Origin of the sequence: Micromonospora sp. NPDC049171, from assembly GCF_040648275.1 — a bacterium.
In the GTDB taxonomy this organism is placed as follows: domain Bacteria; phylum Actinomycetota; class Actinomycetes; order Mycobacteriales; family Micromonosporaceae; genus Micromonospora.
On record NZ_JBEZDJ010000033.1, the window covers coordinates 1 to 57,030 of the forward strand.

Consider the following 57,030-nt stretch of genomic DNA (forward strand, 5'->3'; position numbering starts at 1 on the left):
TGGAGTTATTGCTGCGACACGCCGGTGCGTAGGGCAATAACTCCATGATCAACGCGGCGAGGGTGGGTGGGGTGGGGTGGGTGGGGTGGGGTGGGTGGGTTAGTCGCCGGTTGCGGTTTCTGCTGCTGTTCTTAGGTTGGGGGCGCTTGCTGGTTCGGCTATGCCGCCGGGAGACTCCGTGAAGCCTGCGACCTCCGCGGTCTCCGCGGCGACCGCCGGCTGGTCGGCCGGCATGACCTCGGGCATCTTGGGTACGGCGACCACCGCCGTTCCGTAGGCGCAGATCTCCATCCACATCTCGCCGCAGTCGCGGCTGTCGAAGCGCATGCCGATCACCGCGTTCGCGCCGAGCCGCAGGGCCTCCTCGCCGAGCCGGGACACCGAGTCGGTGCGCCACCGGGTCAGGTTGTCCGGGGCCATCGGGTCGTACGCGCCACCGCGCAGGTTCTTGACCCCCTCGCGGTACGGGTTGCGTGTCCTGGCCATCGAGGACACCACCTCACCGAGAATCTGGCGGATCTCATAGCCGGGCAGTTGCTCTGTCGTCACGACCAGCACGGTTCCGATGCTGTCAGGAGTGGCGCGACCCGATCGGGTGCATTGTTCACCTGATCGGATGCTGCAAAACAGCGCGGCGCGGACGGCCGACACGCAGCCGACCATCCGCACCGCGCGGGGCGTTAACCGTCAGACACCGGCCACCGAGGTGATCCAGGCCCGGTTGTACGCAACGCTGCCGTAGTTCTGGATGCTGTAGCCGTCGGCGGTGGAGGCGACGCCGACCTGCTGGCCGTTGTAGAACTGTGGGCCACCCGAGTCGCCGCGCCACGCGTTGCCGCTGATCTCGGTGCTGCGGATCGCCTGCCCGCCGTACGCGTCGGTGACGCTGTTGCTTGTCACCCGCACGGTGGCGGTCTTCAGTTGGCTGGATGCGGAGCAGCCGCTGTAGCAGGTCATGCCCCAGCCGTAGATCGAGTTGGTCGAGTTGATGGGTGGGTTGCTGCTGGCCAGGGTGACCGTCGAGGTGCTGACGGTGCTGGAGAGCCGCATGAGGGCGAGATCGTTGCGGGTGTAGGTGGCGCTGACCGTACGGGTGACGCCACCCGAGGCGCGGTAGACGCTGCCGACCCGGACCGACATGGTGCCGCTGATGCAGTGCCGGGCAGTGAGCACCCACTGTGCGGCGATGACGCTGCCGGAGCAGGTGAACGAGCCGTTGCTCAGCACCGCGGCGGCCCAGGGCGCGGACGAGACGGTGTTGCCGCCGATGATGGGTTGCGGGCCGGGTGGGGCGGCGGACGCGCCGGACGCGGCGCCGAGGGCGCCGACCAGGGCGGTGCTGAGCACGGCGAGCAGGGGGCGGATGCGCATCGGGTGGACTCCTTGGGCGGGGCGGACCCGGGGTCGCCGGGTGCGGAAGGGCGACGGAGGGAGGTCCCCACCGCCGCCTAAATCGACTTATGTCGATGTACGATAGGGCCCGGGACCATCGTTATCAAGATGTTGATCGGGATGGATCAATGTAACGATTCGGCCACCCGCGGCGCCATGTTTGTCCTGCTGAGGCCGCCTGTCGCGCTCCCTGGGTCACCCTGGATGCCGGCAATGTCGATCACTGCCTGAACTGCGGGCGGCCGGTGCGGGCGCGGCGATATCTGCCAGGTACGCTGGCTGCGCTCGCCCGTTGTGGGTCGGCACCCAACTGCGTACACAGTCAGGAGTGCCCAGTGCCTCGCGTCGTCGTCGACGTCATGCTCAAGCCCGAGATCCTCGATCCGCAGGGCCAGGCCGTCGCAAACGCGCTGCCCCGGCTCGGCGTCGGTGACGTCGCCTCGGTTCGGATCGGCAGGCGGATCGAGATCGAGTTCACCGGTGAACCGGACCTGGACCGCGCTCGGGAGATTGCCGACAAGTTGCTCGCCAACCCGGTCATCGAGGACTTCACCATCCGCCTGGTCGAGGCCGACGAGACCGCGGACGCCCGCTCGTGACCGCCCGGGTCGGTGTGGTCACCTTCCCCGGCTCGCTCGACGACGGGGACGCGGCCCGAGCCGTCCGCATCGCCGGTGCCGAGCCGGTCCGGCTCTGGCACGGTGACCCGGATCTGCACGGGGTGGACGCGGTCGTGCTGCCCGGCGGCTTCTCCTACGGTGACTACCTGCGCTGCGGCGCCATCGCCCGGTTCGCCCCGGTGATGGAGACGATCGTGGACGCCGCCCAGGGTGGCCTGCCGGTGCTGGGCATCTGCAACGGCTTCCAGATCCTGTGCGAGGCGCACCTGCTGCCCGGCGCGCTCACCCGCAACCAGCACCTGCACTTCCGCAACCGGGACCAGGTCCTGCGCATCGAGTCGGCCGGCACCGCGTGGACCAACGCGTTCCAGCCCGGCCAGGAGGTGCTGATCCCGGTTAAGAACGGCGAGGGTTGCTACGTCGCGGACACCGCGACGCTGGACCAGCTCGAAGCCGAGGGCCGAGTGGTGGCCCGGTACGTCGGCGGCAACCCCAACGGGTCGCAGCGCGACATCGCCGCGATCACCAACGCCGCGGGCAACGTGGTCGGCATCATGCCGCACCCCGAGCACGCGGTGGAGGCGCTCACCGGTCCCTCGTTGGACGGCCTCGGCTTCTTCACGTCGGTCCTCAAGCACCTGGTCGGGGCGCCGGCGTGACCGGCGACACGATCATCGGTCAGCTCAACCGCATCTCTGGCGGGCACGAGCGCAGCGAGGAGAGGTCATGACCACCCATCCGGACCCGGTACGCGACACGCCCGAGGCGTACTCCGCCCCGGCGCAGCCGGCCGAGCCGAGCCCGGCGCAGCCCGTCGCTCCGGCGGCCGCTCCCGCCCAGCTGGCCGCTGCCGTCTGGACCGAGGGCGTGGACACCGTGCCGCGCGCCGGTGGCACCCCGGGCGAGCTCCAGCCGTACACCGAGCTGGGCCTGCGTGACGACGAGTACGACCGGATCCGGCAGATCCTCGGCCGTCGGCCCACGCAGTCCGAGCTGGCCATGTATTCGATCATGTGGAGTGAGCACTGCTCCTACAAGTCGAGCAAGGTGCACCTGCGCCAGTTCGGCGAGAAGGCCGTGCACAGCGACCGGCTGCTCGCCGGCATCGGTGAGAACGCCGGTGTCGTGCAGGTCTCCGACGAGCTGGCGGTGACCTTCAAGGTCGAGTCGCACAACCACCCCAGCTTCGTCGAGCCGTACCAGGGTGCGGCGACCGGCGTCGGTGGCATCGTCCGGGACATCCTCGCCATGGGTGCCCGCCCGGTCGCCGTGATGGACCCGCTGCGTTTCGGCGCCGCGGACCACCCGGACACCGCCCGGGTGCTCACCGGTGTGGTTGCCGGCGTCGGCGGCTACGGCAACTGCCTCGGCCTCCCGAACATCGGTGGTGAGTTGGTCTTCGACCCCTCCTACCAGGGCAATCCGCTGCTCAACGCGCTCTGCCTGGGTGTGCTGCCGGTCGAGCGCCTGCAGAACAAGGCAGCGGCTGGCCCGGGCAACGTTGTCGTACTCATGGGTGCCAAGACCGGCCGGGACGGCATCGGCGGCGTGTCGGTGCTGGCCAGCGCGACCTTCGACGAGGGCAGCGAGGCACGCCGGCCCGCCGTGCAGGTCGGCGACCCGTTCACCGAGAAGCTGCTGATCGAGGCCTGCCTGGAGCTGTACGACGGCCAGTTGGTGGTCGGCATCCAGGACCTCGGCGGCGCCGGCCTGACCTGCGCGCTCACCGAGACCGCCGCCGCGGCCGGCACCGGCATGCGGGTCTGGCTGGAGCGGGTGCCGCTGCGCGAGCCCTCGATGGACCCGCACGAGATCCTGGCCAGCGAGTCGCAGGAGCGGATGCTGCTGGTCGTCGCACCGGACAAGCTGGAAGCGGTGCTCAAGACCTGCGAGAAGTGGGGCGTGCTCGCCACCGCGATCGGCGAGGTCACCCCACCGGAGCCGGACGGCCGCCCCGGCCGACTGCTGATCACCTGGCAGGACCACCTGGTCGTCGACGTGCCGCCGGGTTCGCTCGTCGACGACGGCCCGGTCTACGCCCGGCCGATGCGTGAGCCGGCCGACCTGATCCTGCTCCAGGCCGACCGGGCCGAGACGCTGCCCCGCCCGGCCGACCCGGAGGCGCTGCGGGAGACCGTGCTGCGCATGATCGCGTCGCCCAACCTGGCCGACAAGACCTGGGTCACCGAGCAGTACGACCGTTACGTGCTGGGCAACACCGTGCTCGCCCAGCCGGAGGACGGCGGCGTGATCCGGATCGACGAGCGGACCGGGCTCGGCGTGGCGCTGTCGGTCGACGGCAACGGGCGGTACACCCGACTCGACCCGTACCACGGCACCAAGCTGGCCCTGGCCGAGGCGTACCGGAACGTGGCGGTGACCGGCGCGAAGCCGATCGCCGTCACCAACTGCCTCAACTTCGGCTCCCCGGAGGACCCGGGCGTGATGTGGCAGTTCGCCGAGGCCGTGCGCGGCCTGGCGGACGGCTGTGTGGAGCTGGGCATCCCGGTGACCGGCGGCAACGTCAGCTTCTACAACCAGACCGGAGCGGCGGCCATCCACCCGACCCCGGTGGTCGGCGTGCTGGGCGTGCTGGACAACGTCGCCGACCGGGTGCCGATGGGCTTCGTCCCGCGGCCCGGTGGCGATCACGACCAGCTCTACCTGCTCGGCGAGACGAACGTGGAGCTGTCCGGCTCGGAGTGGGCCTGGGTGACGCACGAGCACCTCGGCGGCATCCCGCCGCAGGTCGACCTCGCGCGGGAGAAGGCGCTCGCCGACCTGCTGGCCGAGGCGGCCCGGGTCGGTCACCTCGCCTCCGCGCACGACCTCTCCGACGGCGGCCTCGCCCAGAGCCTCGTCGAGTCCTGCCTGCGGCGCGGCGTCGGCGCCCGCATCGCGGTGCCGGAGCAGTTCGCCGAGGGTTCGATGCCGTTCGTCTACCTGTTCAGCGAGTCCGCCACCCGGGCGCTGGTGTCGGTGCCGCGCGGCCACGACAAGGCGTTCGCGGCGCTCTGCGCCGAGCGTGGGGTGCCGTTCGAGCTGATCGGTGTCACCGACCCGACCGGCGGCGCCCTTGAGGTGCACGGCCAGTTCCGGATCGAGCTGGACGAGCTGCGCAGGGCGCACACCGAGACGCTGCCCCGCATCTTCGGGGGCTCGGCGGCCGTCGAGGTGCCCGCGCCGGCCGCCGGTGTGGCGGGTGCGGTCGAAGCCGTACCGCTGCCGGTCGCCCCGGCCCAGCCGATCGACCCGGCCGAGGTGCTCTCCGAGCCGATCGCGTCCTCGGGGCCTTCCCCGGCGGCCGGCGCCGTCGAGCCGATCGGTCCGGCACAGCCCGGTGGGTCGTCCGAGTCTGACACCGGTGTCACCGAGCCGTCGCCTGACGAGCGCTGAGGCGTTGGCGGCCGCCGTCTACGGCCAACCCGGCTCCGGTGCGCGGTTCGACTGGGGGCTGACCGGGGCGGCCGAACTCGGCCGGGTCTGCGCGGCGTTGGTGGTGGTGGACGTGCTGTCGTTCACCACCGCCGTGGAGGTGGCGGTCGCCCGGGGCATGCGGGTGCACCCGTTCCCCTGGGGTGAGCAGGCCGCCGAGTACGCGGTGCGTGTCGGCGCGGTCGCGGCGGTGGGCCGACGGAAGGTGACCGCGGAGCATCCGTGGTCGCTCTCGCCCGCTGCTCTGAGCACGGCACCGGTGGTGGCGGACCTGGTGCTCCCCTCGCCGAACGGCTCGGCCATCAGCGCCGCCGCCAGCGCCACCGGCCTGCCGGTGGTCGCGGCGTGCCTGCGTAACGCACCGGCCGTCGGGCGTTGGTTGCGCCGCCAGGGGTACGGCACAGTGGACGCCCCGATCGGCGTGATCGCGTCCGGAGAGCGGTGGCCGGACGGGTCGTTGCGCCCGTCGGTGGAGGACCAACTCGGTGCCGCCTCGGTGCTCGACGCCCTCTCCGGCGTACCGGGCGGGTTGTCCGTGGAGGCGGCCATGGCACTTGCCGCGCTGGCGAGCACTCCGGACGTGCCCGCCGCGGTGCGCGGAAGCGTTTCCGGGCGGGAGTTGACCGAGGGCGGCTTCGCCGAGGACGTGGACGTCGCCGTCCGGGTCGGCGTCTCGAACGTCGTGCCGGTGCTCCGTCAGGGCGTCTTCTCCGCCGCCTGAGCGGCGACCAAGCCGGCGCTGGGCGGATCAAGCCGAGCGGTGCCGTGCGATCGCGGTGATCAAGCCGGGCCGGGCCGCGCGTTCGGGCTGATCAAGCCGGGCCGGGCCGCGCGTTCGGGCTGATCAACTCGGGCCGGGCCGCGCGTTCGGGCTGATCAACTCGGGTTTCATGAAAGCGGGGTGTCCAGGCGTGCGGGACACCGCGACTTTCTTGACCACGAGTGGATCTTGACGCGAAACGGCCACCCGGAACTCCGGGTGGCCGTTTTCGTGCGGTGTGGTCGGTCAGTCGTCCAGCCAGTCGAGGCGTCGACCGCCCCGGTCGGTCTGCGGCGGGGTTTCCGGCCGCGCCCGCCCGGCCGGCGGCTGACCGTAGCCGCCCTGGTCGTAACCGCGGTCGTCGTAGCCGCCGCGCTGCTGCGGCGGGGGTTCCTGGCCGTAGGTGCCGCCCTGGTCGTACCCGCCGGCCGGTTGGCCGCCGTAGCCGCCCTGGTCGTAACCGCGGTCGTCGTAGCCGCCGCGCTGCTGTGGCGGGGGTTCCTGGCCGTAGGTGCCGCCCTGGTCGTACCCGCCGGCCGGTTGGCCGCCGTAGCCGCCCTGGTCGTAACCGCCGGCCTGCTGGCCGCCATACCCTGCGGTCGGCTCGGCGGCCCGACCGCCGTACGGGGCCGAGTCGGGCTGGCCGCCGTACCCCTGCCCCTGCTCCGGCTGGTAGACGCCTGTGGCGTACGGATCGGCCGGTGCCGGGTACTGGGTGTTGTCGCCGGTGTAGCGGCCGGTCGGCTCGTCGTACCGCTCGCCGTAGGGCGCTCCGCCGGCGGGAGCCGGCGGGTAGGCGGCGGTCCCTGCCGGGCCGTTGTAGTCGCGGCTGCCGTAACCGCCGCCGGAGGCCGGCGCGTTGCCGTAACCAGCGCCGGAACCGGGCGCGTTGCCGTAACCAGCGCCGGAGGCCGGCGCGTTGCCATAGCCGGCGCCGGAACCGGGCGCGTTGCCGTAGCCGCCAGCGGGAGCCGGAGCGCCGCCGCCGTAGCCGGCGCCGGAACCGGGAGCGGCGCCGTAGCCCTCACCGGCGCCGTAGCCGCCCTCGGAGCCGGCTGGGGTGCCGTAGCCGCCGCCGGAGGCGGGAGCGTTGCCGTAACCGCCACCCGACGCCGGTGCGTTGCCGTAGCCGCCGGCCCCGTAGCCGCCGGGTGCCTGCTCGTCGCCGTACCCGGCGCCGCCCCAGCCCTGCTGGCCCGCGCCGCCGTACGCCTGCGCCGGCGCACCGTACGGGTCCGGTGGGACGTCGTCGACCACCGGGCGGTGCATCATCGTCGGCGCCTCGCTCAGCGCCGCGCCGCCGACCATGGTCGGGTCCGCCCCGCCACCGGGTCGGCCGCCGACCATCCGGGTCTGGTCGTCGGGGCTGCGGAAAGCGCCCCGCGACGGCGGCACCACACCGCCGCCACCAGCCGCAGCCGGGGCGTCGTCGTCATCGCCGCCGCTCTCCCTGCGCTTCATCCAGAGCATCACGATCGTGCCCACACCGGCGGCCACCAGAAGACCACCGAGCAGAATGATCAGGTACGGGCCGCTGCCGCCGTCGTCGCTGTTGGAGGCGTTCGCCGGAGCGCCCGGGCTGGCCTCATCGGTGGCCTGGTCCCCCGCACCCGCGTCGGCCGGGTCCTCGCTGGGGGTGGCGTCGGCGGTGGCGGACGGCGTGGCGCTGGGCGTCACCTCGACCTTGATGGCGAGGCTGATCCGTTGGCCGGTGATGGCCTGCCCGGCGGCGGCGGTCAGCGTCTTGCGGGCCTGCACGTTGTCGAAGGTGGCACCCAGGTCGATCCGACCCGGCGCGATCGGGGCACTCGTGGTGCCGGTGAAGCGGAAGTTGCCGCTCCCGTCGCTCGTGGTGTCGAAGCGCTTGCCGGTGCTGTCCAGCAGCATGACCACCGCGTTCGGCACGGCCTTGCTGTCGGCCTGGACGACCACCTTGCCGGAGATCGACTGCACGGTCTGCGTCTGCGGCGGTGGCGGCGCGGCGGCCGCCTTGACGGTCACCCGGAGCGTGCGGGAATTGCCGTCTCCCGATACCGTGATCTTCGCCGAGCTGCCGTTGGCCGCGGGCGCGTTGGCCGCTGCCGACAGGGTCAACGTCACTGCCTTCGGGTCGGTCGAGTCACCGAAGTTGACCGGCCCGCACCCGCCGCAGGAGACGCCGTCGGGCAGGTCGGTGATGTCGAGGTCGGCGGACTTCTCGTCCGGGTCCGGTCGGACCACCACGTTGACGGTGCTGCTCTTGCCCGCGTCGATCGTGACCGAGTTGTCCGCCGTGCTGATCTTGGCGGCCAGCGCTGGTGGGGCGGGGACGGCGAGCAGAGCGCCGGCAACCAGCGCTACGACCACACCGGCCCGCTGCTTCCAGGCATATCGGTGTGTTGACACGTCCACCGCCTTCCGGGCTGACTTCCCTCTGGCCGGCGGGGCGCCGGGCCGGGGATCATCACGGTACGAATACGCCGTCGGCAACTATGCCTTGTCCAACTGGATCGGCGCGACCCAGGGCCGACGTCAGGTGCGCGACCTGCGGGTCGTATCGTCCCGTCGTGTCCTCTCCGCACAGTAAGTCCGCTGCCGTTACGGCGGCGTTGTCGGCGCTCGACGAGGGGCGTACACCCGAACGGCCGGTGTTCCGTGAGGCGGTCCGGTCGCTGTTGGCCATCCTCGCGGAGCGCGCCCCCGGCCGATCGGTGGAGGTGCGCGTCCCACCATACGGTGCGATCCAGTGCGTACCCGGACCTCGACACACCAGGGGAAACCCGCCGAACGTGGTCGAGATGGCTGCGGGGACGTGGTTGGAGCTGGCTACCGGGCGGATCGGCTGGGCGGAGGCGGTCACCGAGGGTCGTGTCCAGATGAGTGGTGTCCGGGCGGACCTCTCGGCGTATCTGCCCCTCTAGTCGTCCGATGTCCCACTCATCGTGACGCTCGGCATGGGAAACGTGACTATCTGTGTCGACGGCGATTCGCGTACACTGTCAGGCGATGACAGTGGTCCCGGCAGACGAGTGTGGATCCGCCCGTGATCCCGCCCAGCCGGTCCAGACCAGCATGAGGGAGCGGTAGGTGCCCCGAGGCGACGGCCGGCTGAGCCACGACCTTGACCCCCAACGACCTGGCCCCCAAGACGCCTGTGGTGTCTTCGGTGTCTGGGCGCCCGGCGAAGAGGTCGCCAATCTGACCTATTTCGGCCTCTACGCCCTCCAGCACCGCGGCCAGGAGGCGGCGGGCATCGCGGTGAGCGATGGTTCCGGCGTGGTGGTCTACAAGGACCTTGGCCTGGTGGCCCAGGTCTTCGACGAGCCCACCCTGGCGAGCCTGCGTGGCCACCTGGCGATCGGGCACGCCCGTTACTCCACGACCGGCGCGTCCAACTGGGAGAACGCCCAGCCGACGATCCGGTCCACCACCTCCGGCACGACCATCGCGTTGGCCCACAACGGCAACCTGGTCAACACCGCCGAGCTGGAGAAGGAGGTCGCCGACCGCGGCCTCGTCGCGGACGGTTCGACGAACGACACCTCCCTGGTGACGATGCTGCTCGCCGGCCGACCGGATCTGTCGGTCGAGGCGGCCGCACTGGAGGTGCTGCCGCAGCTGCGCGGCGCGTTCAGTTTCGTCTTCATGGACGAGTCGACCCTCTACGCGGCCCGTGATCCGCACGGCGTACGCCCGCTGGTGCTCGGCCGGCTGGAGCGCGGGTGGGTGGTGGCCAGCGAGACGGCCGCGCTGGACATCGTCGGTGCGAGTGTGGTCCGCGAGGTCGAGCCGGGCGAGCTGATCGCGATCGACGAGAACGGCCTGCGCTCCACCCGCTTCGCCGCGCCGGAGCCGAAGGGCTGCCTCTTCGAGTACGTCTACATCGCCCGCCCGGACGCCACGATCGCCGGGCGCAACGTCCACGCGGCACGGGTGCAGATCGGCCGGCAGTTGGCCAAGGAGCACCCGGTCGAGGCCGACCTGGTGATCCCGGTGCCGGAGTCGGGCACCCCGGCCGCGATCGGCTACGCGGAGGCGTCCGGCATCACCTACGGTGCCGGCCTCATGAAGAACCCGTACGTGGGTCGTACCTTCATCCAGCCGTCCCAGACCCTGCGCCAGCTCGGCATCCGCCTCAAGCTCAACCCACTGCGGGAGAACGTCCGGGGCAAGCGGCTGGTGGTCGTGGACGACTCGATCGTGCGCGGCAACACCCAGCGCGCCATCGTCCGGATGCTGCGTGAGGCGGGGGCGCTGGAGGTGCACGTCCGGATCTCCTCCCCGCCGGTCAGCTGGCCGTGTTTCTACGGCATCGACTTCGCTACCCGGGCGGAGCTGCTGGCCAACGGGTTGGACAACGACGGCATCCGGCGTTCCATCGGCGCCGACACGCTGGGTTATGTCTCGCTTCCCGGCCTGATCGCCGCGACCGAGCAGCCGAAGACCCGGCTGTGTCGGGCGTGTTTCGATGGGGAGTACCCGATCGAGCTGCCGGCCGGCAACCTGATCGGCAAGCACGTGCTCGAAGGAGTGGGCCGCCGGGTGGCCAACTCGGCCCCGGAAGCACCGCACGCCAACGGCTCGTTCGTCGCCACTCCGGGTGGCGTTACCGCAAACCGCCCGTAGCACCAACCGGCGCGGCCCGGCCACCGCCGGCGCGGCACCGAGAACCAAAGGGGAGAACCGTGACGCACGTGTCCGAGCGCAGCGGCGCAGGAAGCAGCCCGACGGGCGCCGGCGGCGACCGACAGCCCTGGACTGGCGGTGCCGGCCGACAGGCTCGCAAACGCTCGGTCTCGTACGCCGACGCCGGAGTCTCCATCGACGCGGGCGATCGCGCGGTGCAGCTGCTCAAGTCGAAGGTGCGCGAGACCCGGCGCCCCGAGGTGATGGGTGACCTCGGTGGGTTCGCCGGCCTGTTCCGGCTGGACACGAAGAAGTACAAGAGCCCGATCCTGGCGTCCTCCACCGACGGGGTGGGCACCAAGCTGGTGATCGCCCAGCAGATGGACATCCACGACACGGTCGGCATCGACCTGGTCGCGATGGTCGTGGACGACCTGGTGGCCTGTGGTGCCGAGCCGCTGTTTCTGCTCGACTACATCGCCACCGGCGAGGTCGTCCCGGACAAGGTCGCCGAGATCGGCGCGGGCATCGCGGACGGCTGCCGTTACGCCGGCTGCGCGCTGCTGGGCGGGGAGACCGCCGAGCACCCCGGCGTGCTCCGCCCGGACGAGTACGACATCTCCGCGACCGGTGTGGGCGTGGTCGAGGAAGCCGACATCCTCAGCCCGGAGCGGGTCGAGGTGGGTGACGTGGTGATCGCCATGCGCTCGTCCGGCCTGCACTCCAACGGCTACTCGCTGGTCCGGCACGTGCTGCTCGGCGCGGCTCGGATGCGACTGGACATCGTGATCGACGACTTCGGTCGGCAGCGCACCCTGGGTGAGGAGCTGCTCACCCCGACCAAGATCTACGCCAAGGACTGCCTCAAGCTGATCGCCGAGGCCGAGGTGCGGGCGCTGTCCCACATCACCGGCGGCGGCATCCCCGGCAACCTGGTCCGGGTGCTGCCGGAGCACGTCGACGCGGTGGTCAACCGGTCCACCTGGAAGCCGCAGCCGATCTTCGACCTGATCCAGTCGAAGGGTCGCATCGACGACCACGACATGGAGTCGACCTTCAACATGGGCGTCGGCATGTTCGCGATCGTGTCGGCCGAGGACGCTGACCGGGCGTTGGCCACGCTGACCGGCCGTGGGGTCGAGGCGTGGCAGGCCGGCGAGATCATCGAGGGCACCGGCAACGTGCAGATGGTCGGTCAGCACACCCGAGGTTGATCACGCGCTGGTGGTCGTACGGGCACCTGATCAGGGCTTCACCCAAGTGGCCAATGCCGCCTAGCCTGAAGGGCTCGGGCTAGGCGGAGGAGGGTGATGGCTGCACGGGGGCAGGCGTTCAGCGGGATGCGCGGTCTGGCGGCCGTCCCGTCGTACGTCGTCATGCAGCCGACCACCCTCTGCAACCTGGACTGCGCGTATTGTTATCTGCCGTTTCGGGCCCTCGACCGCCGGATGCCGGTGGCGGTGGCCGCCGCGGTCGCGACAGCGGTCAACCCCTGGGCGACGGCCGGCCGGTTCTCCGTGGTCTGGCACGGCGGTGAGCCGCTGGCGGCCGGCCGGGAGCACCTGGCCGACCTGATGGCGCCGTTCGGGCCCGAGGTCGAACATCACGTGCAGACCAATGCCACGTTGATCGACGACGACTGGTGCGCCTTCTTCGCCCGGCACGAGATGCGGGTGAGCGTGAGCGTGGACGGGCCGCGGGCGCGCAACGGCGACCGCGTCAACCGGGGTGGCCAGCCGGCGTACGACCGGATCCTGCGGGGTGTCGCCGCGCTGCGGCGGCACGGGCTGCCCTTCTCCGCGCTGGCCGTGGTCTCCCGACCGGAGCCGGGGCTGGCCACCGAGCTGTACGACTACTTCCTCGACCTGGGCTGCGACGTGTTGGGCATCAACATCGAGGAGACCGAAGGGGTCAACACCCGCGACAACAGCCACGACCCGGCGGCGGTGACCGGCTTCTGGGCCGAGCTGGTCGCGGCCTGGCGGCGGGAGCCCCGGATCCACCTGCGCGAGATCGAGTGGTCGCTGCGTTACGCCGCGGCCGTGCTCGACGACACGACCGACGGGGTGCTGCCCCGGCACCTGGACCCGATCCCGACGATCGGTCACGACGGCTCGGTGATCGTGCTGTCCCCGGAGCTGGGCGGTTTCACCGACCCCCGCTACGGCGACTTCAGCAGCGGCAATGTCCTGACGACCCCACTGGCGGAGATCCTCGCGGGTGCGGCGGCCACGCCCTGGGTCGGCGAGTTCCTGGCCGGTGTGGAGGCGTGCCGGGCCTCCTGCCCGTACTTCGGCTTCTGCGGGGGCGGTCATGCCGCCAACCGATACTTCGAGCTGGGGCGTTTTGACGGTACCGAGACCGAGCACTGCCGCAACAGCAAGATCCGCCTATTGGAGGGAGTGTTGGAGCATGCCCGAGACCACCAGTCACCGGCGCCCTGAGCGCGAAGCGGACGACGGCGTCACCGAACGGGTGCGGGAGGCGGGCCCTGCTCTCGTTGCCCTGCTGCAGGAGGCCGAAGACGCGCGGAGGCTGCGCTCCGAGGTTTCGGGAGGCGACGGCACCAGCGCGGTCTGCGCCTGGAACCACTTCGAGAACATCCCGACGTTCTACAACTGGAACAACCGCCCACGCTGAGGTGAGCCGCGATCGGGGGCCTGTCGAGCGACCGGAGTGTCGGTCGGGTCAGGCCCCTGATCGTCGGCAACTGCACAGGACGTGCGTGAGCACGCGGGAGTGCCGCGTGCTCAGTTGCGTCGAGAGGGTCAGCGGGTCGGACGGACCCAGGGATCCGGATCGTCGTCCGCGTGATCCTCATCATCGTCGTCGACGAACTCTTTAGAGTCGTCGTCGAAGTGGTGCTCAGACTTACCAGCACCCGCCAGTTCGCGCTGCAAGGCGGTGAGGTCGGTGTTCGGGGAGTGGTACTTCAACTCCCGGGCCACCTTCGTCTGCTTGGCCTTAGCACGGCCGCGCCCCATGGCTCGACCCCCTCGCACAGAATGCGGGGCAGCCCGAAGGCGGGCCCCGATGACGTCAGGCATCTCTCGTGGCTCTTACGGTACATGGGGATGCCACCGTTCGGCACCTCGGGTTACCGTCAGCCGGCTCTGCGCGTCGCGTCGATCCGGCCGTCACCCAGTGTACCGGGTAAGGAGCGGATCGGTTAGCACCCGTGACACCGGACAAACCGCATCAAAGTTGACCCGACTTCAGCTTACCCACCCGCGCCGACCACGGAGGCCCGGAGGCGGATCCGGTCGACCCGCCTCCGGGAATGCTCAGCGCAGGTGGATCCCGCGCAGCCGGCCGATGTCCGCCATCCGCCGCTCCGCCAGCCGGTCGGCGGCCACCGCCGGCGGCACACCCTCGGCGTCGGCCATGCGCAGGATCTCGCGGGTGGTGTCGTAGATCCGGGTCGCCCGCAGCTTCGCCCGCTCGAAGTTGAAGCCCTCGATCTCGTCGGCCACCTGGATGACGCCGCCCGCGTTGACGACGTAGTCCGGCGCGTAGAGGATGCCCCGATCGGCCAGCAGCTTCTCGATGCCCGGGTGGGCGAGCTGGTTGTTGGCCGCACCGGCCACCACCTTGGCGCGCAGCGCCGGCACGGTGTCGTCGTTCAGGGCGCCACCCAGCGCGCAGGGCGCGTACACGTCGATGTCCGCGGCGGCCAGCGCGCTGGAATCGTCGATCAGGGTGACCTGCGGGTGGTTGGTGCGCACCCAGGCCAGCGCCTTCGGGTTGACGTCGGTGGCGACCACCTCGGCGCCATCGTCGAGCAGGTGCCCGGTGAGGTACTTGCCGACCTTGCCCAACCCGGCCACACCGACCCGCCGGCCCCGCAGGCTCGGGGTGCCCCAGAGGTGCTCGGCGGCCGCCCGCATGCCCTGGAAGACGCCCCAGGCGGTGAGGATCGACGAGTCACCGGCGCCGCCGTGCTCCACGCTGCGCCCGGTCACGTAGCGGGTCTCCCGGGCCACGACGTCCATGTCCGCCACGTACGTGCCGACGTCGCAGGCGGTGTAGTAGCGACCGCCCAGCGACTCCACGAAGCGACCGTACGCGCGCAGCAGCGCCTCGCTCTTGATCTGCTCCGGGTCGCCCCAGATGACGGCCTTGCCACCGCCCAGGTCCAGACCGGCGAGCGCGTTCTTGTACGCCATCCCGCGGGACAGGTCGAGCACGTCGGCGAGGGCGTCCTCCTCGCTGGCGTACGGGTAGAAGCGGGTGCCGCCGAGCGCCGGGCCCAGCGCCGTGGAGTAGATCCCGATGATCGCCTTCAGGCCGCTCTGCTTGTCCTGGCAGAAGACGACCTGTTCGTGACCTGCCGATATCGGGTCGTCGGTGCTCGCGAATACGCCCATTGTTGGCTCCTGGAGTGGTGTGCGCCCTTGTGGGACGCGGACCTGGCGGACGCCGGCGGGGATGCTGCCGGTGTGATCGAGCCTAGTATCGGCCGCCCTGCGGGCGCTCGACGCGCCGCCGCCGTCCCACGTTGCGGCGCGCGTGGTCCGGTCGCTGACCGCGTACGGCTGCGGTTCGTGGGAGGATCGCGCCGTGCCGTCGCTCTTCGCTTCTTACCTGCGCGTGTACGAACCGTTGACCGCCTTCGACCGAGACCGGCAGAGCTACTGGCGCCGCTATGTCTCGGAGGGGCGGGCGGTGGCCCCGGTCGAGGGTCCCGGTCGGCAGCGGACGGCGGTGATCGAGGCGCTGGGCGCTGGCTGGACCCGGCTGCCGGACCTGCCGGAGGAGGCGTACGTCCTGGAGACGGACGAAAGCCTGCTGGTCTGCCCGTGGAACCTGCGGATCCGGGTCGCTGAGGCCGCCCTCAGCGCTCGGGACGGGGTGCCCTCGGTGCTCGCCGACGCCTTCGTGCCGCCGGTGCTCGCCGGGCAGGCCAGGGCGGTGGTCGACGACTGGCGCAGCGGCGCCCGGGTGCTGGAGCACGGTGTGCCCCGGGTGCACGAGCAGATCGCCACCTGGGGCGTGCCGCTGCGCTGGTTCGTGCTCTTCGAGCCGGCCGAACGGGACCTGGTCACCGAGCCGGGTCGACGGGCGCTGCGCTACCGCACGGAGATCTCCAAGGCCCGCCGTCGGTCGTCCCGGGCGCTGTCGGTGTTGCGCAAGTCGGTGGGCGAGGCGCCGATCACCGAGGCGGTGGAGGAGGCGGCTCGCTGGCTGGAGGAGTTCCATCCCCGGTCGGTTGTCGAACTGGACTACGGCGGCCTGGTCGATCTTCTCTCCAACGAGACTCTCGCGGCGGACGACTCGCCCGAGTTGGTCGCCAACGGCCTGGCGGGGCTCTCGCGCGGTGAGGCCGAGGAGGCTTCCGCCGCGTACGACAAGCTGGTGGCCCGGTGGCGCGCGGTGCAGTTGCTGGAGCGGTGCAATTAAGGACATATGCCCATAGGAGCGCTCCCAAAGTGAGGCGTGCTCGTAGTTGACGCATCACGAACCGTGATCATGAGTCCGAATAAGGTGGTTTCTGCCGTGTAAAAGTCGTAAAAATCGGGCATGGTTCATCCGTCCGTCTAGGGACCTTCATCCGTTCGGCCCATGTCGGACATCGGGGACTAGCCGGACCATGGGAGACGCGTCGGCCGGCGGGACCCCGGCCGATGTCTATACATGTGGAGGAGTGACCGATGGCATCGCGAACGCACGAACCAGAGCCGCTACTCACCCCGGCCGAGGTGGCGTCGATGTTCCGTGTCGACCCGAAGACGGTGACCCGGTGGGCCAAGGCGGGCAAGCTCAGCGCCATCCGCACCCTGGGTGGTCACCGTCGATACCGCGAGTCGGAGGTCAGGGCGCTGTTGCAGGGCCAGATCCCGCAGCAGCGGCAGGGTGACTGAGCGGCACAATTTTTCCGGTCAGGGGCGGTGGATCTCGATCCGCCGCCCCTTTCCATGCCGGCACACGCCCTCAGCGACGGCCGTCGGCCAGCATCACCCTCAGCGCCGGCCCTCAGCCAGCGTCACGCGGATGCCCACGGTGCCGCCCTCGCCGCGGCGTAGCCGGCTGCCCAGCAGGCTCAACCGGCCGATCACGCGGTACTTGTGCTTGAGCAGGTCGCGAATCCGGCCGGTGTCACCGCCGCCACAGATCGTCGCGTGGGCCGGCACCTCCGCCCCGTGCGGACGCCCCCGCACGTCGCAGGGCGCCAGGGTCACGTCGCCGTTGTTGCGGATCCGTTTGACCTTGCCGGAGTCGGCCCGGGTCCAGACCGCCAGAGCCTCGCCGTCGCGGACCGCCCAGACCGGGGTCGGCACCGCCCGACCGTCCTTGCGGAAGGTCGTGAGCAGGAGGTATTTCTCGGCGGACAGCCGGTCCAACATGGTCACGCCGCCAGGATACGACCGCTGCGGGCCGTCCAGTGGCCGGATAGCGTGAACGCCGTGACGGGCGAGCCTCAAATCGGTGACGTGGTCGGTGAGCTGCTGCGGGACACGCTTGCCGTGGCCACCGGGGTGGGCCCTCGACCGCTGGTCGGCGGTCGACTGCCCCGGCCGGTCATCGAGATCATCGAGCGGGACGACGGGCTGATCAACGGCGCGCCGGCCGCGCACTACCTGGACGGGCCGCAGGAGTGGCAGCCGTACGACCACCGGGCGGTGGACCGGGTCCGCGGCGAGACGCTCGACATCGGCACGGGCGCCGGCCGGATCGCGCTGCTGCTCCAGGAGCGCGGCGTACCGGTCACCGGGCTGGACACCTCCGCGGGGGCGCTGGCGGTCAGCCGGCGTCGCGGCGTCCGGCGGGTGGTGCACGGCACCGTGGACACGCACGTCGCCGACGGTCACCGGTACGACACGTTCCTGCTGCTCGGCAACAACCTCGGGCTGTTCGAGGGCCGGCAGCGTGCCCCCGCGTTCCTGGCCGCGCTCGCCGCGCTGGCCCGGCCGGGCGCGCAGATCATCGCGCACGGCACCGACCCGTACGGCACCCGCGACCCGCTGCACACCGGCTACCACGAGCGCAACCGCCGTCGGGGCCGGCTCGGCGGACAGTTGCGGCTCCGGCTGCGTTACCGCGAGCTGAGCACCGAATGGTTCGACTACCTGGTCTGTTCGGCTGACGAGTTCGCCGCACTCGTGCACGGCACCGGCTGGCGGCTGACCGATGTGGACGACCGGGACGCCCCCTACTACCTGGCCACCCTGCGCCTCGCCGACTGAGCGACGGCCCCTGCGCGACGCTGCGCGGGGGCCGTCGTACAGCTCAGACCTGGACGGTCGGGGGAAGCTCCTCGGGCGGCATGCCGCCGTCGCCGTCGACCACCTCGTCCGGGGTGCCGTCCTCGTCGAGGTCGACCATGGTGATGTCCACCTTGCCGTCACCATCGGTGTCGAACTGGAACAGGTCGGCCTTGCCGTCGCCGTCGGTGTCCACCACCCACACGTCGGTCTTGCCGTCGTTGTTGGTGTCGGCGCGCAGCAGCTCGACCCGCTCGTCGCCTCGGGTCTCCACGATCTCGGAGTCGGTGACGCTCTCCGGTGCCTGGCTCATGTCGACTGGTTCCTTCCCTTGGTTGACGGGCCGTCATTACCCGATCCCGCGCTCCCCCAAGCATGGGCCGGGTGGTCGAGCTGTCTAGGGTCGCAGCATGAGCGAGCGGAGCGGGCGAGACACCCAGCTCGGTGTGGCGGGGACCCCGCGCGCCGACGGGCGGGACAGGGAGGCGTGATGAGCGGACGTTTCGTGGTCGTCGGTGCCGGCACGATGGGGCTCGGCATCGCGTACGTGGCGGCCGGGGCCGGGCACGCCGTCGAGTTGGTCGAGGTGGACCCGGAGCGGGGCGCCGCAGCGCTGAACCGGCTCGCCGAGCTGTGGGAACGAGCCGTGCAGCGCGGGAAGCTGAGCGCCGACGAGGCCGCCGCGCACCGGCAGCGGGTCACGCTGCGCCCGACGCTCGCCGAGGTCGCCCCCGGCCCCGACGTGATCGTGGAGGCGGTGCCGGAGCGGCTCGACCTGAAGCGGGCGGTGCTGCACGACGCGGCTGCGCTGCGCCCGGCGCTGTTGGCCAGCAACACCTCCAGCATCGCCATCGGTGAGCTGGCCGCCGGGCTGGACGCGCCCGAGCGCTTCCTCGGCCTGCACTTCTTCAACCCGGTCTGGGCGATGGCGCTCCTGGAGATCGTGGTCGGCCCGGCCACCGCCGAGGAGACCACCGCCGCGGCTGTCGCGCTCGCCGGCCGGTTGGGCAAGGACCCCGTCGTCGTACGCGACCTGCCCGGCTTCGCCACCTCCCGCCTCGGGGTGACCCTCGGGCTGGAGGCGATCCGGATGGTCGCCGACGGGGTGGCCAGCCCCGCCGACATCGACAAGGCGATGGTGTTGGGATACCGGCACCCGATCGGGCCGTTGGAGCTCACCGACCTGGTCGGCCTCGACGTGCGGCTGGACATCGCCCGTACCCTCCAGGCCGCGTACGGGGACCGTTTCGCGCCGCCGTCGCTGCTCGTGGAGATGGTGGACGAGGGGCGGCTGGGCAAGAAGTCGGGGCACGGCTTCTACCGGTGGAACGACGGGGTCAAGCAGTGAGCGCGCTCGCGGGCCCCACGGGCGCCAACGAGAGGTGGGCGGGGCAGTGAGCGGGCTGCGGATCGAGGAGCGGCCGGACCGGCTGGTGGTGACCCTGGACCGGCCGGAGAAGCGCAACGCCATCGACGCCGACCTGATCGCCGAGCTGCACCAGGTCTGCGCCGAGTTGGAAGCCCGTCCCCGGCTGCTGCTGCTCACCGGTGGCACGGCCGGCATCTTCGCCGGTGGCGCCGACATCGCCCAACTCCGGGAGCGGGGCCGCACGGACGCCCTGGCCGCGATCAACTCCGCCGCCTTCGCGCGGATCCGGGCGCTGCCGATGCCCACGGTGGCCGCCGTCGACGGCCCGGCGCTGGGTGGTGGGGCGGAGCTGGCGTACGCCTGCGATCTGCGGGTGTGCACGGCGCGGGCGGTCTTCGGCCAGCCGGAGGTGCGGTTGGGCATCCTGGCCGGCGCGGGCGCGACCCACCGGCTACCCGCGTTGATCGGCGAGGGTCGGGCCAAGGAGCTGCTCTTCACCGGGCGGCGGGTGGACGCCGCCGAGGCGCTGCGCATCGGTCTGGTGAACCGGGTGGTGGACGAGCCCGACGAGCTGCTCACGGTGGCTCACGCGCTGCTGGACGAGATCGCCCTGGGCTCGTCGTTGGCGCTGCGGTTGACCAAGCTGGCGGTGGACGCCCCCGCCGCCGCGCACCCCCACCTCGATCTGGTCAGCCAGGCGGTGCTCTTCGAGGACGAGGAGAAGCACCGGCGGATGACCGAGTTCCTGGAGCGCCGCCGGCCGCGCTGACTCCGGGAAACGAAACGGCCGCACCGACGCTCGCGCCGGTGCGGCCGTTTCCTGCTTCTGGTGGTGCTACTGCCGGATCTGCACTCCGCTGTCGGCCAGCGAACGGATCACCGAGGCCGACTCGCCGAAGCCGATGATCAGTACGGCGTCCGCGCCGAAGTCCTTGATCTCCTTGGCGCCGCCGGAGAAGTCCACCGGGGGAGCCTTGGCGTCGGCGGGCGGCTCGTAGGTGAGCAGCTTGAGGCGGTCGCCGGAGATGCCGGCCTTCTCCAACTCGTCGCGGACCGTGCCCTGGAGGCCCTCACCGTAGGAGTCCTTGCGGGCAACGATGACGATCTTCTGCGATCCGTCGCGGAGGATGACGTCGGCGAGCGCCCGGCCCTGGAGGCTGTCCGGCGGTGCGGTGCGGAAGTAGAGGCCGCCGTCGTCCACGTCGGTCAGGCTGCTGTCGGTGTTGGACGGGGAGAAGAGGATCTTCCCGGCCTGCACCACGTCCGGCAGCACCGCCCGGGAGATACCCGAACCACCCGCGCCGATGATCACGCTGACGCCACCCGTCACGTGCCGGGCCACGGTCGCCTTGGCCACCACCGGGCTGGTGCCGTCGTCGCCCTCCACCCACGTCACCGGCTTGCCCAGTGCGCCACCGGCGGCGTTGATCTCCCTGATCGCCAACGCGGCGCCGGCCGCCATCGGCGGGTAGGCGATGGCCAGGTCACCGGTCTTCGGCAGCAGGCCGCCCAGGATCAGCGGCTTCTGGTCGGGGTCGGCGGTCGGCCGCTGCTTCTTCGGCTTCGGCGGCGTCTTGGTGCTCGCCGCCGACTCGATGCCCGCGCCGACGAACTCGGTCTTGCCGTCGTTGATCTGCTGCCCGTCGAAGGTCAGCGTGGCGTAGCTCGCGGTGGCCGGCTCGCCCTTGTCGGTGAAGCCCGCCCGGGTCAGCGAAACGCCGCGGTACTCGATGTCCTGCCCGGCACGGGCCAGCGCGAGGCAACTGGCCGCGTCCTCGCAGCGCTGCCCGTCGTTGGTCACGGCGACGATCTGCTTCGCGATGGCAGCCGGGTCGGTGCTCCCGGCCAGTTGGGCGGCGAGCACGGCAACCACCACCGCGTCGTACGTCTCGGCGGAGTACACGTAGTCCGTCAGCGCCGGATTGACGGTCCGTAGCCGGCTCTTGAAGTCGTCGGGCAGCGGAACGAGTGGCGTGGTGCCCTTCATCCCGTCGACGAGACTTGCACGTTCCTTCAACTCCGCAGGATAGGAGTTGAGCATGTTGCCGTCCGTGCCATAGAGGCGCACCTGTTGGGCGCTGGGCTCCTTGGCCTTGTCATCCCCGCAGGCGCTTGTGGCGAGCAGGATCGTCGCGCAGGCAGCCAGTGTGGCCACCCGCGAACGGCGTGATACGAGCATGGTCGTCCTTCCTCCGGCGAAGGTCCGCTGCGCACATTAGCGTGCCGTGGCCGTCGGCGGGACCGTGGAGGTGGCGTAATGCGCAGGTAGCTCGCGTTGAACACGGACAGTGACGATCTTCCGGGTCGCTTGACCGGCCGTCCTACTGTGCGCTGCGTGACGGACCTACCACAGCAGACGTTCGACGACGCGACCGCCGTGCTCCACTCGGCGCTGACCGGAGATGGGGACGCCGTGGTGGGAGCATTCGACGCGGTCGTCGACCGGGCCGGCCTCAGCGGCGCGTACGGGGTGGCCTGGTGCCTGGCCGCGACGATGGTCGGTGACGCGCCAGCGGCCAGCGGAGCGGCGCTCGACTTCCCGGGAATCGACCAGGCCGACTACGACACCCGCTGGGTGGCCCGCTTCGTCAGCGCGTACGCCAATCGCGACGAACCGACGGGCGAGGCGCTGTTCGGCGCCGCGGCGGCCGACGGGCTGCTCCCCGCCTGCCTCCTCACCCTCGCCGGCTCGACGATCGCCACCCTGCGCAGCCGCGCCGAGCCCGATGGTGTCCGACCCGTGTGATAGCTCTGTAGCCATGTCCGAGGCGATGCTGAGCAAGGTGCGCAAGCTGCTCGCCCAGGCTGAGGACCCAGCCTGCACACCCGCCGAGGCGGAGGCGTTCACCGCCAAGGCGACCGAGTTGATCGCCCGCTACGGCGTGGACCGGGCGCTGCTCGCCGTCCGTGACCCGACCACCGACCCGGTCGGCGACCGGGTCCTGGAGATCGTCGCCCCGTACGCCCGCGACAAGGTCGGTCTGCTCGCCGCGGTCGCCGAGCCACTGCGCTGCCGCTGCGTACGCCGCCGGCAGGGCAACGGCTTCACGCTGCACCTGTTCGGCTTCGCCAGCGACCTGGAACGGGTCGACCTGCTCTTCACCTCACTGCTCGTGCAGGCGGCGCACGGCCTGGCCGCCACCGAGGTGCCCGCGGACGACCATCCCGCCGCCTTTCGCCGATCCTGGTTGGCCGGTTTCGCGGAGGTGATCGGGGGTCGACTCTGGGCGGCGGAGACGGCGGCGGCCAGCGAGTCGGGGGCTCCGTCGGTGGCGCTGGTGCTGGCTGACCGGTCCGACCGGGTGCAGCGGCGGCTCACCGAGGAATACCCGCGGCTGCGCACCGCACCGCCCCGCAGGCTGGGCGGCACCGGCTTCGGGTCGGGGGCGGAGGCCGGCCGCCATGCGCATCTGGGTGGTCGCGACCTCGGTGGCGACACTGCCCGGGCACGGCAACTCGGCCATTGACGAGCGCGTGCGGTTCGGCCTCGGACAGCCGGATGTCGGTTCGGCCTCCGACGACCTTTTGGCGTTGAGGGTCAGGCGGGGGTGGTGGGCTGCTGGCGCGACACCGTCGCGACGTAGCGGGTGAGCAACTCGTGCCAGCCGGCGGTGAGCGCCTCGCGGTATCCCTCGGCTGCCTCGCCGTGCCGGTCGAAGTGCCGGTGCTCCAACTCGACCCGGGTGCGCTCCGCCCCCTCGGGATGGAACAACACCTCGACCTCGCTCGCGCGGGCCGGGTCCGGCACCGGCGCCCGGTCGGGGCCGATCTGCCAGACGAAGACCAACCGGCGCGGCGGGTCCCAGGTGAGCACCCGACCCCAGTCGGAGCGGAAGCCGTACGGGCCGATCTCGTAGAGCATCCCGCCAGCCCGCGGCTCCATGCCCAGCTCAGCAAGGGCGTCCGGGCCGGACCAGGTGTATTCGGTGACCCACCAGTCGGTCAGCTGGTCGGTGAAGACCGCGAACGCGTGCTCGGCGGAGCCCGGGACGTGGAGGCTGCACCGTAAGGAGAACCGGTCGCCGTCCTGCCGGATGTCGGCCGGATCAGTCTTTTCCTGTCCCATAGGCCCGGACCATACCGGCTGATGCCCGCGTGTGCAGCTTCGTGTTGCGCCGGGTTTGGACACCGGGTGGCCGATCCGTCACGGACGGGATGCTCCGCCGGAAAGCGGGTACCCGCGCCGAACGGCCCGGACGACCGGACCGGTTTGCGGGCGGGCGGGAGAGCATGAGCGAGAGCGCGCAGCAGCGGGAGCCGGGCCAGGGGGACCCGGATGTCCTGCTCGACATTCCGAGGGTCTCCGTCGACTCGATCCGGCTGGCGGTCGACGGACTGGACGCCGACCTGTCGCTGCGGGCCCGGGTGGCCAACCTGATCCAGGTCGACGCCGGCGTACGGGTGCACCTGAGCGGCGCCGAGCTGGACATCGACGGGGTGCACGCCGAGGCGCAGCTGCGGGTGCGGTTGGAGCAGTTGACCATGATCCTCGGGCGGGCACTCGACACACTCGACCACAACCCGCAGATCATCGAGGCGCTCGCTCGGACGGCTGTCACCGCCCTCGACGACGTGAACCGCGGCGCACCACAGCCGGCCCCCGGGGCCACGGCGGTCGGGGCACGCCCCCCCGGCGGCTTACTCGACGGGCCGGGCCAGCGGGTGGGCGCGGTCGGCGCCGTCTCCGACCCGGGCCGAGCGGGCTCCGATCGACCGGGTGCCGATCGGCCAGGCGATCGTTCTGGTCCTGATCGTTCTGGTCCTGATCGGGCGGGAGTGGGTCGGCCCGGCTCTGCTGCTGAAGGCCCCACGTCTCACGCTGGCGGCCCGGGGCCCAGCGCTGGAGGACCCGGGTCTCGGGCCGGTGGCCCGGCGTCGGGGGAACAGGTACGACCGGAGTCCGGCGGAACGCAGGGCCGTCACCCGACAGGCCGGCGGCACGGGGAGCGCCACCACCCCGAAGGGCAGCGGCCGGCAGGTCTGGACGGTGGGCAGCGATCGGCAGGTCCCGGCGATGAGCAGCGGCCGGCAGGTCCGGGCGGCGGACAGCGGCCGGCGGGCCCCGGCGACGGGCAGCGACCCGCAGGGCCGGGCGGTGGGCAGCGATCGGCCGGGGCGGCTTGGGGGACCGGGGGCCCGGCGGGGGCGGCGACCGGGCAACCTCGTAGCCGACCCGATCAGTCGCCCGCCCCGGGCCCGAGCGCGTCCGGAGATGGGGACGGCGGCAGTGGTCCGCTGGGTGGGGCGCAGGCCGCAGCGCAGAGCGCGGCCCAGTTCGCCGAGCAGGCGGGGGAGACACTGCGCCAGGCCGGACGCAGCGTGTGGGAGGCGATCCAGAGCGGCATGGCGCAGCACCGCCAGCAGGGCCGCGACGACTGACAGCCGCAGGGATTTGGCAAAATCGGGGCATTTTGCACGCCTGGATGCCCCGATTTGCAGGAAGTGGAGTGGATCACATTCCGGCGGGCCGAAGGTCGTCGGTGAAAAGACGCCCCAACAGCAAGATCCCCACCTGCGTTTCCGCTGGTGGGGACCTCTGTAGCCCGGCGAAAGGCTATGTGGCCAGGGGCGGGGTCGAACCGCCGACCTTCCGATTTTCAGTCGGACGCTCGTACCAACTGAGCTACCTGGCCGTACTGCTCGGCCCATGTTACCCGGCAACCGGACGAACCGGCGGCAAGGGCGACATGCTCCGATACGCAGAACGCCGCGCGAGGCGCGGCGTCAGCGCTGCGGTCCTGACGGGACTTGAACCCGCGACCTCCGCCTTGACAGGGCGGCGAGCACTCCAACTGCTCCACAGGACCTAGCTTGTGTTGCTCCGGCTTACGCCGGTCGTGCCCCCAACGGGATTCGAACCCGTGCTACCGCCTTGAAAGGGCGGCGTCCTGGGCCGCTAGACGATGAGGGCGGCCCCGCCATCATTGCACATTGGCAACTTCAAGCGGACTTGCTCCCATCCGGCCCCGCCGGAGGCTTGGAAAGCATACGTGATGCCAGGTCGGTGAACAAAATCGGTATCGGGGTGCCCGGAGATCGGGGCGTAACCGCAGGTCAAAGGGTGTTTCAAGGTGCTGGCCGGCCTGCGCCGGCCCGGAGACAACACCGCCGGAACTCCGGCTCGACCGGTCCGGCACGTCCTAGTTGAGTCGGGCGATGCCGAAGCGTTTCTTCAGATCGGCGATCACCTGGGGGCAGGCGGCGAGCGTCGCGGCCCGATTGCCGCCCCCGTCGTGCAGCAGCACGATGGCACCGGGACCGGCGGCGGCGTGGATTCGCTTGCCGATCGTGGCGGCGCTCGGCTTGTCCCAGTCCTGTGGGTCGACCGACCAGTGCAGGGGGCGCATGCCGAGGTCCTTCGCCACCCCCAGCACCTCCGACGTCCATCGGCCACCTGGTTGCCGGTAGTAGGACACCTTCGCCCCGGGAGCCGCCGCCTGGATGGCCCTGTTGGTGCGGTCCAGGTCGGCCCTGATCTCGGCGACCGGTCGCCGCGCCAGGTCGAGGTCGTGCCGCCAACTGTGGTTGCAGAGCTGGTGGCCCTCGCGGACGATCCGGCGGACCAACTCCGGGTGTCGCTGCACCTCGCGACCGACGACACAGAAGGTGGCCGTCACCTTGGCGGCCCGCAGTTGATCGAGCACCTTGGGCGTCCAGGCCGGGTTCGGCCCGTCGTCGAAGGTCAACACCACCGGGCGCGCACCGGTGGTGCGACGCAGGCCGGCGGGGAGCTTGGCCGGCAGTGGTCGCAGCGGAGTCTTGGGCGGCTTGGCGACGGTGGGGTGCGGCGGGGTGGGCGGGGCCGATGGCATCGGCTGCGACGCGCTGGAGCGGGTGATGGTGCGGTCCGGCTGGGCACAGCCGGACAAGACCAGCGCCATGGCGAGGACGGACGCCAGGGCGGCGCGGGCTTGCATCTGCTGGCTCCCGGAGGGGTCGGGGTAGGCGGAGCCTCCGACGGTAGTTCACGCCGCAAACGGGCGACAGTGCGGTCAGTCACGCCTCGACTGGTCCAGCGAGTCACGGACCGCGACGGCGAGCGAGACGGCCTCGGCCAGATCGATCGGCCGCACCACCCCGGCGGGCAGCGCGTCGGCTCGCCAGCCCGGCCCGGCGGCGAGCACCAGCAACGGGCGACGGGGTGCCGCGAGGAGCGCGCTGAGCTGAGCTGGGTCAGCGGTGGCCCGGGTGTGCGACCAGAGCACCACGGCGGCCGGTCCGGTCCGGTTGACCGCCTCGAGGAGGGCGGCGACCGGCACTCGGGCGCCGAGCGTCCGGTAGCTGACCCCGGCCTCCGCGAGCGCGGCGGCCAACGCCTCCAGCGGCAGGGTGTGCTGCTCCTCGTCGGCGCAGGAGAGCAGGATGCGGGCCGGCCCGCTGGGAACCTTGGCCCGACTGGCCGCCGCGAGGGCCTCCGAGACGCAGCGGGACACCAGGTGTTCCACCTCGATCAGGCCGGCGGTGGCGGCGTGGCGTTCGCCGATGCCGGTGAGGACCGGGCGCAGCAGGCCTTCCCAGGTGGCGACGACTCCGCCGGCGGCCAGGGCGTGCGCGATCGTCTCGCTGATCGCCGCCGCGTCCAGCCGCATGGCGGCCCGGGCCAACCCGCGGGCTGCCGGGCCGGCGCGGCCCACCGGGATGGTTCCACCGCCGTCCCGGCCGGGTCGGTGGATCCGAGTGGGGGCGACGGTGTCGGTGGGCGTCGGATCGGGTGCCTGGCGGGCCCAGCGGGCGGCCTCGGCGGGGCTCACCCCCTCGGCGGTGAGGCGGCGCATGATCTCGAGGCGGGCCAGATCCTTGGGCGTGTACCGGCGGTGGTGGCCGGGGATGTGCTCGCTTGGCCCGAGCCCGTAGCGCTGGTGCCAGGTGCGCAGGGTGGTCACCGCGACCCCCAGCCGGCGTGCGACCGCCCCCGCACTCAGCGCCTCATCGACCACCCGACCGCTCCGCCGTGTCATCCGCCGACGGTCCGGACGGGGTCACGGCCGGATCGGATGTGCCCGACGTGGCGCCCGAGGGGTGCAGTAGCCGGTTCACCACCCCGCCCAGCCAGGGGGCGTACGACCGGGGGTCGAGGTCCAGCTCGGCTTCGAGTGCGGTGGGGTCGGCCCAGCGCAACTCGGCGACCTCGTCCGGGTCCGGCAGGAGCGGGGCCGCGGGCAGGAAGTCACCCCGCAGTACGTGGTCGTACTCGAATTCGACCCGGCCGGTGGCCGGGTCCTCGGCGTAGTAGACGTAGACGCCGACCTCGGTCAGCTCGACCGGACCCGCGCCCAACTCCTCGCGTAGCCGCCGGTTGGCCGCCTCGGCGAGGGACTCGCCGGGCCGGGGGTGGCCGCAGCAGGAGTTGGCCCAGCGCAGCGGGAACCGGGTCTTGACGGCGGCCCGGCGTTGGAGCAGCACCTGGCCGTCCGGGTCGACCAGCAGCACCGAGAAGGCCCGGTGCAGGTGCCCCGGGGGTTGGTGTGCGGCGGCGACGGTCATCTCGCCGCGGGCTTTGCCGGCGTCGTCGACCAACTCGACAAGGTGCTCCTCGCGGCTGCTCATCGACCTTCTCCACTGATCCGGCCGGCGGCGAGCTTGCCGGAGATGAGCACCATCGGCACACCCACCCCGGGTTGGGTGCCGGAGCCGACGAAGACCACGTTCGGCAGGTCGCGGTGCAGGTTCGACGGGCGGAACGGGCCGGTCTGGAAGAGGGTGTGTGCGGCGGCGAAGGGGGTGCCGGCGGCCATCCCCTGCTCCTCCCACTCGGCCGGGGTGATCGCCCGCAGCACCTCGACCCCGGCACCGAAGCCGACGTACCCGCGCTCCTCCAGCGTGCCGATCAGCTGGTCGCTGTAGCGCTGGGTCAGGTCACCGCGCCACTCGAACGGCGCCCGGTGCAGGTTGGGCACCGGGGCGAGCACGTAGTAGGTGTGCCGGTCGGGTGGGGCCACCGAGGGGTCGGTCCGACTCGGGTTGGTCACCAACAGTGACGGATCGGTCATCAGCTCGCCTCGCCGGATGACCTCATCGAAGGTGCCCTTCCACGCGCGTCCGAAATGGATGTTGTGATGGGCGATCTTCGCATAGGCCTGTCGGGACCCGACGTGCAGAACGACGCACGACGGGGAGTAGGTGAGCCGACGCCGTGGCGCGGCGGGGAGCAGGTCCCGGTAGGCGACCGGTAGGTCGGGGTTGAGCACCACGACATCCGCCCGCACCAGTTCGCCGTCGGCGGTGAGCACACCTGTGGCACGGCCGTTCGCCGTCTCCACCCGGGTCACCGTCGTGTCGTACCGGATCTGCACGCCGTGCTTCTCGGCGGCGCCCGCCATGGCCCTGGAGACCGCGTGGATGCCGCCGCGCGGGAAGTAGACCCCGGCCACCGAGTCGAGGTAGGCGATGACCGCGTAGATGGCGAGGGCGTCGTGCGGCGCGAGGCCGGCGTACATCGCCTGGAAGGAGAAGATCCGCTGGGTACGCGGGTCCCGGAAGAATTGGTTGATCTTCGTCTGGAGGCGTCGGAAGGCTCCGCCGCTGAGCAGCTTGAGGAGGTTGCCGGTGATCAGGTCGGTCGGCGCGTCGAGGTTGCGCTCGATGAAGTCGGCCCGCTCCAGCCGCCACAGCTCACGCGCGTAGTCGACGAAGCGCAGGTAACCGTCGGCCTCGCGCGGCCCGCAGACCCGGGAGATCTCGGCCGCCATCCGCGTGGTGTCGGTGAGCACGTCCAGCGTCGAACCGTCCGGGTAGTAGGCCCGGTAGGCCGGATCGAGGGGGGTCAGGTCGAGCCAGTCGTGCAGCTCCTCGCCGACCGCGCCGAGCGCCTCGGCGATCAGGTCGGGCATGGTGAGCACGGTCGGGCCGGTGTCGAACTCGTAGCCGTCCACGGCGAGCCGGCCGGCTCGCCCGCCGGGCACCGGCTCGCGTTCCAGCACGGTGACCTGTCGCCCGGTGCCGGCCAGGTGCAGCGCGCAGGCGAGCCCGCCCAGGCCGGCCCCGACGACCACCACCCGGTCCGTCCGTCCTGTCACCGTCCGCACGTGACCACCTCCTCGAGAGAATCGCTCATCAGGCCCGCCGGTTGGTCGCGGCGGTGGCCAGCCCGGTCAGTGCGGTTCGCGCCGTACGGTCCACGGGTGCGGCGTCGAGCGCGGCAAGCGCGTCGCTCACCCGCTCGGCGATCATCCGCTCCACCCGGGCCACCGCGCCGGTCTCGGCCACCAGCTCGGCGAGCCGGTCGACAGGTGTGTCACCGGGGCGCTCCAACGCCTGGAGTTGCGCCGGCGTGGCCAACTCCCGGGCCAGCATGAACAGCGTGGTCGGCTTGCCGGTGCGAAGGTCGTCACCGGCCGGCTTGCCGGTGGCGGCCGGATCGCCGTACACACCGAGCAGGTCGTCGCGGAGCTGGAAGGCCTCGCCGACGGCCAGGCCATAGCGGGTGTACGCGGAGATCAGCGGATCGTCGGCGGGCACCCCGGCCAGGCAGGCGCCGAAGAGCAGTGGTCGTTGGACGGTGTAGCTGGCGGTCTTGTAGTGGGCCACCCGCAGCGCCCGGTCGACCGACCAGTTGGCCGGGTCGTTCTCACCGAGCACGTCCAGATACTGCCCGGCGACGGTCTCCACCCGCATCTGGTCGTAGCAGCGGCGAACCTCGAACAGGCGGGCCGGTGGCACCGTGGCGTGCGCCAGCAACCGGTCGGCCCAGACCATGCAGAGGTCGCCGATGAGGACGGCGACGGCCTCGCCGAACCGCCTGGGATCACCGCGGTGACCGGCGGCGATGTGCTGCTGGGCGAGCGCGACGTGTGCGGTGGGGCGGCCGCGCCGGGTGGTGGAGGCGTCCATCACGTCGTCGTGCACCAGGGCGAAGGTGTGCAGCAACTCCAGCGCGGCCAGCGCCGGCAGCACGGGCGGCAGTGCCTCGGCGCCGCCGATCGCCCCGCGCCAGCCCCAGTAGGCGAACGTCGGCCGGATCCGCTTGCCGCCGACCAGGACGGCCTCCCGCGCGGAGGTGGCGAAGCTGCCCATCGACGCGTCGATCTCGGCGAGGGAGTCGACCTCGGCGGTGAGGAAGGTGGTCAGGGTCTCGTCGACCGCCGCGACCAGCTCATGGGTGTACGCGGCCAGAACGGCACCGACCGGGTCGTCCCGGTCGACCGGGACTGCCGCCGCCACACGAGTCGCATTGCCCGCAACTGCGTCGTTGGCCATGCGGCTGAGCGTACCCTAGGCTGCGAGTTGCGTCGATTGGTGCGTCGATAAATGAGGAGGGCCGGTGGACACAGATCTCACCGCTGCCTACGACAGGTGTCGTGAGCTGCACAAACGTCACGGCCGCACCTACTATCTCGCCACCCGACTGCTGCCCGCATGGAAACGGCGACATGTGCACGCCCTCTACGGGTTCACCCGGTACGCGGACGAGATCGTCGACCGCACCGAGGACCTGCCGCCGGCCGAGCGGGCCGCCCGCCTGGACGACTGGGCCAGCCGGTTCGTGGCCGGTCTGCGCGGTGCGCCAGTCGACGACCCGCTGCTGCCGGCCGTGCTGCACACCATCGCGGTCTTCGATCTCGACCGGGACGATTTTGCGTCGTTCCTGAAGAGCATGGCGATGGATCTGACCGTCACGGCGTACCCGACCTACGACCACCTGCTCGACTACATGGAGGGCTCGGCGGCGGTCATCGGCACGATGATGTTGCCGATCCTGGGCAGCTCCGACCCGGCGGCGGCGCGGGAGCCGGCCCGGCAGCTCGGGTTCGCCTTCCAACTCACCAACTTCATCCGGGACGTCGCGGAGGATCTCGACCGGGGCCGCACCTACCTGCCCGACGAGGACCTGGCGAAGTTCGGGGTCACCCGCGACGAGCTGCTCGAGGCCCGCACCAGGGGGCGCGGCACGCCCCGCATCCGCGAGCTGATCGAGTACGAGGTGACCCGCGCCCAGGCGCACTACGCCGCCGCCGCGCCGGGCATCACCATGCTGGCGCCAGCCTCGCAGGCCTGCATGCGCACCGCGTACGCCCTCTACGGCGGCATCCTCGACGAGGTCGCCGCGCAGGACTACGACGTCTTCGTCCGGCGTGCCGTGGTGCCGCAACGGCGACGGATGGCGGTGGTCGGACGGGCGCTGCTCACCTCGACCGGTACGCCGGTCACCATCCCCGGGCCGACTGTCGATCCGGAAACCCGGTGACCGCAGGCACCGCGATCGTCCTCCTCACCCGCGACCTGCGGGTGCACGACCACCCGGCGCTGGCCACCACCTGCGCGGCCTTCGACCGGGTGGTCCCGCTGTACGTGCTCGACCCGGCGCTGGCCGACCGGTCGGCCAACCGCACCCGGTTCCTGCACCAGGCCCTCGCCGACCTGCGCGCCGAACTGCGCGAGCGGGGCGGCGACCTGGTGGTGCGACACGGTGACCCGGTGGCCGAGACGATCCGGCTGGCCGGCGAGGTCGGGGCCACGGCCGTCGCGCTCTCCGCCGACGTCAGCCACTACGCCCGCCGGCGGGAGCGGCGACTGCGCGCCGAGTGCGAGCGGCACCGGCTGCACCTGCGCCTGTTTCCCGGGCTGACCGTGGTCGAGCCGGGCGCCCTGCGGCCCGGTGGCGGCGGCGACCACTACCGGGTGTTCAGCCCCTACCACCGGGCCTGGGCGGCCAACCGGTGGCGGGAGGAGTTGGCCGCGCCACGCCGGGTGACGCTGCCCGGCGGTGTGCGCGTGGGCAGCCTGCCGAAGCCGCCGGCCGGGGACTCGCCGGACGCGGCGGTCGGCGGTGAGCGGGTCGCCCAGCAGCGGCTCACCGACTGGCTGCCGGACCTGGACCGGTACGCCGACCAGCACGACGACATGGCCGGCGACGACACCTCCCGACTCAGCCCGTACCTGCGCTTCGGCTGCGTGTCCCCGCTGGCGGTGGCCAACCGCGCCGGCGACCGGTCCGGGCCGTTCGTCCGGCAGATCTGCTGGCGGGACTTCTACTACCAGGTCACCGCCGCCTTTCCGGAGATCTCGACCGCGGCGTACCGGCGGGGTGCCACCGAGCAGTGGCGCTACGACGACGACGCGCTGGCGGCCTGGGCCGAGGGGCGGACCGGAGTGCCCATCGTCGACGCCGGGATGCGGCAACTGCGGACGCAGGGCTGGATGCACAACCGGGCCCGGCTGATCACCGCCGGCTACCTGACCAAGTCGCTCGGGCAGGACTGGCGGGGCGGTGTCGGAGTCTTCTTCCGCTGGCTGCTGGACGGGGACGTGGCCAACAACTCCGGCAACTGGCAGTGGGTCGCCGGCACCGGCAACGACACCAAGCCGTACCGGGGGTTCAACCCCGTCCGGCAGGCCGAACGGTACGACCCGGCCGGCGACTACGTGCGCCGGTGGGTGCCGGAGCTGGCGACGGTGCAGGGTAAGGCCATCCACCAACCGTGGAAACTGCCCGAGGCGCCCGACTATCCACCGCCGCTCTCGGTGCCGGGCACCGACCCGGTCTGGCTGCGCTGATCAGAGGCAGGAGTGCAACACCTCGACCAGCTCGTCCACCCGGTCGTGCTCGGCGAGGTGCGCCGTCGCGTACGCGAAGGTGTAGCCGCGCTCCGGGTCGGCCCACGCGCTGCTGCCACCGAGGCCGCCCATGCCCCAACTGCCGTCCGGCTCCCACTGCATACCCAGCGTCCAGTGGGCCGGGCGGTCCAGCACCAGGTCCGGCCCGTCGTACTGGACCCGGGTCGCCTCCGCCACCAGTTCCGCGCCGAACAGCCGAACCCCGTCCAGGACACCGCCGGCCAGCAGACCGGTGTAGAGCCGACCCAGGCCGCGAGCGGTGGCGTGCAGGTTGACCGCCGGCATCTCGGCAGCCCGCCACAGCGGGCTGTTCACCACGGCGAGGTCCTGCCCACCGGCCGGGTTGCCCATCGCGCGCGCCCGCAGTGAGCCCGGCTCGCCGAGCGCCCGGGTCGGCCACCCCGGGTCGCCGTAGCGCAGGTCGGCGCAGCGTCGCTGGTCCGCCTCGGTCAGCCCGAACGCCAGGTCGAGCTGCCACCGGTCGGCGATCTCCTCGGCCAGGAACCGGCCCACCGACCGCCCGTCGACGCGACGGACCACCTCGCCCACCAGGTGCCCGTACGTCCAGGCGTGCTCGCCGGCCACCGAGCCGGGTGACCACTCGGGGTCGGCGGCGGCCAGGTCGCCGGCGAGCAGCGCCCAGTCGGCGATCGCGGTGGCGGGCCGGGGCACCGGAAAGGTCGGCAGCCCGGCGGTGTGCGACAACACCTGGCGCACGGTGGCGGGGGTGCGGAACTCCGGCCAGTACCTGTCGACGGGCGCGTCGAGGTCGACAGACCCCCGGTCGACGAGCATCAGCAGACAGAGCGCGGCCACCGGCTTGCCGACCGAGTAGACGTTGACGAGCGTGTCCGGCCGCCACGGCTCGGCGCCGGTCCGGGTCCCGCCGACCAGGTCGACGACCGGCTCACCGTCGTACCAGATGACCAGGCCGGCGCCGGTCTCCCGGCCGGAGGTGAGCAGGTCGTGGAAGCAGTCCCGGACCGGAGCGAAGCGTGCGTGCATCCCGCCACCGTAAGGGGCCGGCACGGGTGAGCGTGTCGACTTTTCTCCGGGCCCCGGTGGTTGCGGTGGTGTCGCTGGGGGATGCTGTTCCGGTGGCAGAGCCGGAGCTGGTGGATGTGGTCGTGGTGGGGCTCGGGGTCGGCGGCGAGGAGGTCGCCGAGCGACTCGCCGAGGCCGGCCTGAGTGTCGTCGGCGTCGAGCGGGACCTGGTCGGTGGGGAGTGCCCGTACTGGGGCTGCATCCCGAGCAAGATGATGATCAGGGCCGCCAACGCGCTCGCCGAGGCCCGCCGGGTGGATGGGCTGGCCGGGACGGCCCAGGTCCAACCGGACTGGGCACCCGTGGCCAAGCGGATCCGTGAGGAGGCCACCGACACCTGGGACGACACGGTCGCGGCGGAGCGGTTCACCGGCCTGGGCGGTCGGCTCGTGCGCGGCAGTGGCCGCTTCGACGGCCCGGCCCGGGTCCGGGTCGGTGACCAGGTCTTCCAGGCCCGCTACGGGGTCGTGTTGGGCACCGGCACCCGTCCGTCGGTGCCGCCGATCGACGGCCTGGCCGACACCCCGTACTGGACCAACCACCAGGCGATCGAGGCCGACCAACTGCCGGAGTCGCTGCTGGTGCTCGGCGGCGGCGCGATCGGCCTGGAGCTCGCCCAGGTCTTCGCCCGCTTCGGAGTGCGGGTCACCGTGGTGGAGGCACTTGACCGGGTGCTGGCCGTCGAGGAGCCGGAGGCGTCCGACGTCGCCGCCGCGGCGCTGCGCGCCGACGGCGTGGAGATCCACACCGGGGTACGCGCCGAACGGGTCGACCACGACGGCACCCGGTTCGTCCTGCGCGGTGGCGGCGGGGCGGAGTTCACCGCCGACCGGCTGCTGGTGGTGACCGGGCGCAAGGCGCACCTGGAAGAGCTGGGGTTGGACACGATCGGCGTGGACGCCAACCAGCGTTACCTGTCGGTCGACGACCGGTTGCACGTCACCGATCGGGTCTGGGCGGTCGGCGACCTGACCGGCGAGGGCGCCTTCACCCACATCGCCATGTACCAGGCGAGGATCGTGATCGCGGACATCCTGGCCCTGGCCCGGCAGACGAAGGCCGGTGCGGACGCCAGCGGCACGTCCAGCGTGGTCGGTGGCGCGATGGGGGCGTCCAGCTCGCTGGCCGCGAGCGGGTCGAGCGGGTCGGCCGGCACCGTCCCGCGAGCCGACTACCGTGCGCTGCCCCGGGTGACCTTCACCGATCCCGAGGTGGGCGCGGTCGGGCTCACCGAGCAACAGGCCCGCGAACGCGGCATCAACGTGCAGGTCGGCTTCACGAAGCTCGGCAGCTCCACCCGGGGCTGGATCCACCAGGTCGGCGACGACGGGTTCATCAAGCTCGTCGCCGACGCCGACCAGGGCGTGCTGATCGGCGCGACGTCGGTCGGCCCGGCCGGCGGCGAGGTGCTCTCCGCACTGGTGGTGGCGGTGCACGCGGCGGTGCCGCTGAGTCAGCTCCGCCACATGATCTACGCGTACCCGACCTTCCACCGGGCCATCGAGGCCGCCCTGGGCGACCTGTCCTGACGCCCGCGCCGCGCCGGGCCGCGCCGGGCCGCGCCGGGCCGCGCCGGGCCGCGCCGGGCCGCGCCGGGCCGCGCCGGGCCGCGCCGGGCCGCGCCGGGCCGCGCCGGGGGTGATCCACTCGATTGCAGGAAAGTCGCGGTGTCCGGGGGCTCTCGACACCGCGACTTCCTGAAAGCCGAGTCGATCAAGACCCGGACGGTGCGACCTGGTGTCGAGAGGGCCCGGACACCGCCGCCCGGCCCCGATGCCGCGCACCGGAATGGGGCCGGATGGGAAGAATGCGGCAGCTATCCAGCAAACGCCGGGCATTTTGCTGTTCATTTCTTTCATTGTGGTGACGTACGATTGCGGCTGTGACCAAGCGGTTGACTGAAGTTGCCAAGAAGGCGGGCGTCAGCGAGGCCACCGTCAGCCGGGTGCTCAACGGCCGTGACGGGGTTTCCGAGGCGACCCGCACCGCCGTGTTGACCGCACTCGACGTGCTGGGTTACGAGCGGCCGACCAAGCTGCGCGGCGAACGTGCCCGGCTGGTCGGGCTGGTGTTGCCCGAGTTGCAGAACCCGATCTTCCCGGCGTTGGCCGAGGTCGTCACCGGGACCCTCGCCCAGCGTGGCTACACCCCGGCCCTGTGCGCCCGGACCATCGGCGGCGTGTCCGAGATGGACTACGTGGAGATGCTCCTCGACCATCAGGTCTCCGGGGTGATCTTCGCGGGTGGCTCGTACGCGCTCGCCGACGCCCGGCACGACCACTACCGTCGACTGACCGACCGGGGCCTTCCCGTCGTGCTCGTCAACGCGGGCGTGGACGAGTTGGGCTTCCCCCGGGTCTCCACCGATGACGCGGTCGCGGTGGAGCAGGCGTACGGGCACCTGCGCTCGCTCGGGCACGAGCGGATCGGGATGGTGCTCGGCCCGGAGGGGCACGTGCCGTCCCGCCGCAAGTTGGACGCGATGATCCAGGCCGCCCGCTGGGGTGCGGCCGACGCCGAGTGCGTCGAGCGGTCCAGCTTCTCGATGGAGGGTGCCCGGGTCGCCGCGACGAAACTCGTCGAGCGTGGCGTGACCGGCATCATCTGCGCCAGCGACGTCCTGGCGTTGGGCACGATCCGTGCAGCCCGGCGGTTGGGTCGCTCGGTGCCGGCCGACGTGTCGGTGGTGGGCTTCGACGACTCCGCGTTCATGACGTGCACCGACCCGCCGCTGACCACGGTGCGGCAGCCGATCGAGACGATGGGGCAGGCTGCCGTGGACCTGCTGGTCACCCAGATCGAGGGTGCCGGCGTGCTGCACGACGAGTTGCTGTTCGAGCCCGAGTTGGTGGTTCGCGGTTCGACCGCTCCCGCCCCGGGTCGCTAGGGCCGCACCCACACGACGCTTCGGCCGTCGACCGCTCCTGCGGTCGGCGGCCGTTTTCGTCGTTGCGCACCAGGACCGGCATCGACCTTGCCGAATGACCCGCCAAAAGGGATCAAAAACCAACAAACGGGGCTGCTTTCACGGCTTTGCAAACATCTGCCGTAATCACGTCGTGTCCTTTCGGAACAGGGTCGATACCTTGCCGAAATGAGTCCCCCTCGCTACAGTGACTCCACTCACACCTGGCTCCGACGCAGCTACTGGGCGTCAGGTCGTATCACCGCAGATCAACGAAGGTCATTGGAGTCACCCGTTCCCGAAGGGATGGACAGATGTCCGTACCGCAATACCGAAAGGCTGCGGCGGTTGCGCTCGTGGCCGGCCTGGGGCTCAGCCTCACGGCGTGCTCCACGAAGAGCGACGACAAGGACACGACCGCCGGCGGCAAGGTCACCATCACGGTCGACTGCCAGCCCGTCGGCGCCCAGAAAGAGCTGTTGAAGAACTGGAACGACGACGTCGCCGAGTTCCAGCGGCAGAACCCGGACATCGTCGTCAAGAGCGTGAGCGTCGGCGAGCAGTGCAACAACCCGCCGGACTTCACCGCCCGCCTCGCCGGCGGCACCGTGACCGACGTGTTCTACGGCTACATGACCGACCTCCAGCAGGTGCTGGACTCGGGCCAGGCGATGGACATCACCCAGTACGCCAACAAGGACACGATCCCCACCTGGGACAGCGTCGACCCGGCGCTCAAGGAGGTCTTCACCGACGGCGGCAAGCTCTACGCCGTCCCGGTGAAGAACTACTCGATGGGCCTGGTCTACAACAAGGCCCTGTTCCAGCAGGCTGGGCTCGACGCCAACAACCCGCCGAAGACCTGGGCCGACGTCCGGGCCGCCGCCAAGAAGATCTCCGCACTCGGCAACGGCATCGCGGGCTACTCGGAGTACAGCGCCGGTAACACCGGCGGCTGGCACTTCACCTCCCTGCTCTACTCGCAGGGCGGCCGCGTGCTGACCGAGGACGGCAAGAAGGCCGACTTCAACAACGCCCAGGGCAAGCAGGTCCTGCAGAACATCAAGGACATGCGGTACGGCGACAACAGCATGGGCGCCCGCCAGCTGCTGCAGTGGGGCGACCTGCTGACGAACGCCGGCGCGGGCAAGGTCGGCATGTTCATCGGCGCTCCGGACGCCACCCAGGCGATCGTCACGCAGTTCCAGGGCAAGTTCCAGGACTGGGCGATGAGCCCGCTGCCCGGCCAGGACGGCGCGGCGAAGGGCACGCTCGGTGGCGGCGAGGGCTACTTCTTCAAGAAGGACCTGACCCCCGAGCAGGTCAAGGCCGGCATGAAGTGGATCGCGTACCAGAAGTTGACGCCGGGCAAGGGTCAGTTCGACTACGTCCGGGCCAAGCCGCAGAACTACCCGGTGGGTCTGCCCCAGCCGCTGCTCTTCGCCAACGGCAGCGAGGCGCAGAAGCAGGAGCTGGAGCTGCGCAAGGCGAACGCGAACGTCGACACGGCGAACTTCGCGCTCTTCGAGGCCACCCCGGTGCCGATCAAGGGTGAGCCGCGTAACGCACAGGCGGTCTACGCGGTGCTCGACGCCGCGATGTCCGGTGTGCTGACCAACCCGAACGCGAACATCGACGCGCTGCTCAAGACCGCCGAGCAGAAGGTCAACCAGCTCCTCGCCGCGGAGAGCTGACAGTTCGTGTGGGGGCCGGGACGCCGACCGGCCCCCACACCATCCGCGCCACACCATCTGCGCCACATCGTCGACGTCACCGACTCACCCAGGAGTTGCCTTGGCGATCACCACCGTCCCGGAGACCCCCAGGAAACCGGGCCGCCCGCCGTCGCCGTACTCGGCGGGGCCGCAGCGCACCAGCCTCGGCCGCAAGTTACGGGACAACCTCACCGGGCACGCGTTCCTGATCGGCGCGGTGCTCTGCTTCGTCGTCTTCTCCTGGTACCCGATGGTCCGCGGCCTCGTGATGAGCTTCCAGCGGACCCGGCGCGGCGAGACCACCTGGGTGGGCTGGGACAACTACTCCCGTCTCATCGCCGACCCGAGCTTCTGGCCGGCCTGGCAGAACACGCTCTACTTCACGGCGCTCGCGCTCGTCCTCGGGTACGCGGTGCCGTTCTTCGTGGCGGTCCTGCTCAACGAGTTCCGGCACGCCAAGGGGTACCTGCGGATCCTGGTCTACCTGCCGGTGATGCTGCCGCCGGCCTCGGCGCTGTACCTCTTCAAGTTCTACGCGTACGACCCCAGTGAGGCCGGGCTCTTCAACGCGATCCTGAAGGCGCTGCACCTGCCCACCTCGCAGTGGATGCAGTCGCCGGAGATGACGATGCCGGCGATGGTGATCGCGTCGACCTGGATGAACATGGGCGGCGCGGTGCTCATCTACCTGGCGTCGTTGCAGAGCATCCCCGGCGAGCTGTACGAGGCGGCGGAACTCGACGGCGCGGGGATCTGGAAGCGGATCCGCCACGTGACGATCCCGCAGACCCGGCTGATCCTCGCGCTCCTGGCGATGATCCAGATCGTCGCCACGATGCAGCTCTTCATCGAGCCCCTGATCCTCGCCAACGGCGCGGGCGCGGAGGACTCCGCGACCACTGTGGCGTACCTCATCTATCAGCACGGGTTCTTCCAGAACGACCTCAACGGCGCCGCCGCACTGGGCGTGATCATGCTCGTGGTGCTGGCCGGCTTCTCCGCCGTGTACCTGCGGCTGAGTGCGAAACAGGACTAGGACGGCGAGGAATGGCACAGGAATCCGGCACCCGGACCCTCATCTCCCAGGCCCAGATCAGCCGGGGGCGCGGCAAGGTCATCTACTGGACGCTGCTGGTCGTCGTCGTGGCGGGCTTCACGCTCGTCTTCCTCGGCCCGCTCTACTGGATGGTGACCGGCGCGCTCAAGTCCGGTCAGGAGATCGCGCAGACCCCACCGACGCTGTTTCCGAAGGACCCCCAGCCGCAGAACTACATCGACGCCTGGAACAACCTGGAACTCGCCAAGCTGCTGTTCAACACGTTCTACTACGCGATCGGCGCGGTGCTGTTCCAGCTCGTCCTCGACGCGGCTGCCGCGTACTCGTTGTCCAAGCTGCGGCCGATCTTCGGCAACGTGATTCTCGCGCTGATGCTGGGGACGCTGATGATCCCGGCGATGGTCCTCATCGTCCCGCAGTACGTGACCGTGATCGACCTGCCGATCGTGCACATCAACCTGCTGGACTCGCCGTTCGCGATCTGGCTGCCCCTGGTGGCGAACGCGTTCAACATCTTCCTGTTGAAGCGGTTCTTCGACTCGATTCCGGAGGAGTTGATGGCGGCCGCCCTGGTGGACGGGGCGACGTCGCTGCGTACGCTCTGGTCGATCATCCTGCCGATGTCCCGCCCGATCCTCGGCGTCGTCGCGATTCTGGCCATGACGGCGGTCTGGAAGGACTTCCTCTGGCCGAAGCTGGTCATGCCGTCGCCGGAAACCCGCACGGTCAGCGTCGGCATCTACTCCTTCGCGGGTGGAACGCCCGAGAACGTGGTGATCGCCGCGTCGGTCATCGCCGCGATCCCGACAGTCATCGTCTTCCTGATCTTCCAACGCAACATCATGTCCGGTCTGACCACGGGCAGCATCAAGGGATAGCCGGCAACGTAACCTCCCGCGCGGCGAACAACGACCGTTCGCCCGAACACATGACCAGGTCCGGCGAACCCGCCGACGTACTGACGCAGAAAGCAGGTGCTCGTGTCCACAGCTGACAGAAGTCCGTGGTGGCGTGGAGCCGTGATCTACCAGGTGTATCCCCGGAGCTTCGCCGACGGCAACGGCGACGGCATCGGTGACATCGCCGGCATCCGGTCCCGGCTGAACCACCTGTCCGCGCTCGGCGTCGACGCGATCTGGTTCAGCCCCTGGTATCCCTCCCCGATGGCCGACGCCGGCTACGACGTGTCCGACTACCGCGACATCGACCCGGTCTTCGGCAGCCTGGCCGAGGCGGAGGCGCTGATCGCCGAGGCACACGCGCTGGGCATCCGGAGCATCGTCGACGTGGTGCCGAACCACTGCTCCGACGCGCACCCCTGGTTCCAGGCGGCGCTCGCCGGCGGGCCCGGCGCGGCGGAACGGGACCTGTTCTGGTTCCGGCCGGGCCGGGGCCCGAACGGCGACCAGCGGCCCACCGACTGGATCGGCGAGTTCGGTGGCGAGACCTGGACCCGCACCACCAACCCGGACGGCACCCCCGGCGACTGGTACCTGCACCTGTTCGCCCCGCAGCAGCCGGACTTCAACTGGGACCACCCGCGGGTGCGGGCGGAATTCGAGGACATCCTGCGGTTCTGGTTCGACCGGGGCGTGGACGGCATCCGGATCGACTCGGCCGGGCTGCTGGTCAAGGACGGGACACTGCCCGAGGTGCACCCGGACCAGCCACACCCGTTCCACGACCTCGACGGGGTGCACGAGATCTACCGGGGCTGGCGTCGGGTCGCCGACGAGTACGCCGACCGGGCCCTGATCGGTGAGGTGTGGCTGCCGGACCGGCAGCGGTTCGCCAACTACCTGCGCCCGGACGAGCTGCACGCCGCGTTCAACTTCGACTTCCTCGGCTGCGCATGGGACGCCGCGGCGCTGCGCGAGAGCATCGACGGGACGCTGAGCGCACACGCGCCGGTCGGCGCCCCGGCCACCTGGGTGCTCTCCAACCACGACGTCACCCGGCACGTCACCCGCTACGGTCGGGCGGACACCCGGTTCAGCTTCGCCGCCAAGCGCGAGGGGACCCCCACCGACCTGGAGTTGGGCACCCGCCGGGCCCGCGCCGCCGCGCTGCTCTCGCTGTCGCTGCCCGGCGCCGCCTACGTCTACCAGGGCGAGGAGTTGGGCCTCTACGAGGTCGAGGACATTCCGTACGCGTTGCGCCAGGACCCGATGTGGGAACGGTCCGGTCGGATCGACCCGGGTCGGGACGGCTGCCGCGTACCCCTGCCGTGGGCTGGTGACGAGCCACCGTTCGAGTTCAGTCCCGCCGGTGCCGCGGCGCCCTGGCTGCCCCAGCCGGCCGACTGGAAGGACCGGACCGCCAGCGCGCAGACCGGTGACTCCGCCTCGATGTTGGAGTTGTACCGGGCGGCGATCCAGGCCCGGCGGGCCGACCCGGCGCTCGGTGACGGTGAGCTGACCTGGCTGCCCGCCCCGGACGGGGTGCTCGCGTTCAGCCGCGGCGGTGGCTTCGCCTGCCTGGTCAACCTCTCCGACACTCCGGTGCCGATGCCGGCCGAGGGGGAGTTGCTGCTGGCCAGCGGGCCGCTCGACGACGGGTTGCTGCCGTCGGACACCGCGGTCTGGCTGCGTACCACCGAATCGGCGGACGGACCCCGCCTGACCTGACTCTGCTCGCGGTGGTGCCGGCGGCTCGTCCCGGCCGCCGGCACCACCTCACCCACGGAAAGGAGGACCGGGGGAACGCGTCACACCGCACCGACACGGGGGGATCTGGCCTGCCTGACGAAAGGGAGAGCGCAGCTCATGGCCAACCACACCACCGGCACCCCGCACCACCTTCGACACCCGACCCGGGCAGGGTTGGCCGCCATCGCCGCCACCCTGCTTGCCGCCACCTCGTTGACCGCCCTCGCGATCACCGGCACGGCGACTCCGGCCGCGGCGGCCGGGTTGTCACCCTTCGACATTTCCGGCCGGGGCGCCACCGTCCCGTTCGTCGAGCAGGAGGCGGAGGAGGCCGCCCACAACGGCTCGAAGATCGGCCCGGACCGGCGCTACGGCACGCTGCCGTCCGAGGCGTCCGGCCGGGAGGCGGTCACCCTCGACGCCGTGGGCGAGTACGTCGAGTTCACCCTCACCGCGCCGGCCAACGCGGTCACCTTCCGCTACAGCCTGCCGGACAGCCCGTCCGGGACCGGCCGGGACGCCGCCATCGACCTGCGGGCCAACGGGTCGCTGCTGAAGTCGGTCCCGGTGACCTCACGGTACGGCTGGTACTACGGCGGGTACCCGTTCAACAACAACCCGGGTGACACCAACCCGCACCACTTCTACGACGAGACCCGGGCGATGTTCGGCAGCACCCAGCCGGCCGGCACGAAGATCCGGTTCCAGGTCTCCTCCACCGCCCAGTCGCCCACGTTCACCATCGACCTGGCCGACTTCGAGCTGGTCGCACCGGCGATCACCAAGCCGTCCGGTGTGCTCGACGTGGTCACCGACTTCGGCGCCGACCCGAGCGGCGCGACCGACTCGACAGCCAGGTTCCAGGCGGCGGTCGACGCCGGCAAGGCCCAGGGTCGGGCCGTCTGGATCCCGACCGGCACCTTCACCCTCTGGGACCACGTGGTGGTCGACGGGGTGACCCTGCGCGGCGCCGGCCCCTGGTATTCGGTGCTCGGCGGCCGGCACCCCACCGACCGGAACAGGTCGGTCGGCATCTACGGCAAGTACGTCCCCGGTGGCGGCTACACCGGCCCGGTTCGCGCGCACGAGGCGAACGGGCCGAGCCGCAACGTCACGCTGCGGGACTTCGCCATCATCGGCGACATCCGCGAGCGGATCGACGACGACCAGGTCAACGCCCTGGGCGGGGCGATGACCAACTCGGTGGTCGACAACCTGTGGCTGGAGAACACCAAGGTCGGGGCGTGGATGGACGGCCCGATGGACAACTTCACCATCCGCAACAGCCGGATCCTGGACCAGACCGCGGACGGGGTGAACTTCCACACCGGCGTCACCAACTCGACGGTGACGAACACGTTCGTCCGCAACACCGGCGACGACGCCCTGGCGATGTGGGCGCAGAGCGTGCCGAACGTCAAGAACTCGTTCACGCACAACACCATCGGCGTGACCCTGCTGGCGAACCACCTGGTCAGCTACGGCGGTCGGGACATCACGATCTCCGACAACGTGACGGCCGACTCGCTGACCAACGGCGGCGGCATCCACGTGGCCAACCGCTACCCGGGTGTGCAGGGCGACACCGCGGTCCGGGGCACCTGGACGATCGCCCGGAACACCCTGATCCGCAACGGCAACTCGGACTACAACTGGAACTTCGGCGTCGGGGCGATCTGGTTCTCCGCCCTCAACGAGTCGTTCCAGCAGGCCACCATCAACATCACCGACACCGACATCCTGGACAGCTCGTACGCGGCGCTGCACTGGATCGAGGGCCAGACCAGCGGCATCAACCTCAACAACGTGCGGATCGACGGCGCCGGCACGTACGCGCTCCAGGTGCAGGCACCCAGCCAGGTGTCCTTCACCAACGTGCGGGCCACCAACATCGCGCAGAGCAACCCGATGCACAACTGCGTGGGCGGTGGCTTCCAGATCACCCAGGGTTCCGGCAACTCCGGCTGGTACACCTCGACCCCGTACTGCGGGCCGTGGCCGGACCCGCGGTGGGGTGGCGGACCCAGCACGCCGCCGCCGACCAGTCCGGCACCCACCACGCCGGCCCCGACCACCGCGGCACCGACCACGCCGCCGCCCACCAGCGGGGGGAACCTGGCGCTGAACCGGTCGGCGACCGCGACCAGCACCAACCAGAGCTACCCGGCGGCCAACGTGGTGGACGGCAACGCGGCCAGCTACTGGGAGAGCGCCAACAACGCCTTCCCCCAGTCGGTCACCATCGACCTGGGTTCGGCCCGGTCGGTCGACCGGGTGGTGCTCAAGCTGCCCAGCGGTTGGGAGCAACGCACCGAGACGCTGTCGGTGCTCGGCTCCACCGACGGCTCGTCGTACGCCACCCTGGCGTCGTCCGCCGGTCGGGTCTTCAGCCCCGGCTCGGGCAACACCGTGTCGATCGGCCTGCCGTCCGGTGACCGCCGCTACCTCCGGGTGACAGTCACCGGCAACACCGGCTGGCCGGCGGCCCAACTGTCCGAGGTCGAGGTGTACGGAGGCACGCCGACCACGCCGCCGCCGACCACGGCGCCACCCACTACGGCGCCACCGACCACTGCGCCACCGACCACCCCGCCGCCCAGCGGCAACCTGGCCGCCGGGCGCTCGATCACCGAGACCAGCCACTCCGACGTGTACGCCGCCCCCAACGCGGTGGACGGCAACGCGAACACCTACTGGGAGAGCACCAACAACGCCTTCCCGCAGTCACTGACGGTGGACCTGGGCGCCAACCGGACGGTGTCCCGGGTCGTCCTGAAACTCCCACCGTCGTCGGCCTGGCAGACGCGTACGCAGACGCTGGCGGTGCTCGGCTCCACCACCGGGTCGTCCTTCAGCACGCTGAAGGCGTCCGCCGGCTACACCTTCAACCCCGCCAGCGGCAACACCGTCACCGTGACCTTCACGGCGACCAGCCAGCGATACCTGCGGGTGACCGTCACTGGCAACACCGGCTGGCCAGCCGGTCAGCTCAGCGAGTTCGAGGTCTATTCCAGCTAGGCCGACGCCCCCCGCCCGGCTCGGGCGGGGGCAGCCGGTCGAGAGCGCGGCGCCGGACCCGCCGCACCCGTCCCACACCGCACCGTCCCCCACCTGTCGCGGCACGACGGGCGTACCCCTGCACCCGTCACCGGGCAACGCACCCACACCACCCCCGAAAGAGGTGTAGCCACCCATGTCGAGAAACGGCCCCACCCGAGGCACCCCGCGTACCGGCTCGCCCGGTCCCGTCCCCCGACCGGACCGAGCCCACCAAGCCGGCCGACTGCCGGCCAGGCTGCTCGCCGGCGCGGTCGCCGGACTGCTCCTCGCCGCCGTCCCCGCCCTCACCCCCGCGACCGCGGCCCCGGCGGCGAAGCCGGCACCGGCCCCGGCCGGGTCCGCCCGCGCGGCCCTGCTCGCCGGGCTCTCCGCCACCATGAGCGCCAGCAGCTACAACCAGAACTACGTGGCGAGCAACGCCAACGACGGCAACGCGTCGACCTACTGGGAGAGCGCCAACAACGCCTTCCCGCAGTGGATCCAGGCGGACCTGGGCGCCACGGTCAGCGTCGACCGGGTGGTGCTCAAGCTGCCGCCCGCGGCGGACTGGCAGACCCGCACCCAGACGCTGTCGGTGCTGGGCTCCACCAACGGCTCGTCCTTCAGCACCCTGAAGGCGTCCGCCGGCTACACCTTCAACCCGAGCAGCGGCAACACCGTCACCGTCAGCTTCACCGCCGCCAGCACCCGCTACGTCCGGGTGCAGGTAACCGGCAACACCGGCTGGCCGGCCGCGCAGCTCTCCGAGGTCGAGGTGTACGGCGCCAGCGGCGGCACCGACAGCCAGGCGCCGAGCGCCCCGGGCAACCTGGCGTACACCCAGCCGGCCAGCGGACAGATTCGGCTCACCTGGTCGGCGTCCTCCGACAACGTCGGGGTGACTGGCTACGACGTGTACGCCAACGGTGGGCTGCGCGGCAGCGTCAACGGCTCGACGCTCACCTACACCGACAGCCAGTCGGACAGCGCCACCGTCTCGTACTACGTACGGGCCAGGGACGCGGCCGGCAACCAGTCGGCGAACAGCAACACAGTGACCCGGACCGGCACCGGCAACCCGCCGACCGGGAGCAACCTGGCGGTCGGCAAGCCGATCACCGCCTCCGGTTACGTGCACACGTTCGTGGCCACCAACGCCAACGACAACAACGTGGCCACCTACTGGGAGGGCAACGGCACCCCGAGCACGCTGACCGTGCAGCTCGGTGCGAACGCCAGCCTCAGCCAGGTCGTCGTGAAGCTCAACCCGGACTCGGCCTGGGGTGCGCGTACGCAGAACATCACGGTGCTCGGGCGGGACCAGGGCTCGTCGAGCTTCACCACCCTGGTCGGTGCGACGAACTACACCTTCAACCCGGGCAGCGGCAACACGGTGACCATCCCGGTCTCCGGCGCGGCGGCCGACGTCCGGCTCTCGATCGCCTCGAACACCGGTGCACCGGCCGGGCAGGTGGCCGAGTTCCAGGTCTTCGGCACCCCCGCGCCGAACCCGGACCTGACCGTGACCGGTATGTCGTTCAGCCCGTCGGCACCGGTGGAGACCAGCACCATCACGCTCTCCGCGACAGTCCGCAACGCGGGCTCGACGGCCTCCGGCGCGACGAACGTCAACTTCTACCTGGGCTCCACCCGGGTCGGCACCGCGTCGGTCGGTGGCCTCGCGGCGGGCGCCTCGACCACGGTCAGCGCCAGCATCGGCACCCGTGACGCGGGCAGCTACCCGCTCAGCGCCAAGGTCGACGAGTCGAACACCGTCGTCGAGTCCGACGACACCAACAACAGCTACTCCAACCCCAGCCCGCTGGTGGTCAGCGCGGTCGCCACGTCGGACCTGGTCGCCTCGTCGGTGGCCTGGTCGCCGGGCAACCCGTCGGCCGGCAACACTGTCACCTTCTCGGTGTCGGTGCGCAACGCCGGCACCGTGGCGTCCGCGTCCGGCTCGCACGGCATCACGCTGACCGTGCTCAACGAGTCCGGCACGGTGGTCCGTACGCTGACCGGCTCGTACTCCGGGGTGATCAACGCCGGTGCCACGGTCGGCCCGGTCAACCTGGGCACCTGGACCGCCGCGAACGGCAAGTACACAGTCCGCGTGGTGCTCGCGGCCGACGGCAACGAGCTGCCGGTCAAGCAGACCAACAACACCAGCGACCGTCCGCTCTTCGTCGGTCGCGGCGCGAACATGCCGTACGACATGTACGAGGCCGAGGACGGCGCGGTCGGCAGCGGCGCCAGCGTCGTCGGGCCGAACCGGGAGGTCGGCGACCTGGCCGGCGAGGCGTCCGGTCGGCGTGCGGTGACCCTCAACTCGACCGGCAGCTACGTCGAGTTCACCACCCGGGCCAGCACCAACACCCTGGTCACCCGGTTCTCCATCCCGGACGCCCCGGGCGGCGGTGGGATCAACTCGACGCTGAACGTCTACGTCAACGGCACGTTCCACAAGGCCATCGACCTGACGTCCCGGTACGCCTGGCTCTACGGCAACGAGACCAGCCCGGGCAACTCGCCGAGCGCGGGCGGGCCGCGGCACATCTACGACGAAGCCAACGTCATGCTCAACTCGACGGTCCCGGCCGGCAGCAAGATCCGCCTCCAGAAGGACTCGGCCAACACCACCAACTACGCGATCGACTTCATCAACACCGAGCAGGTGTCGCCGATCGCCAACCCGGACCCGACGCGCTACACTACGCCGACCGGCTTCACCCACCAGGACGTGCAGAACGCCCTGGACCGGGTGCGGATGGACACCACCGGCACCCTGATCGGGGTGTACCTGCCGGCCGGCAACTACTCCACCTCGTCGAAGTTCCAGGTGTACGGCAAGGCGGTGCAGGTGACCGGTGCCGGCCCCTGGTACACCCGGTTCAACGCCCCGTCGGGCCAGGACAACACCGACATCGGCTTCCGGGCCGAGAACTCGGCGGCGAACTCGTCCTTCAAGAACTTCGCCTACTTCGGCAACTACACCTCGCGGATCGACGGTCCGGGCAAGGTGTTCGACTTCTCCAACGTGTCGAACATCGTGATCGACAACATCTGGAACGAGCACATGGTGTGCCTCTACTGGGGCGCGAACACCGACTACATGACGATCAAGAACTCCCGGATCCGCAACATGTTCGCCGACGGCATCAACATGACCAACGGGAGCACCAACAACCTGGTCAGCAACAACGACGCCCGGGCCACCGGCGACGACAGCTTCGCGCTGTTCTCGGCGATCGACGCGGGCGGCGCCGACATGAGGGACAACGTCTACGAGAACCTGACCTCGACCCTCACCTGGCGGGCCGCCGGTGTGGCCGTCTACGGCGGCTACGGCAACACGTTCCGCAACATCTACATCGCGGACACGTTGGTCTACTCCGGCATCACCATCAGCTCGCTCGACTTCGGCTACCCGATGAACGGCTTCGGTGCCAGCCCGCCGACCCGGTTCGAGAACATCTCGATCGTGCGGGCCGGTGGGCACTTCTGGGGCTCGCAGACCTTCCCGGCGATCTGGGTCTTCTCCGCCTCGAAGGTGTTCCAGGGCATCCGGGTCAGCGACGTCGACATCGTCGATCCGACCTACAGCGGCATCATGTTCCAGACCAACTACGTCGGCGGGCAGCCGCAGAACCCGATCACCGACACGGTCTTCACGAACATCTCGATCAGCGGGGCCCGTAAGAGCGGTGACGCCTACGACGCGAAGTCCGGCTTCGCCATCTGGGCCAACCCGATGCCGGAGGCCGGGCAGGGGCCGGCCGTCGGGTCGGTCACCTTCAACAACCTGCGGCTGAGCAACAACGCGGTGGACATCCAGAACCCCACGACAACCTTCACCATCAACCGCAACTGAGCTAGCCGGTAGCCGATGCCGCCGGGGGGTGCACTCCTCCCGGCGGCATCGTGCCGTGTCGGCCCTCGCCCGCCACGAACCGGGCCGCGCCAGCGGCCGCGTCCGTGGCCAGCGAAGCCATCCCGTACGCCAGCTCGGTCGCCAGCGCCTCCGGCTCGGGCAGCCCGCCGCCCGCCAGGACCGCCGCCCGGTCGTTGCGCAGGCAGGTCTGCGGGTGCCGGGCGATCGCCGCCGCCAGCTCCTCGGCCGCGGCCCGCGCCTGGCCGGGTGGCACCACCCGATTGACCAACCCCATCGAGTACGCCTCGTCCGCCCTCACCGGCCGGCCGGTGAGGATCAGATCCATGGCCCGGCTCTCGCCGATCAGTCGAGGCAGCCGCACGGTGCCACCGTCGATCAGTGGCACTCCCCAGCGGCGGCAGAACACCCCGAGCGTCGCGTCGGACTCGGCGACCCGCAGGTCGCACCAGAGTGCCAACTCAAGGCCACCCGCCACCGCGTACCCGGAGATCGCCGCGATCACCGGTTTGCTGAGCGTCATCCGGGTCGGGCCCATCGGGCCGTCCCCCTCCGGCTCGACCCGGTTGCCGCTCGGCGTGCCGAGGGCCTTGAGGTCGGCGCCGGCGCAGAACGTGCCGCCAGCCCCCCAGAGCACGGCCACCGCGGCGTCCGGGTCGGCGTCAAAGGCCCGAAACGCATCGGCGAGCGCCCGAGCCGTAGGCCCGTCGACGGCGTTGCGAACGTCCGCCCGGTCGAGCACCACCGTGCTGACTGCCCCGACCCGCTCGACCCGCACACCCATCCCGCCAGCATGCCCGCCCCGCCCCACCCCCCACAATCCCGCCGATCTTGCACTCCGGTCGCCGATTCGCGAGGTGTGCCCTATCTTGTCGCGACACAAAGTGCAAGATCGGCGGTGTGGGTGGCGCGGCAGGTTTGTTCCCGCCTACCGGTTTGCGACCGCGATCGCCGGGAAGTCGGTACTCGTGCGAGCACTTTTGACGAAAGTTGAGCAGGACTCCCGGCTGGACCGCGCGGGTGACCGGTTGCAGAAGGCCGTCCTGGGGACACTGCGTCCGCGGCGGCTGCGCGACCTGCTGCACGGGGTGACCCTCGGGCATCCACTACACCCGGCGATGGTGCAGGTGCCGGTCGGCGCGTGGATCAGTGCCGCCGTGCTGGACCTGATGCCCGGCCAACGTCGACCCGCCACCGTGCTGGTCGGCCTGGGCACCGTCAGCGCGCTGCCGGCGGCGGTCGCCGGGCTGAACGACTGGGCGGCACTCGCCCGGGACCAGCGCCGGGTCGGCCTCGTGCACGCCGCCGCCAACACCGTCGGCATGACGCTCTACGCCGGCTCACTGGCCGCGCGGCTGTCCGGTCGGCACGGCGTCGGCCGCGCACTCGGCTTCCTCGGGCTCTCCACCGTGAGCCTCGGCGCGTACATCGGGGGTCACCTCGCGTACAAGCAGGGGGCGCAGGTCAACCAGAGCGTCTCCGAGTTGCACCGGATGACCGACGGCTGGCACTCGCTTGCCGACATGGCCACGTTGCCGCAGCGCACCCTGATCACCCGAGAGGTGGACGACGACATCTCGGTGATCCTCTACCGGCACGGTGACGAGGTGACCGTGATGTTGGAGCGGTGCCCGCACCAGAGCGGGCCGCTCGGCGAGGGCGAGGTGCAGGAGATCGACGGCCACGCCTGCGTGGTCTGCCCGTGGCACGGCAGCGCGTTCCGGCTCAACGGCGGCGAGGTCATGCAGGGGCCCTCCGGCAACGACCAGCAGATCCTGCCCACCCGGATCCAGAACGGTGTGCTCCAGACCCGCCTGCCCTGAGGCGGTACGCGCCGAGCCCCGGCGAACGGATCAGCCGCGTCGGTGTCGGCCGACCGACGGCCCGTCCGGTACGGAGTCCCCGTCGTGCCCGCCGTCGAAGAATCCGCCTTCGGCGCTGCCGCCAGCCCAACCGTCGTCGGCACCCCAGCCCGACGCACCGGCGGGCGCCGTTCCGCCGCCGGGCGGTGCCATTCCACTGCCGTTCGGTGCGGTACCGCCGTCGCGAGATGCCGTGCCACCACCGTTCGGTGCCGTGCCGTCGTTGCGGGTTGCTGGCGCTTCGACGGCCGCGACCGTCCAGCTGGCGGCCCACGCGGCACCACTTCCCGCCGACCCGGAACCGGTTCGCCGGCCGCCGCTGGTTCGGCCCGCGCGCTCGGCGCCCCGGCTCGTGCTCCCGCCGGCCCGGCCGGTGCTCCGGCCCGCACCGCCCCGGGGCGTACGGGAGGAAGCGAGAGCCGCTCCGGCGGTGGCCGGGCGGCGGCGCAGCCCCAACACGGCGCCGATCTGAGCGCCGACGATGCTCGCCACGGCGAGGACGGCCGAGACGGCGAGCGGACGGTTCACCCGGTCCTCGGTGCCGGCTCGGGCCGCGCCGACGGTCATCGCCGGTGGTTGGCCCGCCTCCGTATTGCTGGGGGGCGCCGGGGCCGGCTGCCGCGGTGCGGCCCGTTCGGGCGCCGGACGGGGCGCGGGTGGTTTCGGCGCCGCGGGCTGGTCGACGATCCGACCGGTGGCGTGCTGCCGGGCACCCTGGTCGGCGGCCTCCGTGGGCAGTCGAAGCAACTGGCCGGGGCGGATCCGGTCCGGGTCGTCGATCTTGTTGAGCTTGGCGAGCTGTCGGTAGTCGCCGAACTCGTCCAGGTAACGCTCGGCCACCTCGCCGAGGTAGTCGCCCCGCGCCACCCGGTACACCGGGGCGGGCTCGTCGTTGGCCGTCGAGCCACCGGGGGCGGCGGCCCTGCCCGCCAGCCCGCCCGGCGCCAGCGGGGCTGCCGTGTCCGGCGTCGTACCCGCGCGGGTCGGTGCGGCCAGGGTGGCGGTGGCCGGTGCGTTCGTGCTCGCGTACGCCGGGGCGCCGTAGACCGCCGCGGCGCTGGCGGCGGCCGGGCTGGCGGCGAGGATCAGCGCGACCGAGCCGACAAGCGCGGCGGCGGCCTTCTGCTGGCGACTCATCCCGGGCAGCCTCGGTGCCGGGCGGCGCAGGCTCTGCGCCCCCAACTCGACGAGGACGGAGAAGGCGAACGTGGCCCAGCCGAACCAGCCGGCCACCGCCAGTGCCCGCAGGAAGAGCTGGCCGTCGTCCCGGCTGGTCAGCGTGGTACCGATCTCGGCGATGCTGGGAAGGTGGTCAGGCAGGGGATTGCCAGCGAAGGCCAGCAGCGCGATCGGCGCGCCAACCAGCAGCGCGCACAGCACGGCCAGCGCGCCGACGCCGGTGAGGATCCGTCCGGTCCGTCGTACGACGGACCCACCCGATACGGGCATGGCTGCCTTCCTTCCTACGGTGCTGCTGCGGTGATGGCCCGCGCGGTCGCCTCGCCGGTGACGGTGACCGTCTTGTCCTGGATGAACGGCCCGACCATCGAGCGGTTGTAGGTGATCGTGACGGTGACCCGGATCAGGGTTTGCCCGGCGACCTCGGGGAAGCTCACGGTGTGGCCGCTGGTGCCGGTGGCGGCGGCCAGGTAGTTGGCGACCGCCGCGATCGCCTCGGTCTGGTCGATCCGCGGCACCCCGCCATCGATCGCGGTCGCCCGATCGATGGCCTGACCACCGGCGCGGGCGGCCTCGGCGGCCAGGTTCTCGGCACGTTGCAGGGTGCGTAGCTGGCCGGCGCCGTCGAAGGAGAGACCCACGATGGCCAGTACGCCGATCATCGCCACCGCCAGGAAGATGCTCACCCGGCCGTGGTCGCCCGAGAGGCGGCGGGCGTCCGCGGTCATTCCCGCCCCCGGTAACGGTCCAGTGGCGAGGTGAACGTCGCGCTCACCTGCTTCTCGCTCGGCATTCCGGGCAGGACATCGAGGGCGATGTCCTGGAGCGACACCAGGCAGGTCACCGTCACCGTCACCGTGGCGTCCGCACCGACCGTGCTGCTGAAGGCGTCGTCGAAGCTGGTCGGTTGGCCAGCCACCGAGCCGGTGAGTTTCGGGTTCGGGTCGTTGGCACAGGCCAACCCGTGCCAGTCCAGTTGGTCCTGGACGGCCTTCAGCGCCGCTGTCCGGGCCGTGGTCGAGTCCCGGGAGATCGACGCGGCGCGGGCGGCGTCGTGTGCCGCGGCGTCGATCGTCTCCGCCGCCACCGCGGTACGCCCGACGACGCCGGCCAGCACCATCAGCGCGATGAACGCGGGCGCGAGCACCGCCACCTCGATGGAGACCGAGCCCCGCTCGGCGGCGTGTTTCACGGCTCGGTCACCCTCTCCACCGTCCCGTGGGCGCTCTGCCGCACCGCGAAGTCCACGCCCGGCACCACCGACAGGGACCGGCCGCTCACCGTGCAGGTGACCTCGACCTCGTCGATGATCACGCAGGTCGGGTCGGCGCTGTCCCAGCCCACCAGCCAGCCGCCGGCGGCCTGGAGGAAGCGGGTCGCGCTGTCCACGCCGGCACCCTCGGGCGCCTGGTAGGGCCGTTGCGCGTTGACGCCGCTCTGCGCGGCGTGCAACGCGGTCGAGCGGGCGAGAAAGACGGCCGCGACCTGGACCGAGGCGAAGAGCAGCACCATGATCAGCGGCATCAGCACGGCCAGCTCCACCGGATTCGCGCCCCGCTCCCGGTCGGCGCCCGCGAGGCGGCGCCGGATGGCGCTGACCACCCGGTGCCACCTGGGGACCGCGGCTCGACGCATTCCGGCTACCCGCCCGCACCTTCGCCGGTGCCGGGGCCGGGGCCTGTGCCGCCGCCCGGGTGGTCCGGGATGCCGCCCATCCAGCTGTTGGCCTTGGCCAGGGCCAGGGCGGTGACGGCCACGGCGACGGCGACCAGGCCGGCGATGATCACCGCGGTGGGCACCGGGCTGTCACCGCGTTCACCGTCGCGGCGCAGCTCGGCCAGCCGCGTCGTCAGCACGACGTGCAGGTAGCTGAGGATGGACATGGCGTTACTCCTTCAGGGGGAGGGCTTTCAGACACGGGCGATGAACGGATAGAGCACGAAGCCGAGCAGCACGAAGACGAGCAGTGCGCCCGGAATGTCGAGTCGACTTGTCACCCCCTCGGCGCGGGCGAGGTTGTCGGTGCGGATCTGGTCGCGTAACGAGTCGGCCCGGCTGCGCAGGGTCTCGTGCACCTGTGCCCCCTCGCTGCCGGAGGAGCGCATGATCGCGCCGACGTCGCCCAGCTCCGGAATTCCGATCTTGTCGGCGAGGTCGCGCAACTCGTCCCACGGCGCGTGCATCTGCATCTGGGCGATCCGCAGCGACTCCTGGAGCCGGTCGAACACCCAGCCGTCGCAGACCGCCGCGGCGCGCTCCAGCGACTGCACCGGCCCGTGTGCGGCGGAGAGCTGCAACGCCACCAGGTCGAGGTAGGTGCAGACGGCCGCCCGGAACTCCTCCCGGGCGGCCTCGGCCTTGGTCAGCACGGCCCGGTGTGCCAGCAGCCCGCCGATCAGTGCCAGGCCGAGGCTGCCGAGCACCGGTACGACGAGCGGGAACGACAAGCCGAGCACCAGCAGCGCCACCCCGAGCAGGGTCGGCGTGGCCAGCCCGATCAGGGCGGAGAGCAGCACTGACAGCGCGTACTGCTCGGGGGTCTGGCCGATCAGGGCGAGAGCCCGGTGCGGCGGCCGCAACCAGCGGGACAACCCGGTCAGCGAATCCAGTCGCCGGGAGGCGGGAGTGGTGGCGCGACCGGTGCCCGGCGGCTGGTGCAGCCGGCGCAGCGCCGGCCCGAGCGCCGGGGTCGCCGGCACCAACTCCCGGACCACCAGGAACACGCCCAACCCGACCCCGGCACCACCACAGACCGCGACAACCAACGGCCAGTTCACGATCATGTTCATGCGATCACCTCGGCCGGGTCGGGCGCCGGCAGGAACCGGGACGGCCGCCGCGGCTGGCTCATCGACCGCACCCAGGCGAGCAGGCCGATGAAGGCCGCGCCGAGGGCGGCCATCACCACCTGACCCACCGGCGTGCCGTACGGCTTGATGTACTCGGCGTTGAGCAGCCCGTACGCCAGGGTGGCCAGGGTCATCCCGGTGAGGAAGCGGACCGCAAACCGGGGTTGGGTCCGCTTGGCCTCGATCTCCCGACGGGTGGCCACCTCTGCGGACGCCGCGCCGGCGATCGAGCCGAGCACGTCACCCAGCCGTTCGCCCCGGTCCGAGAGGTGCAGGATCAGCGCCGCCACCACCTGGTCGCCAACCGGGTCGGCGATCTCGTCGGCGAACGCCAGCAGCGCGGACCGGGCCAACCAGCCGGCCTGGAGACGAGCGGCGAGTAGTCGCACCTCGTCCTCGATGCCGGGTGGCACGCTGCCGATCGTGCCGATGATCGACTGTTGGAGACCCTGCCCGGTGCCGGAGACGTCCTTGAGTCGGCGGGTCCACTCACCCACCGCCTCGATTCGGGCGATCGCCCGCTGCTCGGACTTGCCCACCCCGAACAGCCACGGGGTGCCGGGCACGGCCACCGCCACCAGCAGGCCCACCACCGGCAGCCCGGTCAGCAGGAACGCCAACGCGCCAGCGCCCAGCGCGGCGACCAACAGCGCCTGGTAGGCCCGCTGCTCGGCCGGGGTGGCGCCCGGCCCGCGCCACAGTCGACCCAGACCCTGCCCGCCTCCCGGACGAGGCCCCGGGGGTCGGCGGGTGCCGACAAGTGCGACCACCGCCAGCAGCAGACCGGCCACACAGGCGGCCCCGGAGACCACCGCGATCACCTCAAGGCTGCCCACCATCAGGTCACCGCCGGGCCAGTCGGGTCTGCCGGGGCCGCCGCCAGGCACCGGCACCGGCCTCGACCCACCGGGTCAGCAGCCGCGCGTCGTAACCCACCCGCAGCAACTGGTCGCGGACCCGCTCGGGCAGGTGCCGGGGGACCGCCCGACCGTCCGGGCCGGGCCCGAAAACCGTGGTGGTGGTGATCCGTCCAGCTTCACCGGGCCCGATCACCTCCTCCACGTGCGAGACGAACCGGTGTTTACGCCCGCCGATGGCGGTCTCGTCCTCGACGGTGACGTAGACGATCAGGTCGAGGGCGTTGCCGGCCATCCGACGGGCCTGGTCGACTGTCATCTCACGGCCGTGCGCCAGCGCCAGCTCGACGATTCGTTCGCCCACCCCGGCAGCCGTGCGAGCGTGGATCGTGCACATCGAACCCCGGCTGGTGGTCATCGCCTGGAGCATCGGCACGATCTCCCGGGACCGCACCTCACCCACGATGATCCGCAACACGCCCATCCGCAGCGACAGCGGGATCAGGTCGGCGATCGTCACCTCACCGGCCGGACGCCCGTCGAAGCCGCGCTCGCCGTGCCCCTCCCGGGCCTCGAAGCTCATCACCGCCCGGTGCCGCTCCCGGCGGCGGGCCGGCAGCAACTCCCGGCTCTCCTCCAACAGCACGTACGGCTCGTCCGGCGGGATCTCGTTCATCAACGCCCGGATGATCGTGGTCTTGCCGGCACCGGCCAGCCCGGCGACCATGATGTTCAACCCGGCGCGCATCGCCGCGCGGAGGAAGTCGCGCAGCAGCGGGTCGATCATCTCGTCCAGGTCACCCCGGGCGCCCGCGATGTCGTCGAGGCTCACGTCCAGGGTGTTGTGCTTGCGGATGACCGCGTACGGGCGGTGGCTGACCAGGAACACCGCCGCCAGTCGACTGCCGTCGGGCAGTTGCAGGTCGAGGGTGGGCTTCACGGTGGACAGGGACCGCTCGGTCGCACCCGCCCGGCGGGCCGCCGCCTGGAGGATCTCCACCAGCTCGGCGTCGCTGTCGGCGATCGGTTCGGCCCAGTCCACCCCGCCG

51 protein-coding genes, 3 tRNA genes and 1 pseudogene (1 of these 55 only partly in view) are annotated in these 57,030 nt (G+C 71.3%); 28 read left to right on the plus strand and 27 right to left on the minus strand.

Annotated elements, in window-relative coordinates:
* Positions 1-99: 99 nt before the first annotated feature.
* On the minus strand, positions 100-663 hold the full coding sequence (locus tag AB0B14_RS31610) for a YbjQ family protein (protein WP_357068980.1): 564 nt from the start codon (positions 661-663) through the stop codon (positions 100-102).
* Positions 664-687: 24 nt separating this feature from the next.
* Positions 688-1,371, minus strand: a complete 684-nt coding sequence (locus AB0B14_RS31615; RefSeq protein WP_357068937.1) for a trypsin-like serine protease — start codon at positions 1,369-1,371, stop codon at positions 688-690.
* A gap of 356 nt (positions 1,372-1,727) precedes the next feature.
* Here AB0B14_RS31615 and purS point away from each other — a divergent pair, with 356 nt between their 5' ends.
* From purS to AB0B14_RS31635, 4 genes are all read left to right on the plus strand, one after another.
* On the plus strand, positions 1,728-1,991 hold the full coding sequence (gene purS / locus AB0B14_RS31620) for a phosphoribosylformylglycinamidine synthase subunit PurS (RefSeq protein ID WP_184180400.1): 264 nt from the start codon (positions 1,728-1,730) through the stop codon (positions 1,989-1,991).
* Positions 1,988-2,671: a phosphoribosylformylglycinamidine synthase subunit PurQ gene (gene purQ / locus AB0B14_RS31625; RefSeq protein WP_238685297.1), complete on the plus strand. Its 684-nt coding sequence runs from the start codon at positions 1,988-1,990 to the stop codon at positions 2,669-2,671. Before purS ends, purQ begins: the two co-directional genes overlap by 4 nt.
* A 67-nt stretch (positions 2,672-2,738) precedes the next feature.
* The gene (gene purL, locus AB0B14_RS31630; protein WP_357068934.1) at positions 2,739-5,408 is read left to right on the plus strand and encodes a phosphoribosylformylglycinamidine synthase subunit PurL; all 2,670 of its coding nucleotides are present in this window, start codon (positions 2,739-2,741) and stop codon (positions 5,406-5,408) included.
* 4 nt (positions 5,409-5,412) lie between these two features.
* Positions 5,413-6,168 carry a 2-phosphosulfolactate phosphatase gene (locus AB0B14_RS31635; protein ID WP_357068978.1) on the plus strand — a complete coding sequence of 252 codons (756 nt, stop codon included), beginning with the start codon at positions 5,413-5,415 and terminating at the stop codon, positions 6,166-6,168.
* Positions 6,169-6,453: 285 nt separating this feature from the next.
* Here the strand turns inward: AB0B14_RS31635 and AB0B14_RS31640 are convergent, their stop codons facing one another.
* The gene (locus AB0B14_RS31640) at positions 6,454-8,592 is read right to left on the minus strand and encodes a hypothetical protein (protein WP_357525743.1); all 2,139 of its coding nucleotides are present in this window, start codon (positions 8,590-8,592) and stop codon (positions 6,454-6,456) included.
* A 161-nt stretch (positions 8,593-8,753) separates the two neighbouring features.
* Between AB0B14_RS31640 and AB0B14_RS31645 the strand changes: the two genes are divergently transcribed.
* The 5 genes from AB0B14_RS31645 (at position 8,754) to amcA (ending at position 13,452) form a co-directional block, all read left to right on the plus strand.
* Complete coding sequence (locus tag AB0B14_RS31645; protein WP_357068930.1) at positions 8,754-9,107, plus strand: sterol carrier family protein; 354 nt, start codon at positions 8,754-8,756, stop codon at positions 9,105-9,107.
* A gap of 166 nt (positions 9,108-9,273) precedes the next feature.
* Entirely contained in the window at positions 9,274-10,812 is a 1,539-nt protein-coding gene (purF, locus tag AB0B14_RS31650; RefSeq protein WP_357068928.1) for an amidophosphoribosyltransferase, read from the plus strand.
* Positions 10,813-10,871: 59 nt separating this feature from the next.
* Positions 10,872-12,026 carry a phosphoribosylformylglycinamidine cyclo-ligase gene (gene purM, locus AB0B14_RS31655; protein ID WP_357068926.1) on the plus strand — a complete coding sequence of 385 codons (1,155 nt, stop codon included), beginning with the start codon at positions 10,872-10,874 and terminating at the stop codon, positions 12,024-12,026.
* Between the two features lie 126 nt (positions 12,027-12,152).
* On the plus strand, positions 12,153-13,256 hold the full coding sequence (gene amcB, locus AB0B14_RS31660; RefSeq protein ID WP_357068976.1) for a cyclophane-forming radical SAM peptide maturase AmcB: 1,104 nt from the start codon (positions 12,153-12,155) through the stop codon (positions 13,254-13,256).
* Positions 13,225-13,452, plus strand: coding sequence for a multiple cyclophane-containing RiPP AmcA (gene amcA, locus AB0B14_RS31665; RefSeq protein WP_357068924.1), 228 nt, complete (start codon positions 13,225-13,227; stop codon positions 13,450-13,452). The genes amcB and amcA overlap by 32 nt, the downstream gene beginning before the upstream one ends.
* Positions 13,453-13,580: 128 nt before the next feature.
* On the opposite strand, the gene AB0B14_RS31670 is transcribed toward amcA, so the two are convergent.
* Both AB0B14_RS31670 and AB0B14_RS31675 read right to left on the minus strand, forming a co-directional pair.
* Complete coding sequence (locus AB0B14_RS31670) at positions 13,581-13,796, minus strand: DUF3073 domain-containing protein (protein ID WP_030332207.1); 216 nt, start codon at positions 13,794-13,796, stop codon at positions 13,581-13,583.
* Between the two features lie 300 nt (positions 13,797-14,096).
* A complete protein-coding gene (locus tag AB0B14_RS31675; RefSeq protein WP_357068922.1) occupies positions 14,097-15,179 on the minus strand; it encodes a Glu/Leu/Phe/Val dehydrogenase in 1,083 nt (360 codons plus the stop codon).
* A 193-nt stretch (positions 15,180-15,372) separates the two neighbouring features.
* Between AB0B14_RS31675 and AB0B14_RS31680 the strand changes: the two genes are divergently transcribed.
* Entirely contained in the window at positions 15,373-16,212 is an 840-nt protein-coding gene (locus AB0B14_RS31680) for a hypothetical protein (RefSeq protein WP_357068974.1), read from the plus strand.
* Between the two features lie 251 nt (positions 16,213-16,463).
* Positions 16,464-16,673 (plus strand): BldC family transcriptional regulator, encoded by a 210-nt coding sequence (locus AB0B14_RS31685; protein ID WP_007073996.1) that lies wholly within the window; start codon positions 16,464-16,466, stop codon positions 16,671-16,673.
* 99 nt (positions 16,674-16,772) lie between these two features.
* Here AB0B14_RS31685 and AB0B14_RS31690 read toward each other — a convergent pair whose 3' ends face one another.
* On the minus strand, positions 16,773-17,162 hold the full coding sequence (locus AB0B14_RS31690) for a PPOX class F420-dependent oxidoreductase (protein ID WP_357068919.1): 390 nt from the start codon (positions 17,160-17,162) through the stop codon (positions 16,773-16,775).
* Between the two features lie 54 nt (positions 17,163-17,216).
* On the opposite strand from AB0B14_RS31690, the gene AB0B14_RS31695 reads away from it, so the two are divergent.
* Entirely contained in the window at positions 17,217-17,996 is a 780-nt protein-coding gene (locus tag AB0B14_RS31695) for a class I SAM-dependent methyltransferase (RefSeq protein ID WP_357525745.1), read from the plus strand.
* A 43-nt stretch (positions 17,997-18,039) separates the two neighbouring features.
* On the opposite strand, the gene AB0B14_RS31700 is transcribed toward AB0B14_RS31695, so the two are convergent.
* Entirely contained in the window at positions 18,040-18,327 is a 288-nt protein-coding gene (locus tag AB0B14_RS31700) for a hypothetical protein (protein WP_357068915.1), read from the minus strand.
* A 177-nt stretch (positions 18,328-18,504) separates the two neighbouring features.
* On the opposite strand from AB0B14_RS31700, the gene AB0B14_RS31705 reads away from it, so the two are divergent.
* Complete coding sequence (locus AB0B14_RS31705; protein WP_357525747.1) at positions 18,505-19,362, plus strand: 3-hydroxyacyl-CoA dehydrogenase family protein; 858 nt, start codon at positions 18,505-18,507, stop codon at positions 19,360-19,362.
* 46 nt (positions 19,363-19,408) lie between these two features.
* Positions 19,409-20,152, plus strand: coding sequence for an enoyl-CoA hydratase/isomerase family protein (locus tag AB0B14_RS31710; protein ID WP_357068911.1), 744 nt, complete (start codon positions 19,409-19,411; stop codon positions 20,150-20,152).
* A 66-nt stretch (positions 20,153-20,218) separates the two neighbouring features.
* Here AB0B14_RS31710 and AB0B14_RS31715 read toward each other — a convergent pair whose 3' ends face one another.
* On the minus strand, positions 20,219-21,562 hold the full coding sequence (locus AB0B14_RS31715) for an ABC transporter substrate-binding protein (protein WP_357068909.1): 1,344 nt from the start codon (positions 21,560-21,562) through the stop codon (positions 20,219-20,221).
* A gap of 156 nt (positions 21,563-21,718) precedes the next feature.
* Here AB0B14_RS31715 and AB0B14_RS31720 point away from each other — a divergent pair, with 156 nt between their 5' ends.
* Entirely contained in the window at positions 21,719-22,129 is a 411-nt protein-coding gene (locus tag AB0B14_RS31720; RefSeq protein ID WP_357525749.1) for a hypothetical protein, read from the plus strand.
* 13 nt (positions 22,130-22,142) lie between these two features.
* Complete coding sequence (locus tag AB0B14_RS31725) at positions 22,143-22,850, plus strand: DUF2786 domain-containing protein (protein WP_357068905.1); 708 nt, start codon at positions 22,143-22,145, stop codon at positions 22,848-22,850.
* Positions 22,851-22,921: 71 nt separating this feature from the next.
* Here AB0B14_RS31725 and AB0B14_RS31730 read toward each other — a convergent pair whose 3' ends face one another.
* Positions 22,922-23,449 (minus strand): SRPBCC family protein, encoded by a 528-nt coding sequence (locus tag AB0B14_RS31730; RefSeq protein WP_357068903.1) that lies wholly within the window; start codon positions 23,447-23,449, stop codon positions 22,922-22,924.
* A 164-nt stretch (positions 23,450-23,613) separates the two neighbouring features.
* On the opposite strand from AB0B14_RS31730, the gene AB0B14_RS31735 reads away from it, so the two are divergent.
* On the plus strand, positions 23,614-24,762 hold the full coding sequence (locus AB0B14_RS31735; protein WP_357525751.1) for a hypothetical protein: 1,149 nt from the start codon (positions 23,614-23,616) through the stop codon (positions 24,760-24,762).
* A 180-nt stretch (positions 24,763-24,942) separates the two neighbouring features.
* Here AB0B14_RS31735 and AB0B14_RS31740 read toward each other — a convergent pair.
* From AB0B14_RS31740 to AB0B14_RS31775, 8 genes are all read right to left on the minus strand, one after another.
* Positions 24,943-25,016 (minus strand) — tRNA-Phe (locus AB0B14_RS31740).
* A 100-nt stretch (positions 25,017-25,116) separates the two neighbouring features.
* Positions 25,117-25,190, minus strand: a tRNA-Asp gene (locus AB0B14_RS31745).
* A gap of 31 nt (positions 25,191-25,221) precedes the next feature.
* A tRNA-Glu gene (locus AB0B14_RS31750) sits at positions 25,222-25,294 on the minus strand.
* Between the two features lie 229 nt (positions 25,295-25,523).
* On the minus strand, positions 25,524-26,300 hold the full coding sequence (locus AB0B14_RS31755) for a polysaccharide deacetylase family protein (RefSeq protein ID WP_357525753.1): 777 nt from the start codon (positions 26,298-26,300) through the stop codon (positions 25,524-25,526).
* A 75-nt stretch (positions 26,301-26,375) separates the two neighbouring features.
* Complete coding sequence (locus AB0B14_RS31760) at positions 26,376-27,320, minus strand: MerR family transcriptional regulator (RefSeq protein WP_357525811.1); 945 nt, start codon at positions 27,318-27,320, stop codon at positions 26,376-26,378.
* The gene (gene idi / locus AB0B14_RS31765; RefSeq protein WP_357525755.1) at positions 27,310-27,930 is read right to left on the minus strand and encodes an isopentenyl-diphosphate Delta-isomerase; all 621 of its coding nucleotides are present in this window, start codon (positions 27,928-27,930) and stop codon (positions 27,310-27,312) included. Before idi ends, AB0B14_RS31760 begins: the two co-directional genes overlap by 11 nt.
* Positions 27,927-29,408, minus strand: a complete 1,482-nt coding sequence (crtI, locus tag AB0B14_RS31770; RefSeq protein WP_357525757.1) for a phytoene desaturase family protein — start codon at positions 29,406-29,408, stop codon at positions 27,927-27,929. The genes idi and crtI overlap by 4 nt, the downstream gene beginning before the upstream one ends.
* A gap of 28 nt (positions 29,409-29,436) precedes the next feature.
* The gene (locus AB0B14_RS31775; RefSeq protein WP_357525759.1) at positions 29,437-30,579 is read right to left on the minus strand and encodes a polyprenyl synthetase family protein; all 1,143 of its coding nucleotides are present in this window, start codon (positions 30,577-30,579) and stop codon (positions 29,437-29,439) included.
* A gap of 64 nt (positions 30,580-30,643) precedes the next feature.
* Between AB0B14_RS31775 and AB0B14_RS31780 the strand changes: the two genes are divergently transcribed.
* Together AB0B14_RS31780 and AB0B14_RS31785 are read left to right on the plus strand one after the other, a co-directional pair.
* Positions 30,644-31,567 carry a phytoene/squalene synthase family protein gene (locus tag AB0B14_RS31780; RefSeq protein ID WP_357068891.1) on the plus strand — a complete coding sequence of 308 codons (924 nt, stop codon included), beginning with the start codon at positions 30,644-30,646 and terminating at the stop codon, positions 31,565-31,567.
* Positions 31,564-32,877 (plus strand): deoxyribodipyrimidine photo-lyase, encoded by a 1,314-nt coding sequence (locus AB0B14_RS31785; RefSeq protein ID WP_357525761.1) that lies wholly within the window; start codon positions 31,564-31,566, stop codon positions 32,875-32,877. The genes AB0B14_RS31780 and AB0B14_RS31785 overlap by 4 nt, the downstream gene beginning before the upstream one ends.
* On the opposite strand, the gene AB0B14_RS31790 is transcribed toward AB0B14_RS31785, so the two are convergent.
* A complete protein-coding gene (locus tag AB0B14_RS31790) occupies positions 32,878-33,942 on the minus strand; it encodes a serine hydrolase domain-containing protein (protein WP_357068887.1) in 1,065 nt (354 codons plus the stop codon).
* Positions 33,943-34,034: 92 nt separating this feature from the next.
* Here AB0B14_RS31790 and AB0B14_RS31795 point away from each other — a divergent pair, with 92 nt between their 5' ends.
* From AB0B14_RS31795 to AB0B14_RS31830, 8 genes are all read left to right on the plus strand, one after another.
* Entirely contained in the window at positions 34,035-35,510 is a 1,476-nt protein-coding gene (locus AB0B14_RS31795) for an FAD-dependent oxidoreductase (protein ID WP_357068885.1), read from the plus strand.
* Between the two features lie 353 nt (positions 35,511-35,863).
* Positions 35,864-36,868 carry a LacI family DNA-binding transcriptional regulator gene (locus tag AB0B14_RS31800; protein ID WP_357525763.1) on the plus strand — a complete coding sequence of 335 codons (1,005 nt, stop codon included), beginning with the start codon at positions 35,864-35,866 and terminating at the stop codon, positions 36,866-36,868.
* 332 nt (positions 36,869-37,200) lie between these two features.
* Positions 37,201-38,580, plus strand: a complete 1,380-nt coding sequence (locus AB0B14_RS31805; protein WP_357068881.1) for an extracellular solute-binding protein — start codon at positions 37,201-37,203, stop codon at positions 38,578-38,580.
* Between the two features lie 100 nt (positions 38,581-38,680).
* Entirely contained in the window at positions 38,681-39,637 is a 957-nt protein-coding gene (locus tag AB0B14_RS31810) for a sugar ABC transporter permease (RefSeq protein ID WP_357525765.1), read from the plus strand.
* Positions 39,638-39,648: 11 nt separating this feature from the next.
* The gene (locus AB0B14_RS31815) at positions 39,649-40,536 is read left to right on the plus strand and encodes a carbohydrate ABC transporter permease (RefSeq protein WP_357068878.1); all 888 of its coding nucleotides are present in this window, start codon (positions 39,649-39,651) and stop codon (positions 40,534-40,536) included.
* A gap of 141 nt (positions 40,537-40,677) precedes the next feature.
* Positions 40,678-42,285 (plus strand): glycoside hydrolase family 13 protein, encoded by a 1,608-nt coding sequence (locus tag AB0B14_RS31820; RefSeq protein WP_357525767.1) that lies wholly within the window; start codon positions 40,678-40,680, stop codon positions 42,283-42,285.
* Positions 42,286-42,423: 138 nt separating this feature from the next.
* Complete coding sequence (locus AB0B14_RS31825; RefSeq protein ID WP_357525769.1) at positions 42,424-45,324, plus strand: discoidin domain-containing protein; 2,901 nt, start codon at positions 42,424-42,426, stop codon at positions 45,322-45,324.
* Positions 45,325-45,499: 175 nt separating this feature from the next.
* Positions 45,500-49,216 carry a discoidin domain-containing protein gene (locus tag AB0B14_RS31830; RefSeq protein WP_357525771.1) on the plus strand — a complete coding sequence of 1,239 codons (3,717 nt, stop codon included), beginning with the start codon at positions 45,500-45,502 and terminating at the stop codon, positions 49,214-49,216.
* Position 49,217: 1 nt separating this feature from the next.
* On the opposite strand, the gene AB0B14_RS31835 is transcribed toward AB0B14_RS31830, so the two are convergent.
* Entirely contained in the window at positions 49,218-50,018 is an 801-nt protein-coding gene (locus AB0B14_RS31835; protein WP_357525773.1) for a crotonase/enoyl-CoA hydratase family protein, read from the minus strand.
* A gap of 184 nt (positions 50,019-50,202) precedes the next feature.
* On the opposite strand from AB0B14_RS31835, the gene AB0B14_RS31840 reads away from it, so the two are divergent.
* Positions 50,203-51,057 carry a Rieske 2Fe-2S domain-containing protein gene (locus AB0B14_RS31840; protein WP_357525775.1) on the plus strand — a complete coding sequence of 285 codons (855 nt, stop codon included), beginning with the start codon at positions 50,203-50,205 and terminating at the stop codon, positions 51,055-51,057.
* A 468-nt stretch (positions 51,058-51,525) separates the two neighbouring features.
* Here AB0B14_RS31840 and AB0B14_RS31845 read toward each other — a convergent pair.
* The 8 genes and pseudogenes from AB0B14_RS31845 to AB0B14_RS31880 all read right to left on the minus strand — a co-directional run.
* Positions 51,526-52,545: pseudogene (locus tag AB0B14_RS31845) on the minus strand (LysM domain-containing protein); the annotation flags it as partial.
* A gap of 14 nt (positions 52,546-52,559) precedes the next feature.
* Positions 52,560-53,003: a pilus assembly protein TadG-related protein gene (locus AB0B14_RS31850; RefSeq protein WP_357068866.1), complete on the minus strand. Its 444-nt coding sequence runs from the start codon at positions 53,001-53,003 to the stop codon at positions 52,560-52,562.
* Positions 53,000-53,467, minus strand: a complete 468-nt coding sequence (locus AB0B14_RS31855) for a TadE/TadG family type IV pilus assembly protein (RefSeq protein WP_357525777.1) — start codon at positions 53,465-53,467, stop codon at positions 53,000-53,002. Before AB0B14_RS31855 ends, AB0B14_RS31850 begins: the two co-directional genes overlap by 4 nt.
* A complete protein-coding gene (locus AB0B14_RS31860; protein ID WP_357525779.1) occupies positions 53,464-53,910 on the minus strand; it encodes a TadE family protein in 447 nt (148 codons plus the stop codon). The genes AB0B14_RS31855 and AB0B14_RS31860 overlap by 4 nt, the downstream gene beginning before the upstream one ends.
* A gap of 5 nt (positions 53,911-53,915) precedes the next feature.
* Positions 53,916-54,158, minus strand: coding sequence for a hypothetical protein (locus AB0B14_RS31865; protein ID WP_357525781.1), 243 nt, complete (start codon positions 54,156-54,158; stop codon positions 53,916-53,918).
* A gap of 27 nt (positions 54,159-54,185) precedes the next feature.
* A complete protein-coding gene (locus AB0B14_RS31870) occupies positions 54,186-55,055 on the minus strand; it encodes a type II secretion system F family protein (RefSeq protein ID WP_357525813.1) in 870 nt (289 codons plus the stop codon).
* Between the two features lie 5 nt (positions 55,056-55,060).
* On the minus strand, positions 55,061-55,963 hold the full coding sequence (locus AB0B14_RS31875) for a type II secretion system F family protein (RefSeq protein ID WP_357525783.1): 903 nt from the start codon (positions 55,961-55,963) through the stop codon (positions 55,061-55,063).
* A 4-nt stretch (positions 55,964-55,967) separates the two neighbouring features.
* A protein-coding gene (locus AB0B14_RS31880) for an ATPase, T2SS/T4P/T4SS family (RefSeq protein WP_357525785.1) crosses the window boundary here: on the minus strand, positions 55,968-57,030 show its 3' portion. It continues 479 nt past the right edge of the window; 1,063 of the gene's 1,542 nt are visible here — the last part of the coding sequence; its start codon lies off the right edge, out of view — the gene reads right to left on this strand; it ends in the stop codon at positions 55,968-55,970.

What these genes read in the sequence shown, in the direction of transcription:
- AB0B14_RS31835 (WP_357525773.1), bottom strand. Translation starts at nt 50,018, where the DNA reads ATGGGTGTGCGGGTCGAGCGGGTCGGGGCAGTCAGCACGGTGGTGCTC.
- AB0B14_RS31715 (WP_357068909.1), bottom strand. Translation starts at nt 21,562, where the DNA reads ATGCTCGTATCACGCCGTTCGCGGGTGGCCACACTGGCTGCCTGCGCG.
- AB0B14_RS31805 (WP_357068881.1), top strand. Translation starts at nt 37,201, where the DNA reads ATGTCCGTACCGCAATACCGAAAGGCTGCGGCGGTTGCGCTCGTGGCC.
- amcA (WP_357068924.1), top strand. Translation starts at nt 13,225, where the DNA reads ATGCCCGAGACCACCAGTCACCGGCGCCCTGAGCGCGAAGCGGACGAC.
- AB0B14_RS31755 (WP_357525753.1), bottom strand. Translation starts at nt 26,300, where the DNA reads ATGCAAGCCCGCGCCGCCCTGGCGTCCGTCCTCGCCATGGCGCTGGTC.
- AB0B14_RS31725 (WP_357068905.1), top strand. Translation starts at nt 22,143, where the DNA reads ATGTCCGAGGCGATGCTGAGCAAGGTGCGCAAGCTGCTCGCCCAGGCT.
- AB0B14_RS31610 (WP_357068980.1), bottom strand. Translation starts at nt 663, where the DNA reads ATGGTCGGCTGCGTGTCGGCCGTCCGCGCCGCGCTGTTTTGCAGCATC.
- idi (WP_357525755.1), bottom strand. Translation starts at nt 27,930, where the DNA reads ATGAGCAGCCGCGAGGAGCACCTTGTCGAGTTGGTCGACGACGCCGGC.
- AB0B14_RS31825 (WP_357525769.1), top strand. Translation starts at nt 42,424, where the DNA reads ATGGCCAACCACACCACCGGCACCCCGCACCACCTTCGACACCCGACC.
- AB0B14_RS31685 (WP_007073996.1), top strand. Translation starts at nt 16,464, where the DNA reads ATGGCATCGCGAACGCACGAACCAGAGCCGCTACTCACCCCGGCCGAG.
- AB0B14_RS31830 (WP_357525771.1), top strand. Translation starts at nt 45,500, where the DNA reads ATGTCGAGAAACGGCCCCACCCGAGGCACCCCGCGTACCGGCTCGCCC.
- AB0B14_RS31775 (WP_357525759.1), bottom strand. Translation starts at nt 30,579, where the DNA reads ATGGCCAACGACGCAGTTGCGGGCAATGCGACTCGTGTGGCGGCGGCA.
- AB0B14_RS31860 (WP_357525779.1), bottom strand. Translation starts at nt 53,910, where the DNA reads ATGCGTCGAGCCGCGGTCCCCAGGTGGCACCGGGTGGTCAGCGCCATC.
- AB0B14_RS31700 (WP_357068915.1), bottom strand. Translation starts at nt 18,327, where the DNA reads ATGAGCCAGGCACCGGAGAGCGTCACCGACTCCGAGATCGTGGAGACC.
- AB0B14_RS31675 (WP_357068922.1), bottom strand. Translation starts at nt 15,179, where the DNA reads ATGGGCGTATTCGCGAGCACCGACGACCCGATATCGGCAGGTCACGAA.
- AB0B14_RS31615 (WP_357068937.1), bottom strand. Translation starts at nt 1,371, where the DNA reads ATGCGCATCCGCCCCCTGCTCGCCGTGCTCAGCACCGCCCTGGTCGGC.
- AB0B14_RS31850 (WP_357068866.1), bottom strand. Translation starts at nt 53,003, where the DNA reads ATGACCGCGGACGCCCGCCGCCTCTCGGGCGACCACGGCCGGGTGAGC.
- AB0B14_RS31875 (WP_357525783.1), bottom strand. Translation starts at nt 55,963, where the DNA reads ATGGTGGGCAGCCTTGAGGTGATCGCGGTGGTCTCCGGGGCCGCCTGT.
- AB0B14_RS31790 (WP_357068887.1), bottom strand. Translation starts at nt 33,942, where the DNA reads ATGCACGCACGCTTCGCTCCGGTCCGGGACTGCTTCCACGACCTGCTC.
- amcB (WP_357068976.1), top strand. Translation starts at nt 12,153, where the DNA reads ATGCGCGGTCTGGCGGCCGTCCCGTCGTACGTCGTCATGCAGCCGACC.
- AB0B14_RS31705 (WP_357525747.1), top strand. Translation starts at nt 18,505, where the DNA reads ATGAGCGGACGTTTCGTGGTCGTCGGTGCCGGCACGATGGGGCTCGGC.
- AB0B14_RS31730 (WP_357068903.1), bottom strand. Translation starts at nt 23,449, where the DNA reads ATGGGACAGGAAAAGACTGATCCGGCCGACATCCGGCAGGACGGCGAC.
- AB0B14_RS31865 (WP_357525781.1), bottom strand. Translation starts at nt 54,158, where the DNA reads ATGTCCATCCTCAGCTACCTGCACGTCGTGCTGACGACGCGGCTGGCC.
- purL (WP_357068934.1), top strand. Translation starts at nt 2,739, where the DNA reads ATGACCACCCATCCGGACCCGGTACGCGACACGCCCGAGGCGTACTCC.
- AB0B14_RS31670 (WP_030332207.1), bottom strand. Translation starts at nt 13,796, where the DNA reads ATGGGGCGCGGCCGTGCTAAGGCCAAGCAGACGAAGGTGGCCCGGGAG.
- AB0B14_RS31735 (WP_357525751.1), top strand. Translation starts at nt 23,614, where the DNA reads ATGAGCGAGAGCGCGCAGCAGCGGGAGCCGGGCCAGGGGGACCCGGAT.
- AB0B14_RS31815 (WP_357068878.1), top strand. Translation starts at nt 39,649, where the DNA reads ATGGCACAGGAATCCGGCACCCGGACCCTCATCTCCCAGGCCCAGATC.